The 57,671-nt window shown below is 56.0% G+C and carries 44 protein-coding genes, 1 tRNA gene, 1 other RNA gene and 1 pseudogene (2 of these 47 cut by a window edge); 20 read left to right on the top strand and 27 right to left on the bottom strand.

Annotated features, from left to right (window positions below; all coding sequences use genetic code 11):
- The 10 genes and pseudogenes from QZ383_RS02390 to QZ383_RS02345 form a co-directional block, all read right to left on the bottom strand.
- Positions 1-1,832, bottom strand: partial view of a glycosyltransferase gene (locus tag QZ383_RS02390; RefSeq protein WP_291442685.1) — the 5' portion only. The gene continues 7 nt to the left of window position 1, outside the view; only the first 1,832 of its 1,839 coding nucleotides appear in the window; it begins with the start codon at positions 1,830-1,832; its stop codon lies off the left edge, out of view.
- A 137-nt stretch (positions 1,833-1,969) separates the two neighbouring features.
- On the bottom strand, positions 1,970-2,572 hold the full coding sequence (locus QZ383_RS02385; RefSeq protein ID WP_291442683.1) for a hypothetical protein: 603 nt from the start codon (positions 2,570-2,572) through the stop codon (positions 1,970-1,972).
- Between the two features lie 230 nt (positions 2,573-2,802).
- Positions 2,803-3,555, bottom strand: coding sequence for a malonyl-ACP O-methyltransferase BioC (gene bioC, locus QZ383_RS02380; RefSeq protein WP_291442681.1), 753 nt, complete (start codon positions 3,553-3,555; stop codon positions 2,803-2,805).
- Positions 3,552-4,220, bottom strand: a complete 669-nt coding sequence (locus QZ383_RS02375) for a pimeloyl-ACP methyl esterase BioG family protein (protein ID WP_291442679.1) — start codon at positions 4,218-4,220, stop codon at positions 3,552-3,554. The genes bioC and QZ383_RS02375 overlap by 4 nt, the downstream gene beginning before the upstream one ends.
- The gene (locus QZ383_RS02370) at positions 4,210-5,379 is read right to left on the bottom strand and encodes an 8-amino-7-oxononanoate synthase (protein ID WP_291442677.1); all 1,170 of its coding nucleotides are present in this window, start codon (positions 5,377-5,379) and stop codon (positions 4,210-4,212) included. The genes QZ383_RS02375 and QZ383_RS02370 overlap by 11 nt, the downstream gene beginning before the upstream one ends.
- A gap of 340 nt (positions 5,380-5,719) precedes the next feature.
- Positions 5,720-7,210, bottom strand: a complete 1,491-nt coding sequence (locus QZ383_RS02365; RefSeq protein WP_291442675.1) for a 4Fe-4S dicluster domain-containing protein — start codon at positions 7,208-7,210, stop codon at positions 5,720-5,722.
- A 3-nt stretch (positions 7,211-7,213) separates the two neighbouring features.
- Positions 7,214-8,623: an aldo/keto reductase gene (locus QZ383_RS02360; protein ID WP_291442674.1), complete on the bottom strand. Its 1,410-nt coding sequence runs from the start codon at positions 8,621-8,623 to the stop codon at positions 7,214-7,216.
- Between the two features lie 228 nt (positions 8,624-8,851).
- Positions 8,852-9,616, bottom strand: coding sequence for a nickel pincer cofactor biosynthesis protein LarB (gene larB / locus QZ383_RS02355; protein ID WP_291442672.1), 765 nt, complete (start codon positions 9,614-9,616; stop codon positions 8,852-8,854).
- 96 nt (positions 9,617-9,712) lie between these two features.
- Positions 9,713-10,585: pseudogene (locus QZ383_RS02350) on the bottom strand (LarC family nickel insertion protein); the annotation flags it as partial.
- A 160-nt stretch (positions 10,586-10,745) separates the two neighbouring features.
- The gene (locus tag QZ383_RS02345; RefSeq protein WP_291442671.1) at positions 10,746-11,282 is read right to left on the bottom strand and encodes a flavodoxin family protein; all 537 of its coding nucleotides are present in this window, start codon (positions 11,280-11,282) and stop codon (positions 10,746-10,748) included.
- Positions 11,283-11,622: 340 nt separating this feature from the next.
- Here QZ383_RS02345 and QZ383_RS02340 point away from each other — a divergent pair, with 340 nt between their 5' ends.
- The 5 genes from QZ383_RS02340 to QZ383_RS02320 all read left to right on the top strand — a co-directional run bounded on the left by QZ383_RS02340 (position 11,623) and on the right by QZ383_RS02320 (position 18,666).
- Positions 11,623-12,576 carry an AraC family transcriptional regulator gene (locus tag QZ383_RS02340; protein ID WP_291442669.1) on the top strand — a complete coding sequence of 318 codons (954 nt, stop codon included), beginning with the start codon at positions 11,623-11,625 and terminating at the stop codon, positions 12,574-12,576.
- Positions 12,577-12,807: 231 nt separating this feature from the next.
- Positions 12,808-13,800 carry a MoxR family ATPase gene (locus QZ383_RS02335; RefSeq protein ID WP_291442667.1) on the top strand — a complete coding sequence of 331 codons (993 nt, stop codon included), beginning with the start codon at positions 12,808-12,810 and terminating at the stop codon, positions 13,798-13,800.
- A gap of 3 nt (positions 13,801-13,803) precedes the next feature.
- Positions 13,804-15,288 carry a VWA-like domain-containing protein gene (locus QZ383_RS02330; RefSeq protein WP_291442665.1) on the top strand — a complete coding sequence of 495 codons (1,485 nt, stop codon included), beginning with the start codon at positions 13,804-13,806 and terminating at the stop codon, positions 15,286-15,288.
- A 74-nt stretch (positions 15,289-15,362) separates the two neighbouring features.
- Positions 15,363-15,845, top strand: a complete 483-nt coding sequence (locus QZ383_RS02325; RefSeq protein WP_291442663.1) for a hypothetical protein — start codon at positions 15,363-15,365, stop codon at positions 15,843-15,845.
- Positions 15,846-16,209: 364 nt separating this feature from the next.
- On the top strand, positions 16,210-18,666 hold the full coding sequence (locus QZ383_RS02320; RefSeq protein ID WP_291442662.1) for a DUF3365 domain-containing protein: 2,457 nt from the start codon (positions 16,210-16,212) through the stop codon (positions 18,664-18,666).
- 104 nt (positions 18,667-18,770) lie between these two features.
- On the opposite strand, the gene QZ383_RS02315 is transcribed toward QZ383_RS02320, so the two are convergent.
- Both QZ383_RS02315 and QZ383_RS02310 read right to left on the bottom strand, forming a co-directional pair.
- Positions 18,771-19,349 (bottom strand): periplasmic heavy metal sensor, encoded by a 579-nt coding sequence (locus tag QZ383_RS02315; protein WP_291442660.1) that lies wholly within the window; start codon positions 19,347-19,349, stop codon positions 18,771-18,773.
- Positions 19,350-19,495: 146 nt separating this feature from the next.
- On the bottom strand, positions 19,496-21,151 hold the full coding sequence (locus QZ383_RS02310; RefSeq protein WP_291442659.1) for a multicopper oxidase family protein: 1,656 nt from the start codon (positions 21,149-21,151) through the stop codon (positions 19,496-19,498).
- A gap of 504 nt (positions 21,152-21,655) precedes the next feature.
- Here QZ383_RS02310 and QZ383_RS02305 point away from each other — a divergent pair.
- Complete coding sequence (locus QZ383_RS02305) at positions 21,656-21,967, top strand: response regulator (RefSeq protein ID WP_365860908.1); 312 nt, start codon at positions 21,656-21,658, stop codon at positions 21,965-21,967.
- Between the two features lie 20 nt (positions 21,968-21,987).
- Here QZ383_RS02305 and QZ383_RS02300 read toward each other — a convergent pair whose 3' ends face one another.
- The 9 genes from QZ383_RS02300 to QZ383_RS02260 form a co-directional block, all read right to left on the bottom strand.
- Positions 21,988-23,796: an AAA family ATPase gene (locus tag QZ383_RS02300; protein ID WP_291442657.1), complete on the bottom strand. Its 1,809-nt coding sequence runs from the start codon at positions 23,794-23,796 to the stop codon at positions 21,988-21,990.
- Between the two features lie 592 nt (positions 23,797-24,388).
- Positions 24,389-24,465 (bottom strand) — tRNA-Arg (locus QZ383_RS02295).
- 339 nt (positions 24,466-24,804) lie between these two features.
- Entirely contained in the window at positions 24,805-25,281 is a 477-nt protein-coding gene (locus tag QZ383_RS02290) for a hypothetical protein (protein ID WP_291442656.1), read from the bottom strand.
- 198 nt (positions 25,282-25,479) lie between these two features.
- Positions 25,480-25,938, bottom strand: a complete 459-nt coding sequence (locus QZ383_RS02285; RefSeq protein WP_291442654.1) for a PTS sugar transporter subunit IIB — start codon at positions 25,936-25,938, stop codon at positions 25,480-25,482.
- 1 nt (position 25,939) lies between these two features.
- Positions 25,940-26,383, bottom strand: a complete 444-nt coding sequence (locus QZ383_RS02280) for a PTS sugar transporter subunit IIA (protein WP_022657414.1) — start codon at positions 26,381-26,383, stop codon at positions 25,940-25,942.
- Positions 26,384-26,416: 33 nt separating this feature from the next.
- Complete coding sequence (gene rapZ / locus QZ383_RS02275; protein ID WP_291442652.1) at positions 26,417-27,367, bottom strand: RNase adapter RapZ; 951 nt, start codon at positions 27,365-27,367, stop codon at positions 26,417-26,419.
- A 186-nt stretch (positions 27,368-27,553) separates the two neighbouring features.
- Complete coding sequence (gene raiA, locus QZ383_RS02270; protein ID WP_291442651.1) at positions 27,554-28,093, bottom strand: ribosome-associated translation inhibitor RaiA; 540 nt, start codon at positions 28,091-28,093, stop codon at positions 27,554-27,556.
- A gap of 36 nt (positions 28,094-28,129) precedes the next feature.
- The gene (gene rpoN, locus QZ383_RS02265; RefSeq protein ID WP_291442649.1) at positions 28,130-29,554 is read right to left on the bottom strand and encodes an RNA polymerase factor sigma-54; all 1,425 of its coding nucleotides are present in this window, start codon (positions 29,552-29,554) and stop codon (positions 28,130-28,132) included.
- A gap of 295 nt (positions 29,555-29,849) precedes the next feature.
- Positions 29,850-31,493: a CTP synthase gene (locus tag QZ383_RS02260; RefSeq protein ID WP_291442648.1), complete on the bottom strand. Its 1,644-nt coding sequence runs from the start codon at positions 31,491-31,493 to the stop codon at positions 29,850-29,852.
- Between the two features lie 274 nt (positions 31,494-31,767).
- On the opposite strand from QZ383_RS02260, the gene QZ383_RS02255 reads away from it, so the two are divergent.
- The 14 genes from QZ383_RS02255 to QZ383_RS02190 all read left to right on the top strand — a co-directional run bounded on the left by QZ383_RS02255 (position 31,768) and on the right by QZ383_RS02190 (position 48,068).
- On the top strand, positions 31,768-32,577 hold the full coding sequence (locus QZ383_RS02255) for a phosphoribosylformylglycinamidine synthase subunit PurQ (protein ID WP_227118514.1): 810 nt from the start codon (positions 31,768-31,770) through the stop codon (positions 32,575-32,577).
- A gap of 381 nt (positions 32,578-32,958) precedes the next feature.
- A complete protein-coding gene (locus QZ383_RS02250) occupies positions 32,959-33,750 on the top strand; it encodes a Nif3-like dinuclear metal center hexameric protein (protein ID WP_291442646.1) in 792 nt (263 codons plus the stop codon).
- A 19-nt stretch (positions 33,751-33,769) separates the two neighbouring features.
- Positions 33,770-34,546, top strand: coding sequence for a C4-type zinc ribbon domain-containing protein (locus QZ383_RS02245; RefSeq protein ID WP_291442645.1), 777 nt, complete (start codon positions 33,770-33,772; stop codon positions 34,544-34,546).
- 58 nt (positions 34,547-34,604) lie between these two features.
- Positions 34,605-34,967, top strand: an RNA gene (gene rnpB, locus QZ383_RS02240) — RNase P RNA component class A.
- 17 nt (positions 34,968-34,984) lie between these two features.
- Positions 34,985-36,196, top strand: a complete 1,212-nt coding sequence (gene ispD, locus QZ383_RS02235) for a 2-C-methyl-D-erythritol 4-phosphate cytidylyltransferase (RefSeq protein WP_291442644.1) — start codon at positions 34,985-34,987, stop codon at positions 36,194-36,196.
- Positions 36,197-36,244: 48 nt separating this feature from the next.
- Positions 36,245-38,008, top strand: a complete 1,764-nt coding sequence (locus QZ383_RS02230; protein ID WP_291442643.1) for a long-chain fatty acid--CoA ligase — start codon at positions 36,245-36,247, stop codon at positions 38,006-38,008.
- Positions 38,008-38,490, top strand: coding sequence for a D-aminoacyl-tRNA deacylase (dtd, locus tag QZ383_RS02225; protein ID WP_291442642.1), 483 nt, complete (start codon positions 38,008-38,010; stop codon positions 38,488-38,490). The genes QZ383_RS02230 and dtd overlap by 1 nt, the downstream gene beginning before the upstream one ends.
- A 33-nt stretch (positions 38,491-38,523) precedes the next feature.
- Complete coding sequence (locus QZ383_RS02220) at positions 38,524-38,877, top strand: STAS domain-containing protein (RefSeq protein WP_291442641.1); 354 nt, start codon at positions 38,524-38,526, stop codon at positions 38,875-38,877.
- Positions 38,878-38,918: 41 nt separating this feature from the next.
- Positions 38,919-40,052, top strand: coding sequence for a FapA family protein (locus tag QZ383_RS02215; RefSeq protein WP_291442639.1), 1,134 nt, complete (start codon positions 38,919-38,921; stop codon positions 40,050-40,052).
- Positions 40,049-41,827: a glycosyltransferase gene (locus QZ383_RS02210; protein ID WP_291442638.1), complete on the top strand. Its 1,779-nt coding sequence runs from the start codon at positions 40,049-40,051 to the stop codon at positions 41,825-41,827. Before QZ383_RS02215 ends, QZ383_RS02210 begins: the two co-directional genes overlap by 4 nt.
- Before the next feature lie 2 nt (positions 41,828-41,829).
- Positions 41,830-43,245, top strand: coding sequence for a glycosyltransferase family 9 protein (locus QZ383_RS02205; protein ID WP_291442637.1), 1,416 nt, complete (start codon positions 41,830-41,832; stop codon positions 43,243-43,245).
- A 123-nt stretch (positions 43,246-43,368) separates the two neighbouring features.
- Entirely contained in the window at positions 43,369-45,420 is a 2,052-nt protein-coding gene (locus QZ383_RS02200) for a flagellar hook-length control protein FliK (protein WP_291442635.1), read from the top strand.
- A gap of 24 nt (positions 45,421-45,444) precedes the next feature.
- Positions 45,445-46,188, top strand: coding sequence for a flagellar hook assembly protein FlgD (locus QZ383_RS02195; protein ID WP_291442633.1), 744 nt, complete (start codon positions 45,445-45,447; stop codon positions 46,186-46,188).
- Between the two features lie 83 nt (positions 46,189-46,271).
- Positions 46,272-48,068 (top strand): flagellar hook-basal body complex protein, encoded by a 1,797-nt coding sequence (locus QZ383_RS02190; protein ID WP_291442631.1) that lies wholly within the window; start codon positions 46,272-46,274, stop codon positions 48,066-48,068.
- Positions 48,069-48,267: 199 nt separating this feature from the next.
- Here the strand turns inward: QZ383_RS02190 and QZ383_RS02185 are convergent, their stop codons facing one another.
- From QZ383_RS02185 to QZ383_RS02160, 6 genes are all read right to left on the bottom strand, one after another.
- Positions 48,268-49,293, bottom strand: a complete 1,026-nt coding sequence (locus tag QZ383_RS02185) for a hypothetical protein (RefSeq protein WP_291442629.1) — start codon at positions 49,291-49,293, stop codon at positions 48,268-48,270.
- 13 nt (positions 49,294-49,306) lie between these two features.
- A complete protein-coding gene (locus QZ383_RS02180; RefSeq protein ID WP_291442627.1) occupies positions 49,307-51,427 on the bottom strand; it encodes an HD domain-containing phosphohydrolase in 2,121 nt (706 codons plus the stop codon).
- A gap of 105 nt (positions 51,428-51,532) precedes the next feature.
- Positions 51,533-52,675, bottom strand: coding sequence for a transglutaminase-like cysteine peptidase (locus tag QZ383_RS02175; protein WP_291442625.1), 1,143 nt, complete (start codon positions 52,673-52,675; stop codon positions 51,533-51,535).
- 150 nt (positions 52,676-52,825) lie between these two features.
- Positions 52,826-53,977, bottom strand: a complete 1,152-nt coding sequence (locus QZ383_RS02170) for a (Fe-S)-binding protein (RefSeq protein WP_291442624.1) — start codon at positions 53,975-53,977, stop codon at positions 52,826-52,828.
- A 1-nt stretch (position 53,978) separates the two neighbouring features.
- Complete coding sequence (locus QZ383_RS02165; RefSeq protein ID WP_291442622.1) at positions 53,979-55,358, bottom strand: FAD-binding oxidoreductase; 1,380 nt, start codon at positions 55,356-55,358, stop codon at positions 53,979-53,981.
- A gap of 309 nt (positions 55,359-55,667) precedes the next feature.
- Positions 55,668-57,671: the 3' portion of a methyl-accepting chemotaxis protein gene (locus QZ383_RS02160; RefSeq protein WP_291442621.1), read on the bottom strand. The gene runs 102 nt beyond the window's last position; the window shows 2,004 of its 2,106 coding nt (coding positions 103-2,106); the start codon falls outside the window, past its right edge; its stop codon occupies positions 55,668-55,670.

Here is a 57,671-nt window from a genome sequence, read left to right as displayed (position 1 = left end):
TCACCGTGCTTGCCGTGATCGGCTGGCTGCCCCGCTCCTGCGGCAACGGCGCTTTCAGAGGGCATGACGAACATCTTCTGCTCGTAGCGCAGCTTTTCCTGCGCGGCTACGTCGGCAGAGGTATTGCGCGTGCCCCATTCCGACTTCCAGAACGTGAGCACTGCCACAGGAAGCTGCCACAGCAGCACCCCCAGATAAAACACGCAAAAAACAATGCCGTAGGGCCACAGATTGCTGCGTTTGAACAGCAGATACGATGCGCTCATGAGCATGCTGGTAACAAGAATGCCCGCAAGATATTTGTAGGGAAACAGGCCAAGCTCTATTGGAATGACGACCATGGTGCGCACAACAACCAGCGGGGCCAGCACAGGCAACAAAAAACCGATGTAGAACGAAAGCGCCATGAACGGCTCTTTTCTCCACATAAAGGAACTGGCGCGCAGGGTTTCACGCAGCCACGAGCGCTTCCAGCGCATCTGCTGCCGGATGAAGGTTCGCATGCTCGAGGGCACAATGGTGGAACACACCGCCGCATCCTGATAACCAGTGCGGTGGTGGGCAAGGATGTAGTTTGTCAGGCTTCTGTCATCGCCAAACGTGGCAGGGTAACCAAAAAACTTCTGGTTGAGCCAATCATCGAGGTAGTGCAGCACAAGGTCCTTGCGGTAACAGGCAAGGGGGCCGGAAAGACAGGTCACGCCGTCAAAAACGGATTCCGCCGCCTTGATGAACCGAAAGGCCACATAGTAGCGCACGGCCTGCATCTTGGTGAGGGCGTTTGTCCATTTGTTCTGCACTTCTGTTCTGCCAGAGACAGCCCCCATCTTGGGGTCGCGGAAGGGCTGCACCACTTCCCGCACTGCGTCCGGCTCCAGAAAGCTGTCCGAATCCACAAAGACCAGCAACTCAAATTTGGCATGTTGTGCCCCAGCCGCAAGCGCGTGGCGCTTGCCCATGTTGTAGGGCTGCTCAATGACCACAAATCGGTCGCCGGTTATTTCCTTGCGAATCTGCTTTTCGATGCGCCGCACACGCTCCATGGATTTATCCGTGCTGCCGTCGTCCACAAGGATAACTTCAAGCTTTTCCTCAGGATAATCCTGATTAATGGCGCACTGGATGGTTTTTTCAATCCATTCTTCTTCGTTAAAGCAGGGAATGACAATAGTGACGCCGGGCGTAAAATCAGGATCAACAGGAACGTTGCGGTAAAAAAAGGAAAACACAAATCGGCTTACCAGAAAAACGGACGCAACAATCCCGTAGGTAAATACGGGTACGTCAAACATGAAGTAAAACAGACTTTCCTGCCGCATGTAGGCAACGGCATATACAGAAAGAGCAAGCAGAATTACAGAAGTCGCAATCAGGCGCAGCCACTTTTTCAGGCGCAGATAGTTATCCAGATTACGCACAAAATTGACGGCAACCTTTTTTTCACCATCCTCCCCATCCACAAGGCGCACCACATCTGCGGGGATGCGCACGCGCGATTCATACCCCTCCGGCAGAGTGCCAGGCGGCATGGTAAAGCGCAGCACAAGCTTTTGCCCCTCGGCAGGGAGCGGCGCATCCTCAGCCCAATGCAGCAGCATGCCCGATGACGAGAGGTCTTCGCTCAGGCAGCGCAACGGGGCGGATTCTTCCGAAGCATCATATACCGACACTTGAAGCTCGGCTTCATAGCGCTGATGGGCGCCACGCCTCGACCCGCCACGCCCGGGAATGTTAGGGGCGAGACGTCGATCACTTTTGGCCTTGGGGTAAATTTCACCGTCCACGGGCAACTGGGGAGTGAGCTTGGAAGAAAGTTTAGTAGACAACAGCATTCGGTCAATCCGGTTCAGTTACAGTGGCGAAAAAGGGCAACACAAATAGTCAGATTTTTGATAATGAGTACTTAAAGCAAATTCCATACCTCGTCAAAAAAATACTATCTGTCCGCATGGCCCCGCCAACCTTGCCGTTACTGCCGTGACTTGCAAATCTTCAATACTGCTGTATCCACTGCGTCATTTGATGAAGGCTCAAAACTGACAATTTCTCCATTGCAATATGAAACCTGAAACATCTTTTCCGGCGCAGAATCGTCAGTCTCGTCATTTTCCGTCAGGGCTATGGAATACAAAATGCCAAAGTCGCCTTCAGCATTTTTGTAGGGGATGGCCTTATCTATCCGAATCTTTATGGAATCAGGTTTTTTGAATCCATACACCATGCTGTATGTTTCAAGATACCGCACAAGCACATTGCGCAATATATCTTCATCCATGACCTGATATGTATCGCGCGGAATGAACTTTTCCGTCATGGATTCGTTATAGGTCAAATATTTATCCGCATTTTCCCTTTCTGCATTATCAATATACAGAAATTCCTTGCAATATGCGGTCAGCCTGTCTGGCTTGCTGGCGTTTTTTTCGATATTTTCCGCCAGCTTCAGCCTGTACAGTACATAGTTGGGAGGCAAGGCCCTGTATTTTATATTAATGGCGTTTGCTTCATCAAGGTTTTGAAAAAGATCGTTTTCAAATTTGCCTTGCGCTTCTGCCAGATCACGTCTCTGCATTTCCAGGTATGCCTTGGCGGATTCAAAACCATAGGCTCCACCCGCAACGGTATCCCCCTGCGGGGATGACGCTGCTAAGGCCCTCTGTCCCAGACAGAGGATCAACAAAGTAACGCACCAGTAAAGAAATCTTGCCGTAGGTTTCATCCTGCGCCTCCCCTTACTGCCTCAATAACACTACCAAAAAGATAAGAAACAAAACAAAAATGGCACAACTTGATAATAAATATCTACCCTAGTCTCTTGCGCAGGGCAACAACATACACTGGCCGATAAGTCAGCCTGACGCCCTGCCCGGCGCTGTAACGGGAAATGTAGCCATTAACAAACTCAAGATATCTACGTTTGTTCCAGCCCACAGACCTGATGCCTGTTACGCCAGTACGCCTGAGGTGCAGCAGAACGTCATGTGGGCTGGCAAAATCCAGTGTGATTTCGCCCTGCTCCATTGCAACCAGTTCAAAATCATTCGCAAGATAGCTTTGCAGGGCGGCAGCATCGGCATAGTCCAGCCCAACGCCTGTAAGCTCCGCAACTTCGTGCAGGTTGCCAGGCAAAAAGCTGCTGAAGGCCAGCAGCCCGCCTTTGGACAGATTCCCGGCGCAACTATGGAAAAAGGCCGCAATATCCACAAACCACTGCACGGTTGAGGCACTGCAAATGGCATCGTACGGGCCGCAGAAGTCCAGCGTTTCCGCGTTGCCCTCGCGCACGGAAAGCACACATGGCTCTTGCTGTGTGAGGGCCTGCACTTGCGGGCTGGTATAAAGGTCGTTGACTGTGAGGCTTTTGGGCTGCGCGCTCAGAATATGCCGCGTCAGCAGGCCCGTACCCGCGCCTACTTCCAGTATGGCTGCACCGCGGGGAATGTGTGGCGCTGCAAGCGCCCAGAGGTGCGAAGCAATCTGCCGCTGGGCCTGAGCCTCGGCATCATAACTTGCGGAAGCATCGCTGAAGCGCCGCCGGACTAATGAAGCACTCATGGCAATTCTACAGGCACAAAAGGAATATCCGGCATATAATGCGGCTCGTCCAGCTCCAGCACCGGGATTGCAGACCAGGCTTTACGCATGTTTGCAATGGGGAATATCCTGTCTTTTTTGCTCAGAACTGCCATGTTCCAGCCTGTAAACTGCACCCTGTCCGTGCGGGCAGCGCATTCCCTGATATTCTTCAGCTCCGCCAGCAGTGAATCCACACTGCGTGCCAAACTGTGTGGGGATCTGCGCGCTTCAAAAACGGCCCTGTGCGCGCCGCACATGCGCCGGTTGAAACGATCCACGCTTTCGGCGGAAAGGTTCTCAAGCGTGGCATCATAGACCGCCACCGGTATGCCAAGAGTATCATCAACAGGCGTGAGCGTTCCGTTAATGGCAATGGCGTGGCTCACAGCGCACTGCAAACCCGGCAAGACCAGAGAGGCCGCGTACACGCCAAGCGACCATGCCCGCACCCGCACCTCGCTGTAAGGGCGCAGGGCCTCCGCGTCCAGCGTCATATCGGTATAGTCGTAGCACACGGCAAAATCGCAACGCGCCGTATGCGGCGAATCCGCGGCCCAGGCAAAGGGGCGGCTGTCCATGCCCCACCCGGTAAAAAACAGTTCCAGGGTCGGGCAACTGGCGCGCCGCAAAAAATCAATCTTCATGCAGCAACCTGTTCAGCAATTCTATAAGGGCTTCAACCTCCTCGCGCGCTGTTCCCGCTGTGAGCGAAATGCGCAGGCGCGAGCTGCCCGCAGGCACCGTGGGCGGGCGTATGCCCATAATGTAAAAACCCTCACGCTGTAAATGCCCGGCAATGGCAAGCGTGCGCTGGTTTTCACCCGTAATGACGGGCACGATCTGCGATGTACTGCGCACCGACTGCCCAAGGCCGTCAGTAAAAGCATGCATCATGGCCGCCAGCCCGGCAAGATGTTCTCTGCGAGCCGCCACTTCGGCGCTGGCAAACTTTGCAAGCACAAAGCGGCTCCAGGCAATGTTGACCGGGGGCAGGGCCGTGGTAAAAATAAATGGACGCACTGTATTAACCAGGTATTCCCGCAGGGCTGAGGAACAGATCACATACGCACCCAGCGAGGCCCAGGCCTTGCCCATGGTGCCCACCAGAAAATCAATGTCCGCAGCGCAGCCCTGCTCCTCGCAGCAGCCAAGCCCCTTTGCGCCGCGTACACCCACTGCGTGAGCCTCATCCACATAAAGCTGCACAGTGGGATTGGCCTTTTTCAGCGCCACCAGCCGGGGCAGATCGCAGGCGTCGCCGTCCATGCTGAAAATGGATTCGGTGACAATGATGATGTTTTCGTAGTCCTCAACGTGTTTTTGCACCAGCATTTCGAGCTGGGCGTAGTCATTGTGCCTGAAGCGGATGCACTTGCCCTCGCTCATGCGGATTCCGTCAATAAGGCTGGCATGCACCAGCTTGTCGGCCAGAATAAGCGTGCGGCTTGAACACACGGCGGGCAGAATACCCTGGTTGGCGTGGTAACCGCTGCCAAACACCAGTGCGGCCTCCGCTCCGTAGGCTGCTGCCAGTTCCCGCTCAAAAGCCTCCTGTTGGTCGCAGGTGCCCGTGAGCAGGCGTGAGGAACACGCCCCCATACGCAAAGAGGAAACATCCTGCTGCGACCAGAATTCCTGCCGCAGGTCGGCATCGTCGCCAAGAGAAAGATAATCGTTGGAGCTGAGGTTGATAAAGGGCGCTCCGGCCCCCTCCCTCTCGCGCTGCACTGCATCAATATTGCGCAGGGCGCGCAGGCTGCCGTTCTGCTTTTTTTCTTCAAGCCACTGTGTGTATTGCATCATTTACTGTCCGTTAGGCATATCTCGGCTGGCAGCGAGGGCCAGCCGCATATCAAAGGCATGCAGAAATCATTGAAAGGAGCGGCGCAAGCGTCCGCCAGAAAAGCGGCTCTGCAAAAAACAGTCGCTCCCACAATTGGATATCGTCACCCGCAAAGGGCGGTAAGTCAATCATGCCGCATGGAGGCTGCGCTGTTTGAAGTTGTCATTCTGGCCAACGCTAAACCGTTTTGCTGTGAAATCAGGTAAAAAGGCTAATGGCTGCCTGGGGTAAAACCGCAAGCAGCCATTGTTAGTTATAAAGCTTGGTGGCCTGCCCGTGGCAGGTATAGATCCAGCCAGGTCAGATACGCCTCTGCTCCGCAACACCCTCCACATGGATTGCGGCAAAAGGGCGCGCCGGGCAAACATATTCACATGCGCCGCAGCCAGTGCAGCGCTCCGCATCCACAACCGGCTTTTTGGGGGCATCATCCGGCCCCACCAGATTTATCACCCGTGGCGGGCATATTTTGGCGCAGGCAGTGCAGGCTACCTTGTCCGTCACGGTTATACAGCTCTCAAGGGCAATGACGGCCCGCCCGATCTGCATGGAGCTTTTTACTGCCGGAGTAATGGGCCGTATGGCCCCAGCGGGGCAAACCTCCGAGCAGGTCACGCAGTTGACGCGGCAGTAACCCCGCTCAAAGGAAAGCGTGGGTTGCATCAGGCCGCTGCCCATATCCGATGCCCGCAACACCTGATTGGGACAGGCAGAAACGCAGAGCTGACACCCGGTGCAGCGCGCGCCAAGCACCTGCATGGACTGCGCCCCGGGCGGCACAATGGCCGTTTGCCTCTCATGGCTCTGCCTGCGGGTAAGCGCCGGAATGGCCGAAGCGCTTCTGCCAAAGGCAAGTCCCGGCACGGCAAGGCCAACCAATGCCGCAAGCACGCTGCGCCGTGCACCATTAAGCTTGCCCTTTGCCGCTGTACCCGCAGGGGCTATGGCCTGTGGCTGTATGTGCGCCTCCGCATGTTCTTTTGACAGCCCGGAGGCATAGCTGACGGCCCCGTGACGGCACACTCCCACGCAATTGAAGCAGGCCACGCAACGGCTTGCATCAACGCTTCCAGATTCTGCATCAATACAGGATGCCTTGCAGGCCTTTTCGCACAGGCCGCATTTTTTACACGCGCTTTCGTTTATGCGGGGCTGGAACAGGGAAAATCGGCTCAGAAATCCCAGAACAGTTCCCACAGGGCAGACCGCATTGCACCACAACCGCCCGAAACGCCATGACAAGACCCCAACCACGGCAAGGGTGACAGCCGCTGCTGCCAGTGCTGCCCAACCTTTTTGCCACACCAGCGTGGGAGCCACATCATAGTTTCCTGCCCGTTCAGAGGCCCAGGCAAGCGCGTTGCTGCCAGTTGCCCAAAGGGGGGCCAGCAGGTCAGCCGCCATGCGGCCAAAGGCGCTGTAGGGTTCAAGCAGGGAAAAAACCAGCGGCACGCCCGCCAGCAGGGAAAACACAAAAATGCCAAGAAACGCCAGCCGCAGCAGGCTACGCGGGGAGGAGTAGCGGAAGCGGTACTTGCCCGCCCTTGCGCCGATAATGTCCTGCACCACGCCAAGCGGGCACAAGGCCGAGCAATAGACTCTGCCGAAAACCAGCGTCATCAGGGCTACGCCAGCCACCGCGCCAAGGCTGCCAGCCAGCACGGCGGGCACAAGCTGCACCTTTGCCATAAAGGCCAACGATGGAGCAAACAGCCCGCTCACATCCACAAACAGCAGGCAGATTGCAGCAAAACAAAGCGCGGCCAGCACGATGCGAACGATCCGTAACATGGGCTATCCCTGCCTTGTTCTCAGATTTTCAACAAACTTGCCCAGGCGGGCCATTTCATCCGGGATGGCAATCATCTGCGGGCAATGCGTGAGGCATTTGCCGCACCCTGTGCAGCGCGCTGCCTGCCGCAACTCAGGGACTGAGCGCTCATATTCCACAAGGTAGGCCCGGCGGGCCTTTTCATAGTCAGGGTCGCGCGTCCCCTTGGGGATCAGTTCATCGTCAAGGCAACGGTTAAAGTGGGCAAATACAGACGGGATATCAACGCCATAGGGACATGGCATGCAATAGCCGCACGTGGTGCAGCGGATGTTTGACTGGGTCAGAAAAACATTCAGAGCCGCTTTGAGAACTTCCATTTCGCGGCCGGAAAGCGGCTCGTAAGGAGCCAGCGCCCGCAGGTTGTCCTGAAGGTGTTCCATATAGGTCATGCCGCTCAGCATGGTGATCACGTTGGGCAAGCCCGCCACATACCTGAAGGCCCACGATGCGCCCGAAGCCTCGGGCCTTTCAGCCTGAAGGATGGCAAGCGCCTTTTTGTTCAACCGGGCAAGCCGACCGCCAAGCAGAGGCTCCATGACTATCAGCGGCAGGCCGCTTTGCTGCATTTTTTCAAACATCCACTGCGTGGGCGCTGGGTCTTTGGGAATGAATTTTGCCTGATTTGGCGCAATTTTGTATTCGTGCAGCATGTCGTGATAATTGAGCTGCACCATGGCAAAATCCCACGCGACGTCACGCGAGAGCAGATATTCCAGCGTTGGTGCATTGCCGTGAAACGACCAGCCAAGATTGCGGATACGGCCTTTCTTTTTTTCTTCAAGCAGATATTCAAGCACGCCGTTCTTTTCGTAAACAGTCTGATAGGCTTCTACAGACTGTATTGCGTGCAGCAAATAGTAATCAAAGTATTCTACCTTGCATTTTTCAAGCTGCTTTTCAAAAATTTCCCGGGCCTGTTCCCTTGTGGGCATAAGAAACGTGGGCATTTTGTCGGCCAGATAAAAGCTCTCGCGGGGGTAGCGCTGCAGGGCCTTGCCAATGACGCTTTCTGAAACGCCGCGATGGTAGGGCCATGCCGTATCAAAATAGTTCACCCCGTGGGCAATGGCATAGTCCACAAGGGCAAAGGCCCCCTGCTCGTTCACTTCCGGCCCGGTGGGGCTGTCTGCACCCGGCAGCATGGGAAAGCGCATGCAGCCAAAACCCAGCAGTGATACCTTGTCGCCATTTTTGGGATTAACGCGGCAGGTCATCTTTTCCGCAGGTGGAACAGGCTTTGGCTGCTCAAAACTGGGCAAAAGGCGCAGCTTGTCCAGCCCGTAGAGCACCGCGCCCCCTGCAACGCCTGCCCCAGCCGCTTGCAAAAGGCGGCGCCGCGATACCCCGGAAGACTTATCATTCTTGTCCATAACAGCCCCGCAGTGGAAGTATGTTCAGGATATCAGCAGGCTGTCTGCCCGCTCTGTGTAGTGGTATGACTGCCATAAAGACGGCCCGGCAATATGCACAAGGCCTGCGCCTGTGCGGCATGCTGCCGGGAACAAAGACGCATGGCCCTGGCAGTGCAGCGAATTACGCTGACCGGATTTTGTGGGGGGAATATAAAGGCAAGTGTCCGCTGCCGGACAGTTCAGGTTTTAGGTTTTGCTGTTGTTCTCGCAGGCATTGATAATGCGGCAAGCGGCGCAGGCAGCGCCGAAGCCGTTGTCGATATTGGTTACAGTGACACCGCTGGCGCAGGAGGTGAGCATGCCAAGCAAGGCGGACAACCCCGCAAACGACGCTCCATAGCCCACAGATGTGGGAACCGCCACCACAGGCTGCGGCACCAGACCGCCGACCACGCTCGCCAGTGCGCCCTCCATGCCCGCAATCACAATAACGGCGCGGGCGGCAAGCACCTCCGGCAAGTTGTTGATCAGGCGGTGGATGCCCGCCACGCCCACATCTGCAAGGATTTTTGCACGCACGCCAAGCATGCGGCAGGTCTCCCGGGCTTCTTCCGCCACGGGCAGGTCAGAGGTGCCCGCGGTAACAATGGCAACTTCGCCCTGCTTCCAGACAATGGGCTTGACGACCAGCGTAAGGGCGCGCCCAAGAGCATTGTATTCGGCATTGGGGCACACAGACTGCACATGGGCCGCCATTTCTGTCGAAACCCTTGTGGCCAGCACATTGCTGCGGTCGCCCACGCGGAGGAATATTTCGCCCACCTGCTCAGGAGTTTTGCCCTCGCCGTAAATGACCTCCGGAAAGCCATTGCGCGCCGGGCGCTGCAAATCAAACTTGGTGTGCCCAAGATCAAGCACCGAACTCTCGCGCAGCAGATTCATGCCATCGGCAACAGAGAGGCTTCCGTCTCTGATATCTGTGAGCAGTTTTTCCAGTGAACCACCTGACATACTTCTACTCCGACATGGTCGGGCTTCATTGCCCGCGATCTTTATTTGCCCCGTACAATTCGTAGCGTCAAGATTACGCCAGAGCAGGCAGAATCAACTGGCTGGGCCAGCGACCGCAACTTCGTCCACTTCCGCCAGATGCACCCGCAGCATATTGGGGCGCTCGGTCTGGCGGTGGCCGATGCCGTAACCGGTGCTCAGGGTTGTCATGGCCGGGGCTGCCTTGAAGGCATGGGCCAGAGCGGCGATGATGGCCGCCCCGGTTGGGGTTGTGGCCTCATGCTCCACCCCGCCGCGTGTGGTGGGGATGCCATGAAGGATCTCGACTGTCGCCGGGGCAGGAACAGGCATCATGCCGTGCGCGCAGCGCACAAAACCGCCTCCAAGCTCCAGGGGCGAAGACCACACGGCATCAACATCAAGAGCATGAAAACAGATGGCTGCGCCCACGATGTCCACAATGGAATCCGTAGCGCCAACTTCGTGAAAGTGCACTTCTTCCAGAGCCTTGCCATGCACTTTGGCTTCTGCCTCGGCAATGCGGCGGAATATGTTCAGGCTCGTCTGCTTGACCGGGTCTGCCAGCGCGCTTTGCATGATGATTGCTGTGATGTCGGCCAGATTTCTGTGCGGCAGGTGACTGCCCTGCGCGGGGTTGTGGTCATGCACGTGGGCAGGCGCACCAGCATGCGTATGCCCGTGTTCATGCCCGTTTTCGTGCCCGTGCGCGTGAGGATGTTCATGACCGTGGCTGTGCTCGTGCTGTTGGCCGTTCAAGCGCACATGAACCTGCATCCCCAGGATGCCATTGCATATTTCTGGCTGACACTGGAGCTCAAACTCGTCATCAATGGCGAGCTTGGCCAGTTCGGCCTTGAGGTAATCGGGGCTGACCCCAAGATCAATCAGGGCGGCCAGATTCATATCGCCGCTGATTCCGGCAAAGCAATCGTAATACAGTATCTTCATAAAGCCCCGGCAAGAGGTGTGCATCTGGAAAAATAGGGCAGGCTGCCGCCGCCAGTGCGCAATATAGGTATTTTGCCCGCAACAGGGAATAGACAATACGGTTTGATTCTTGCCCATTCCTGCATGATGGCGGCGATCCGGCACACCGTATGTGCTGCCTCTACACGTTTTTGCCCATTTCAAAAGCCTGCACCATGCTGGGGGATCCCTTTATATCACCCTTGTTCCACGCGCCAACGCCGTACACAACGCCCTTTTCCACCGATCCTTCAAGGCAGTAGGCAAAACCCCTGAAGCATTCTATGGTTCGCTCCATGTGCGACAAATCAGTGTCCGCAGCGGCAATAATGTAATACATGATCTTGTTCTGGATTTCAGTGTAGCGAGCAACCGTCCTGTCCATGAGGGCTTTTATCTGCGCACTCACAGAATAGAAATACACGGGCGAGGCCAGCACAAGAACATCGGCCTTGATCATTTTTTCCAGCATGGTTTCCATGCCGTCCTTTTGCACGCAAACGCCCTTGTGGCTCTGGCAATACCCACAGCCAAGACATGGAGCGATTTTATGTTCCTGCACAAAAATCTTTTCCACCTTATGGCCTGCCTCCTGCGCTCCAGCCATAAACTGCTCGCACAAGAGATCAGAATTACCGCCCTTGCGCGGGCTGCCGCAAAAAATCAGGATGTTTTTCATTACTCGCTCCACTTGCTGATTTGTGGGTATTTCATCCCATGCCAGTTGCAGACAAGACGCTGATTTTCAGCCATTCAAGCGCATGTAGGCAAACTTCAACTGGAATATTTAAACCACTACTTTAACTTTTTAGCAGGCATTTTACCGGGCAGATTGCCTTTGCGCCAGGCACGCAAACGTGCTCGCTATGCCTCAGCCGCTGCTTTATTCTTTTAAGAGCCCTGGCTAAAAGCGTATAGTCCGATTCTCTCAAATTATTGCCCGATTGTCCGATGATTCAAACTATTGTGTTGTTTTTATCCATGCTCTTCTGGTAAAAAGCCAGAAAGGGAGAACGACAATGCCTCAGCAAGACAAAGAACAATGCGACATGCTGAATGTTCAACGGCAGGCGCTGGCCCGCAATATTGCCCGCCAGACCGAGCAAAACCACCGTCTGGAAACGGCAGTGCCAGGACTTGTGCTTGTGCGGTACGAAGCCCCGACCCAGCCCGCAAGCTGCATGTACGAGCCAACTATCTGCCTTGTTGCTCAGGGTGCCAAGCGCGTTATGCTGGGGGATGAAGAATATCTGTACGATGCCAACCACTACCTGATTTCGTCTGTCGGCTTGCCGGTTGTGGCGAATGTGGTGGAGGCCAGCCCGGAAGTTCCGCTGCTGGGCATGGTGCTCAAGCTTGATATGCGCATGCTGGCCCAGATGATGGTGGACAGCAATCTGCCGGTCACACGCGCGGTAAAATCCGGGCGAGGCATGCGGGTCAGCGAGGTATGCATGCCCTTGCTCAACGCCTTTCAGCGGCTGCTTGACCTGCACGACCACCCGCAGGATATCGCCGTGCTCTCGCCCCTGATCCACAAAGAGATACTCTACCGCTTGCTGCTGGGCGAACAGGGGCATTATCTGCGCCAGATTGTGGCCGCTGGCAGCCACGGCTTCCAGATTGCGCAGGCCATTGACTGGCTTAAGAAAAACTACGTCCAGCCCTTGAAGATAGACAGCCTTGCCAGACAGATAGGCATGAGCACCTCGACCTTCCACCTCCATTTTCGAGCCATGACCAGCATGAGCCCGCTGCAATACCAAAAGTGGATGCGCCTGCACGAGGCAAGACGCCTCATGTTCATGGAGCATCTGGACGCCACCAGCGCAGCCTTTCAAGTGGGGTACGAAAGCCCCTCGCAATTCAGCCGCGAATACCGTCGCCAGTTCGGCACGCCGCCCCTGCGCGACATCAAGGGGCTGATCAACACTCAAAGCGATTGTTCTTCCGCCAGCCACAAGACAATGTGAAGCAAGCCCCCCTATGGGGCACTTCGCTAAACTGTTTTATGCGGCGGCAAGGCTCATGCCTTAGCGGGGCACCTTCCGCCCTAATCCCATGCCATTGCATTACGCTCCCTCGCCATCAATTGATATTGACTTTCAATTTCTTTTTCTTCATATTCCTAATTCATCGGGTGCCTCAATCCGCGAACAAATGCACGCTGCCCTCCTTCAATCACAGCTATTTCAGGAAGAAACATGACGCCTTCACAGGTTATTTCCGCTTTGCAGACCCTCACCAGCATTCATCAGCCCGTATTTTTATGGGGCGCCCCTGGCGTGGGCAAAAGCCAGATAGTGTCCCAGGTGGCAGCCATGCGGGGCATGGCCCTGCGCGACATCCGCGCCGTGCTGCTTGACCCTGTTGACCTGCGCGGCTTGCCGCGCCTTACAGATGCTGGAACCGCCGTCTGGTGCCCGCCAGCCTTTCTGCCCGGGCCGGGCGATCCGCCGCAGGGCATCCTCTTTCTTGATGAACTCAACGCCGCCCCGCCGCTGGTGCAGGCGGCCTGTTATCAGCTCATACTCGACAGAGCCATTGGTGAATACCGCCTGCCGGATGGCTGGTCTATCGTAGCCGCCGGCAACAGGGAGAAGGACAAGGCCGTCTCGTACCGCATGCCTTCTGCCCTGGCCAACCGCATGGTGCATCTGGAGTTTGACGCCAGCCTTGACGACTGGCTCGCCTGGGCGCAGGGAGCGGGCATTCGCCGCGAGGTCTGCGCCTTTTTGCGTTTTCGCCCCCGCTTGCTGCACGATTTTGCCCCGCAGCGCATGGAAAAAGCCTTTGCCTCGCCCCGTTCATGGGAATTTGTTTCACGCATGCTGGAGGCAGCACCCGGCCGCGAGTTGGAATACGAGCTGTTTCAGGGCACAGTTGGCCCCGCAGCTGCTGCGGAGTTCATGGGTTTTCTCTCTGTATGGCGCGAGCTGCCCACAGTGGATTCCATCCTGGCACAGCCAGAGGCCGCAACCGTGCCTCAGGAGCCTGCCGCCCTGTACGCCACATGCGAGGCCCTGAGCCTGCGCGCCGCAGAAGACACCATGGATGCCCTCACCGCCTATGCCGAGCGCCTGCCCGCAGAATTCAGTGTGCTGCTTATGCGCGATGCCGTCTGCCAGAATACGGAGGTGGTGAACACCCCGGCCTTCAACCGCTGGGCGGAAAAAAACGCGGAAGTTCTGCTTTAAGCCATGCACACATTCGAGAACCAGCAACCCAGCGCAGACAGTGCGCCTTGCGCTCCACACCCGCTGCCACAGCTGCCAAACCAGCAAAAGCCAGCTCCTGCAAATGACGCCAACGATGCAACCCTGGCGGCCCAGCACTGCATCACGCACGCCCGCGCAGCGTTGGTCATGGAGCATCCCTTCTTCGGCTCTCTGGCCCTGCGCCTGCGCTTAAAGGCAGACCCAACCTGCGCAGATATGTGGACAGACGGCAAAACCCTTGGCTACAACCCGGCATTCTCCACGGCCCTTTCGCAAAAATCGCTGGTGGGGGCAATGGCGCACGAGGTTCTGCATCTGGCCTTCGGGCATCATCTGCGCCGCAAAGGCCGCGAGGCAAAGCTGTGGAACCGCGCCTGCGATCTGGCAATCAATCACATCTTGGTGGAGTCAGGCTTTACCTTGCCTAAGGGTTTTGCGCACAATCCGGCCTATGCGGGCATGAATGCGGATGAAATCTTTGACGCATTGGCAAGCCTGCAAGACGCCCCCACCAACAAGGGCGCGCAGAACGCGCAGGTCGCTCAGGGCACGGAACAGACTGAGGGTGCTGGCGCAACCGCCTTTGATGGCGGCAAGCACACAGAGCAACAGGAGCAGCCCACTCCGCAAGGCGCGCAAAACAGCAAGCAGCAAAAGGACGAAGACGCCGACCCGCAGTCCGCCGCTGGCAACAAGGCCGCAGCCAAACGCGAAAAAGGCCGCCCGGAACAATCAGAGGGCAAGACCAGCTTCACCGGTGAGGTGCAGGATCACCCAGATGCTCAGGGCATGCAGAACGATCAGGCCCTCAAGGCCGCCGAGCAGGAGGCGGATATCGCCATGATGCAAGCCATGCAGCGCGCCCGCAATATGGGCAGCATGCCCGCAGGTCTGGCCCGGCAGCTTGACCGGGCGTGGAGGCCCAAGCTGGACTGGCGCACACTTTTGCAGCGTTTTTTGGAGCAGTGCGCGCAAAACGACTATTCTTGGACAACGCCCAACCGCCGCTATCTGTACCAGGACATCTACCTGCCTGCCCGGCGGGAGGCCCGCCTGCCCCACGTGGCGCTGGCTGTGGACTGCTCCGGCTCGGTGGACGAACAGGCGCTGGCCATGTTTTGCGCAGAGCTTGCAACCGTGCTTGAAGCCTACGACACCACGCTCACAGTGCTGTTTCACGACACAAAGGTGCAGAAAACCCTCACGCTTACGCGTATGGACATGCCCGCCAGCCTGGCGCCCGTGGGCGGCGGCGGTACGGATTACCGCCCTGTGTGCGCGCATATTGAAGGCGAGCGGCTGGCCCTCACCTGCCTGATCTGGTTTACCGATCTGGAGTGCGACCGCTACCCCGCCGAGCCGGACTATCCCGTGCTGTGGATTTGCAGTGCCCCGCACGAGCAGCAGCCGCCATTTGGCCAGGTGATATGCCTGACGGAACCCGCTGCTGCGCTGGGCACGGTCTGAACCGACCGCAAGAATCGGACGCTTTAATTGATGCCAGCCCCCAACCAACACACCAGCCCACACACGAGGTAGCCATGCAGATTGAATGGAAAATAACCAAAAAACGCGGCTACATGCGGCCTATCCTGCAATATTCCGTGCGGCTTGAAGAACACGAAAAAGCCCTGGCCCTGCCCATAGTAAGCATAGTTTCAACCATTCCGCAGCCGGAAGAAGAACGGCAGGATTACTGCTATCCCGGCCTGTTCGAGAGGGCGCAGGGTTACACCCCAACCCGTTTTCACACCCTTGAGGCCCCATCACACAAGGGGCATTCGTGGACGCGCAGCCTCACCCTGCCCTGGCGCGAAAACAACGAATACCCGGAAGTGAAAGAATCGTTTCAGCGCCTGCGCGCGGCATTGGAAGCAGAAATTGAAAGGGCAGACAGCAGCCAGCCCATGAGCATGAGCGGCTGCGTGCAAACCTCTGCCGCCGCCAAGGTGATGCTTGCCCCCAACCTGCTTGCAGAACGCTTTTTGCGCCTTGCCGCCGGGGCACAAGCCCAAGGACAATAAATATTAATCATGTGTTGTAGCAGATATGTGAACAGAGACATGCTTTTAATTAGCAACCTAACAATAAAAAATAACATACATCTCGCGCATAAAATTCATCACACATCTATCAACGTAAAATATATGATTTTTTAAATATTGAAATAACCTCATATGATATGAGTATTATTTTGACATAATCATCATACGACTATATATTCACAAAAATTTTGATTTATACAGACAATACAATGTATTTTCCAAGTCATACTTGTTATTGGTCTGTTTTTCCTGCCTCATCTTCCCGCATCTCTAGATACAACGCACATCGCAAGACCACGGGCCTGAGACTGATAACGCGCCAAAGGCTTACTGAGAGGCTGCTATGCGCATCAAGTACAAGGTTTGGTGCCTTACCACTGTAATTATCGGCATAATCGTTTGTGCAGATATCTATTTTGGCTACCACGAAATTGAATCTTCCATCCGCACAGAGCTGGGACGTGACGCAGAAGATATCCGCGCCATTATCATGTCCATCCGCCGTATCTATCAAAAGCAATTCATTGATAGCGGGCTGCCAGTAACCGATGCCACAATCGGCTTTTTGCCTGCGCATGCACTCTCCAGAATTTCAACCGAGTTCCATAACTGGAGCACCAGCGGGCTCAGGTTCAGCAATGTGTCTGACAGGCCGCGCAACCCCGCCAACATGGCAAATTCTTTTGAGCTTGAGGCCCTGGCATGGTTCAAGGCCAACCCTGAAGCCAAAAGCCGAATGGTCGAAGTGACTGAAAACGGCCTTGCCTACTATCACTACACCAGCCCCATCAGGGTTGAGGAATACTGCCTGCGATGTCATGGCAGCCGCGAAAACGCCCCCCAATCCATTGCTGCCAACTATGCAGATGCCTACGACTACAAAAATGGCGATATCCGGGGCATGGTCAGCATTTACATGCCCACGCAGGAGATGCGTCAGGAATACTATTCCGAGTGGGTCTTTCAGCTTGCCATGCGCCTTGTTGGGTATCTGGTGCTCTTGCTTGCGCTTGGCGGCCTGCTCAACAAATACGTTGTTGCACGTCTGGCGAGGCTGGAAGAAAGCACCAAAAAACTTGCTGCGGGCGATTACAGCGCGCGGGCCGAATCAATGGGCAAAGATGAAATTGGCGATCTGGCCGACTCCATCAACAAGATGAGCAAAGAAATCCAGAAGCGCGAGCAAACCCTGCGAGAAAGTGAGGAACGCTTCCGCCTGACCACAAACAGCATCAAGGACGCGCTGATTCTGCTGAATTGCTCCGGGCGCATTATCTTTTGGAACAAGGCGGCAGAGACTATTTTTGGCTATACGGCAGACGAGGTTATGGGGCGGGTTTTACACGAGTTTCTGGTTCCGCCCCGCTTCCGCGATAAAATGGCAGATGGCCTGAAAGACTTTTGCTCCAGCGGACAGGGGGTTTTTCTCGGTTCTGGCGTGGAGCTGACTGCCCTGCGCAAGAATGGGCAGGAATTTGCCATTGAGCTTGCGCTGTCAACCATGAACATGCAGGGCAAATGGGTGGCTATCGGATTGGTTAAGGATATTACGGAGCGCAAGCAGGTTGAGGCCGAGCTTGCGGCCCACCGTGACCGGCTTGAGGCGCTGGTGGAATCGCGCACCCAGGATCTGATTATTGCCAAAAACGCGGCAGAGGCTGGCAGCGTTGCCAAGAGTGCCTTCCTCGCCAACATGAGCCACGAGATCCGCACCCCTCTGAACGCCATCACGGGCATGATCCATATTTTGCGCAAATCGGGCCTTAATCCCAGCCAGGTGGAAAAGCTCACCAAGATCGAGATCGCCAGCAGCCATTTGCTGGAAATCATCAACAATGTTTTGGAATTATCAAAAATCGAAGCCGGAAAGTTCGTGCTGCAGCATGTGCCCGTGCATGTTTCGACCCTGCTTGAAAACATCTCGTCCATTCTGGGCCAGAAAGCGCAGGAAAAAGGCATTGAGCTGATTATGGATGCCGCGCCGGAAACCTGCCCCGTCTATGGCGACGACAGCCGGTTGCAGCAGGCCTTGCTCAACCTTGCCACCAATGCGCTCAAGTTTACGGATCACGGCTATGTTAAGGTGGCAGTGCGCCCGGAATCACAGACTGACAGCACAGTGACGTACCGCTTTGAGGTGGAAGACACAGGCATCGGCATCAGCCCGGAGATGCAGCCGCGCCTTTTCAGCGCCTTTGAACAGGCGGACAACTCCATGAGCCGCAAATACGGCGGCACTGGCCTTGGCCTTGCCATCACCAAAAAGCTTGCGGAACTCATGGGCGGCAAGGCGGGAATGACCAGTGCGGAGGGCAAGGGCAGCACGTTCTGGTTCACTGCAGTGCTGCGCAAAGACGCGCCCCCGGTCAACGAACCGACCAGAGTCAGCGCTGAGGAGGCGGAACGCACCATCCGGCAAAAGCTTGGCAGCAAGCGCATTTTGCTGGTGGAAGACGAGCCCATCAACCGTGAGATTGCCCAGGCCCTGCTGGAAGACGTGGGCTTTATCGTTGACCTTGCGGAAGACGGCGGCAAGGCCATTGAGCGGGTGCAGGCAGCAACGTATGACCTGATTCTTATGGATATGCAGATGCCGCACATCAACGGACTGGAGGCCACCCGTCAGATTCGGCTGCTCCCCGAAGGGGCCACAATCCCCATTATCGCCATGACTGCCAACGCCTTTGCCGAAGACCGCGAACTGTGCATCGAGGCTGGCATGAACGACTTTATCGCCAAGCCCGTTTCAGTGTCGCTGCTCTACCAGAAGCTCTGCGCGTGGTTGCAGAAGCAGAAGTGAAAAGAGCAACCTACTGGCAACTAAAAAAGTAATTGGGGGTAGGGGTACCTAACAATACCCCTATCCCCAATCCAGATTTTCAGATTTTGTTCAACGCTTTTCGTTTATTGCTTATGCCCTTCATGCCCTGCGGGCGCTTGATCTGCTGCGGCTGCCGGGGGAGTCTGCCCCATGGCATCATGCTTCATGCCGCCCATCATACCGCCCATCATACCTCCTTCCATCATGCCACCGTGCAAATCTTTGATGCCAAAATCTTTTGTAATCTTGTCTTCAAAGGCTTCACGCTCTGACTTGAGTTTGCTGACAATCTGCACAAGCTCGGTGGCTGTCTTGCTTACAGCCTTCACATCCGGGTTTGTCGCATGTTGCAGGGCCTTCAGTTCTTCATGCTTGACAAACAGTGCCTGCTGCGTGGGCTCAATTTTTTTGCTGTAATCCTTGAGAGCCGCGTCAAATTGAGCCACCTGTTCGGGCTTCAGCTGACCTTTGACATGCTTGACCATACCGGGGGGGATTGCCCCCATACCCATATGCGGCATCATGGGGCCCATTTCAGAACCACCCATCATGCCACAACCTCCCATTTTACCGTCCATGGCCGCCGCAGTGGTGGAATAGGCAGTGGTGCCAACCATTGTTGCAGCCAGAAGGATGGGAAGAATAATTTTTGAAGATTTCATGATACCTCTCCGTGTTGGGGGGTGTTTGCGCGTTTGCTTTTAAATCCACCTTCATTACATATCAAAATGCTATGAAATGTCCAGCCCCAGCTTACGACTACCGGATGTGCCTACCAGCATCGGCTTAAGCTGGGCTGGCCTGCGGACTAGACCACCCTGACATTGAGCATCATGCCCTGGTCTTCGTGTTCAAGATTATGGCAATGGAAGAGGAACAGTTGCTCCCCAGGATATTGTGGGTTGGAAAAATCAATGCTCACAGTAACGGTCTCACCAGGCCAGACCAGCACGGTATCCTTATAGCCCATATCTGTAGCAAGACGGCCCTGAGCATCCACAGCACGATTTTTTACTTGCGTGGGACTGCCGATCCTCTCCAGCACACGATAAAAGTATCCATGCAGGTGCATGGGATGGGGCATACTGGCTTTGGCATTACTGATACGCCAAATTTCAGGGCCACGTTTTTTTACAACTATGGGCGAACGGTTCATGTCAAAAGTGTGATCATTAATAGTCCAGCCGCCCATATGCCTCATGGCCAAACTTATGGGGCGATCAAATCCTTCAATGCGGGGGGCGGGGATGCCAGAAAGAATCGTTGGTGATTTTCTGTCATAAGTAACCTTTTCATCCACCAGCAGCCTCAAAACGGGGTAAGTGCTGCCCTCGCCCAGACCACCGTGACTTTCGGCATGTCCACCAGCGCCCATAGCATGCGGGTTCCCGCTGCCGTTCGCGTGGCTCATGGAAGCTGCGCCTGTTGAATGCTCCATGTTCATCATGCCGCTCATTCCCATCATTTCTCCTTCATTATGCATGGGATCAAAGGGCATATTTTGAAGAAAGATTTCCTGGCCTGTGGTCAGGGTGCTCATATCCAGCAGTATGTCCGCGCGTTCACCAGGGGAGAGGAAGAGTCCGTCAATTTGTTGTGGTGCAGGAAGGAAACCGCCATCGTTGCCTATCAGCAGGAAGGGAAGCTGCCTGCCGCTTGAAACAAACGAAAGATTGTAGATGCGGGCGGTGGATCCATTGAGCAGACGGAAGCGGTACAAACGTGTGGAAGTTTTGAGTGTGGGGTTGCTCTGGCCGTTGACCAGTATGGTATCTCCCAGATAACCCATCATCAAATCGTCCTTGGATGGAGAATAATCCAGGCGTCCATCGTGGGTGATGCGCTTGTCTTGAATTACAAGGGGAATATCTGTCTCGCTCAGGCGGAAATCAAATTCCTTGGCAAAGGTTTCTTCTTCATCATCGCGTACTATGAAGAAAGAAGCCAAGCCCATGTATGCCTGTTTTGCCGTCAGACCGTGGGGATGTGGATGATACCAGTAGGTACCGGCCCGATTTGTGATTGGAAAAGAATACTCATAACTGCTCTTCGGCCCAATGGCGTACAATGGATGCCCTGCCTGTTTCCAGGGGCAGTCCACGCCGTGCCAATGAATGATGGTTGGCTCATCAAGGCCGTTTACTAGCGTCGTTTCAAAAGGCTGCCCTTTGCGCAATACAAGGATAGGGTTCAGGTATGACTCTCCTTTATACTGGGCAGAATAGGCAAGCATGGGCGCGCCAGTTGCGGGAAGTGCTCCTTTTACCTCCGCTGCCGTGAGAGTAACTTTTTCTTCAGGGGCGAGCAGCCCAAAGAGGCCCGACTTGCCCGGAACTGGTAGCTGAGCAGAACTGAAATTTGAGGTCGCGGCTTGGAGTAAGCCACCAAAGCCAAGGTCAGCTCCGATTGCGAGCATGACCGCTGTAGATGAAAGAGACAGGAATTTTCTGCGACTTTGCTGCATCTGGCACCTCTCAGAATGGTTATCCCTAAGCCTGGAGTTGCTAACGCTGATGAGTCAAAAAATCTTGCTAAAGATTAGTATAGTCATATCGTGTTGGCAAGTATGTAGACGATTTCAATACACATCTATCTGAGATTGCTTGCTTCATATTGTGAAAAAATCAGACCTTTACAATACAACACACAGTATACGCTGAGGAAATCAAAAATACATATGCTTTAACGTTCCACCTCAAGCTATTTCGTTCTTTGTTAAACTACGTTAAAATAAAATCCGGAGCCAAAGGCAAAAATATAGTTCCGCAGCCGAAGCCTAAAAAGACAAACAACCCGCAGCAAAAAATCTCTTTCGCTTCACTGCCGTGCTGCGCAAAGACGCGCCCCCGGTCAACGAACCGACCAGAGTCAGCGCTGAGGAGGCGGAACGCACCATCCGGCAAAAGCTTGGCAGCAAGCGCATTCTGCTGGTGGAAGATGAGCCTATCAACCGCGAGATTGCGCAGGCCTGCTGGAAGATGTGGGCTTTATCGTTGATCTGGCAGAGGACGGGGGCAAGGCCCTTGAGCGGGTGCAGGCCACTACCTATGATCTGATTCTTATGGATATGCAGATGCAGCACATCAACGGCCTGGAAGCCACACGGCAGATACGGCTGCTTCCCCAAGGGGCCACAATCCCCATTATCGCCATGACTGCCAACGTCTTTGCCGAAGACCGCGAACTGTGCATCGAGGCTGGCATGAACGACTTTATCGCCAAGCCCGTTTCAGTGTCGCTGCTCTACCAGAAGCTCTGCGCTTGGTTGCAGAAGGGGTGAGGGAATGTCTTGCACCTCATTTAGTTAAAATATTTTGAAAATACTTTTTGCATCTTTTTCCTCCAACTTTTTGGAACATCATCCCATGTCTGCCCCCAGCTAGTTACATGCTGATATGCTTTAAATGGCTTATCACTAGTAGGAGCAGGATACCCCAACTCGTCTTCAATACATGTGTGTAAAAGCAACACAAAATCACGATCACCAACAGCTTCCATAATTTTATCGTTAAACAGTTCCGCTCCAGCTGTACCGGTGTCAGCGTCATGCACTACAAAAGGCTTAATACCAAATGCTTGAAGGTATTTTACAAGTGAGATTATAACTGGTTTACCTCTCGCCTTAAAAATTTGAACGCAAGAATAAATTTTCTTACGTATTGCTTCTGGCATTCTACGAATGGTTTCACGAAAGACTATTTCCTCAGTATCACCCTCAACAATAACAATATATTCTGCAAAAAATATCCGAGAAGCATAATCATCCATTCGTAACAACATTTTAATATATTGCCTATCATCATTTTGTAATTCTAAAAACTTTTCTGTAATTGAAAATGGGTTACAACAAATTCCAGTTCCATCATGGCGCAAGCAATTCAAAACCTGCCGTTCTTTTTTGTTCAGGTCGACCATGAAAGGGGAGTGTGTCGTGCACACAATCTGAACGTCACCTTTAGTAAGTTCATATATAGTATCACGCATTTGATTAGCAGCATTCGGATGCAAGTATATCTCAGGTTCTTCAAAACCGATTATAAATCCACGTGTTGGTTCTTTTCCACGCGCTGAAAACCATTGTTGCCGAAATTTTAGTAAAGCAAAAACAGCAGAACGGATCATTCCTGATCCTTGTAAGGGAATTGGAGTTCTTACGTTACTTGACATTGAATATTGAAAACAAGGTTTAATTACATTTTCAGCTTTTGATAAGTCTGCCTTTGCATAAAATTGTGCCTGATCAAAGACACTCCCTAAAACATCATTCAATTCATTCATTAACATTCCAAATTGCGTATTTTCATCCGATGGATCAAGCTCAAGTGACAGATCTTGAAGATATTTTTCAGCCTTTTTATAATTTTCAGATACACTTCTAACTTCATTAAATAATTCATTCATTATTTTTTCAAGAGCACCACTTTTTTCTGTTATTTGTAATCGCCCATCATCAATTGGAATAGAAATAAACACTGGAAGCTTTGACGCAAAAATTGCAGAAAATCCACCAGGATTGCTGACCCATAAAGGCTCACTATTTTCAGTGACCCAAGCATTATTATACTCTTCAAGTAGTACTCTTTGCTTGGGTGAAAGTTTACCAGAGTCTTTTCCGAAAAAATCTATTGCACCTTCCGGAGTCATTCCAGCAGCAATCAAATCTTCAATACTATTTGCAGAATCAAAACCTGGCGCAGGATTTCTCTTATACGATAAGACTTCTACAGTCGGATCAAGGCTATCAATCTTGAATGTCTTTTTATATATTATGCTTAATCCAGATTCGTTGCTTCCTTGGGGCACAACATAAGGCAACAGTCGGCCTCTGAATCCACGCCATTCTTTCGCTTCCTCAGGAACGTCACGAAACTCCCCCTCTAAAACAATAGTGTCAGTCAAACTACATTGATTTCCTTCATCATCAATACATTGATGAAAATCATCAACGCTAATTGAAGACTTTCCAGGCTTCAATAAATGCTCTATTGCTGCAAATACACTACTTTTCCCAACATTATTTGATCCGATTAAGAACGTAGCATCACCAAATACGACTTCGGCATTGTATATTCTTCGAAATCCTTGGATTTTAATTTTATACAGTTTCATTTTTTCTCCATTTACATATGTTTTATGCAGTACCAACAAAAAAACCACTACAAGTAGTGGAAAAGTTTAATTACTGCCGCCTTATTATTTACTCAGCTACGCTTAAGCCAAAAGGTCTGAACTTAAACCCTGAAGGAGTCTCAAGTTCCCACAGAATCCGAAAGAAGTTGAGGACTGCATCAATAAAAGTTCAAAAATTGCTTTCATAAATAATATAAGTTAAGTGGGTTGCAGCAATAAACTTTTTTATGGAAGTGCCATGTTTCATAAACACCTCCTTTTTATTAAGACAAAATATCTTGTGAGTTGCCCTCGCAGCACAAAACTTCTGTCTTTAGGCGTAATATATTTTAAATATAAATTAGTTCAACCAACTTATATGATAAAAAATATCTAATATTACTATTTTAGCGAACAAAATTAGAATATTACATGCTATATTTTTAAAATATTATTATGTATTTTTAAAAAAACTTACGGGATTTTACAAATCATCAAGCATTATTGAAATTGAAATTTTTTATTCTACCACCACGACTTAGTACAAAGGCAAAAAGGGCACATGAAGATCATCTTCATGTGCCCTTAAATATGGTGCGCCCGACAGGAATCGAACCTGTGGCCTACAACTTAGGAGGTTGTCGCTCTATCCAACTGAGCTACGAGCGCAATCCGAATTTTGTAGTAATTCTTTAGGGTCATGTCAAGCTAGGCGTCTACGGTTCCACAGGCAGCAAGCATCTTGTACATGGCTGGCACTTTTGCCGCGCGTGGCATGGGTAAGAATCCAAGTTACGCTGGCGGGGGAAAAGGCCAGGTGCCGATAATTGCCGGACTCCCCGCAACTATGGCCTGCAACAGGCAGTCTACAACTTAGGAGGTTGTCGCTCTCCCGGTAGGCGCAAGGGGGGCCGCGTAACTCAAGACGAATGCGCGGCCAAGCCGAACCGCAGCAGTTTCTCCACCCGCCCACTACCCTGTTGCCGCCACTTCTCAGTTGCGCCGCTTCTAGTTGCCACCCCAAATGAGCAGGGCCAGCGCGCCCAGCGTACCCACAAGCACGGCATAGGCCTGCCGTGTGCGCAGCGACAGCACCGCTCCAAGCAGGGCCGCCACATACAGGGCCGACCACGTCACCGCCCGCAGGGCCGGTATGGCATGATGTGCCGAAAGCACCGCCAGCAGCATATAAATCAGCCCAAAGCACACAATATACAGCGCCGACTGCCACAAAACACGGCACAGCCCGGCCCGCAGAATAACGCGGCCCGGCGATACTCCCCCGCTGCCGCTCCCCCACGCCACCACAGCGTCCACCATCGGGTTGAGGCTGATGCGCTGGCGCTGTTCACACCAGCTCGCCGTGTAGGCCGCCATCATTGCAAGTATGAGCGGCAACAGCGCCATGCCGGGCTGATCCAGCCCAAACTGCCTGCACAGGGGAAACACCAACAGAAAGCTCAGGCTGCCATAAGGCGGCACCACGCTGCCAAGTTCCAGAGCGTCAAGCCAGAGCAGTTCGATGATTATGCCAAGGGGGAGAGCCAGCGACCAGTCGCCGGTAAAAAAGCCCGCGAACAGGGCAAGACAGATGGGGCGGTCTACAAGGCCAACGATGCAGGTTGAACGTGCAGCGCCAGCCAGGGCAAAAAAAAAGCGTAGGGAGCCCCAGCAGCGAATACATCAGAAAAGTTGATCATTGGGGCCTCGAACAGTCTCTGTGGGAACGCAGCGAAAATCAAGCTGCACAAGATGATCCTGTATAACGTGCAGGTCTTCCCTGTCCTGTGCGGAAAGGGCCACATGGGGCAGCACCTGTAGCTTGTCCGGCGCGTAATGCAGGTTGCCCATGTTGAGCACCTGCATGAGGATGCCCGCGTCACAGGCGCGCCGCGCATCCTGACAATTGGCAAACAGCACAAAACAGTCATCACCGCAGGAATTGAGCGTGGCCGCCAGTTCCTTCACGTTGATGAAGTGTGTCATCACGCGCTGCGGCACTGCCAGTTCAATTATCTGCTGCCGCATTATGTCGTCCGCAAGTTCGTCGTTGGCTACCACCAGATGTCGCGCCCCTGTGTAGGGTAACCAGGCTTCGATGACCTGGCCGTGAACCAGGCGATTGTCCACGCGAAACCACATACTAGCTATCGGCTTTGTCACGGGCTTTGTTGCGCAGCATGCTGCCCGCAACCACAATACCTTTTGCGCCTGCCTCGCCAGCGATGCGGGCCACTTCCTCAAGCTCCTTGTCGCGCGAGGTAAACACCTTGAGCAGCATGGGCAGGTTCACGCCGGTAACAACCTCAACTTTATGGGTTGCCAGCAGCGAAAGCGCAAGATTGGTGGGCGTGCCGCCAAACATATCCGTAAGAATAATGACGCCCGCGCCCTTGTCGAGCCGCTGGGTTGCGTCCGTAAGGCGGCGAACGGTTTCGGAAACCTCGTGCGCCACGTCAACACTGATGGAGCTGCAATCGCTCTGCTGCCCGAGTATGAATTCGGCGGTGCGCAGCATGGCCGAACCATAGTCGGCATGCGAAACCAGAATGATTCCAACCTGAGTCTTCTTGTTTTCGTCCGTCATGACAACCTCACGCAACAGAACGTGCCAGCTTTTTTAGCCAAGTTCAAGGTGCCGATGCTCCAGAAAAGCCGGATAATCAGCCTGCCGCAGCGCCTGTAAAATTTCTTCGGCCATTGCCACCGAGCGGTGGCGGCCGCCGGTACAGCCCACGGCCACGGTTATGCGGTAGCGGCCTTCGGCCTCCATGAGCGGCAGCATAAAAAACAGCAGATCAACCAGCTTGTCGCGATATTCGCGGGCATGGGGCGAATTGAACACATAGTCGGCAACGGGTTTGTCCTTGCCGCTCATGGGCCGCAGCTCTTCCACAAAATAGGGGTTTGCCAGAAAGCGCAGGTCAAAAACCAGATCAGCCTCGCGCGGCACGCCGTATTTGAAACCGAAAGAAATCACGTTGACCCTGATGGCCCGCAGCTTGCCCTTGTTGCCGCTCCAGCGCTTCTGGATGGCGCGCCGCAGGTCGTGGATAGAAAAACGCGAAGTGTCGATGACCAGATCAGCCATTTCGCGCAGGGGGCGCAGACTGCTGCGCTCTGCCAGAAGCGCCGCCTCAAGGCCCATGCCCTCGCGCTCCAGCGGATGCGGGCGGCGGGTCGAGGCATAGCGGCGAATGAGTTCCTGATTGTTGGCCTCAAGAAAAAGCAGCATGGGGCGGATGTTTTTGCCCGCGAGCATGCTCAGGCAGTCGTTGATGTCTTCCACAAAATTGCTCTGGCGCAGATCCATGCCGAGGGCGATGCCCTTGAAGTGGCTCATGGAGGGGCGCGACATCATGTCCACCATTTCCATGACAAGGCTCACCGGCAGCCCATCGACCACAAAGTGACCCATGTCTTCAAAAACCTTGAGCGCCGTGCTTTTGCCAGCGCCGGAAAGGCCCGTGACAATGCACACCTGCACATCCACGCCGGGAACGGGCGCGTCAGCATCAGGCTGTGCGGCAAGGGTGGAATCTGTGGCGGGTATCTGCGCGGAATCCTTCATGACATTCGCCTCTTCGGGGTCAGATCGCCGTTTGCAGCCGGGGTTATGCGCCACAGGCTTCTGACGGACGTTGCCAAATCCGCGCCGCGCTCAAGCCGGGTAAGGGCCATTGCGCGGCAAACGGCAGGGGGGGGTGCGCCTGAACGGGGGCGAGCTGTTGCCAGCCCGCCCCCCCATTATGAATGATTACAACACGGGGTCAATGAGGGCATAGCCGCTCACCTTGGTGCGGTATACCACATTGATGCGGTTGTTTTCTGCGTTAAAGAACACCAGAAACTCGCTGCCGATGGAATCAAGCTGCATGAGCGCTTCATCCAGATGCAGGGGCTTGGTGGCGAGGCGGTCGGTGCCGTCAGCGGGCTGCTGCACGTCGGCTTCGGCATCGAGGTTGTAGGTAAACACGTCCACATCCGTATTACGGGCATGCCGCCGCTGGGCCTTTACCCGGGCCACCTGGCGCTTGATCTGCGATTCAACCTTGTCTGTCACAAGGTCAATGGCTGCATACATGTCTGAGGTCTGTTCCGTGGCGTTGATGTGCAGGCCTTCGCCTGTAACGGTCACTTCGCAGCGATGGCGGAACTTATCGACTGTCAGCACAACGGCAACTTCAAGGCCAGAGGCCTTGCCAAAAAACCGTCCCAGCTTTTCCATGCGGCGACGGGCATACTTCTTCAGATGTTCGGAGGCTTCAAAATTCTTGAAAGCAAATGAGATGTTCATAAGTTCCTCCTAAGTATTGAGCCACTCGACGGGGAATCAGAAATGCTCCTTGCGCCTTGACGAAGATGGAATATCAAGCGCCGTGCGGTATTTTGCCACCGTGCGCCGCGCAATATTGACCTTGAGACGCTCCTTGAGCATTTCGCCGATACGCTCATCGCTGAGGGGGGATCGGGTATCTTCCTCAGAGATGAATTTCTTGATCAGAGCCTTGACGCTTTCTGAGCCTACCTGACTTCCGTCATCGAGTTCAAGGCCGCTGTTAAAGAAAAACTTCAATTCAAAGATGCCGTGGGGCGTTGCCACATACTTGTTGGTGGTAATGCGGCTCACCGTTGATTCGTGCATGCTGATATCGTCAGCAATATCCTTGAGAATGAGCGGCGCGAGCTTGGTCACGCCGTCTTCAAAAAATGGCTGCTGATGGCGCACAATGCTTTCCATAACCTTGTAAAGCGTGCGCTGGCGCTGATACAGGCTCTTGATAAGCCATGAGGCGGAACGGATCTTTTCGGAGCAGTAGTCCTTTTCCTTATCCGAACTGCCAATATTCATCTGGCTCATGGCCGAAAGCTGCAACTGGGGCAGGCCGTCATCATTGAGCAAAATCACAAATTCGTCGCCCATCTTGTACACAAATACATCGGGGCTTACGTAAGTTGGCTCGCCGCCGCCAAAACTTGCGCCGGGCAATGGGTCAAGGCTCTGAATGATATCCAGATACTCCTTGAGCTCTTCCATATCGAGCTTGAACTTGCGCAGCAGGGGCTTGTAGCGCTTGGCCTCGAGGTCTTCAAGGTGCGATTCTACCAGCTCCACGAGGATGGGGTCGCGGGCGTAGTTGAGGCTTTTGATCTGCACCATCAGGCATTCGCGCGCATCACGCGCGGCAACGCCGATGGGGTCAAAAAGCTGCACCCTTTCAAGCACGGGCAACACGGCCTCGGGCGCAACCTGGGCCATTTCTGCCACTTCTTCAATGCTGGCTTGCAGATACCCGGCGGAGGAGAGATTGCCGATGATGACCTCGCCAATCCCCTTCTGCTCTTCTGTCAGCGAAGAAAGGCGCAACTGCCAGAACAGATGCCCTTCTAGGGTGGGCTTGGCCGCATAGCGGGCTTCAAGGGGCGAAATTTCTTCGGCAAGTTCAAATTCGCGTGACTGCGAAAGGCGGGGTGTGCTGGCAAACTCGCCGAGGTAGTCTTCCCAGTCGGCGTCCTTGGCCAGTTCCCTGTCGTACACTTCCTCCTTGGGCGCTTCGCGGCTGTCGTCGTGCTGCTCCTGGGAGGCATCGTCCGTAAGTGAAGATTCTTCGAGAAAGGGGTTTTCAAGCAGCTCCTGCTGCACAGTTTCCAGAAGTTCCACGCGTGAGAGTTGCAACAGCTTGATTGCCTGCTGCAATTGCGGGGTCATTACCAGTTGCTGTGACAGCTTAAGTTGCTGCCGTAGTTCCAGTGCCATGTGTACTCTTTTGCCTTAACTAGCCATAGGACTATAGAATTATCTGTTTACAAGTACTGTGCCACATCTGCAAAAATTATGCAATAGCTAACAGTTGCAAGATCAGGTTCGCGGCATCCCTATCCTGAGGCACGGGCTGCCCGCGTCAAAAACCCAGATTTGGCGCAGTTTTTGCGCCGCTGAAAATAAACTGCGCACCAAAAAAGGGGAAGGCAATGCCCTCCCCTTTTTGCGCGATTTTGCGATACCCAAGCGTGGTGAAAACCAATAAGCCTCGCTGCGTTAACGCCGCGAATTACACCTTGGCGAACTTTTTCGCCGCTCCGATAAATTCGCGGAACAGCGGATGCGCGTTCATGGGCCGGGATTTGAATTCGGGGTGGAACTGGCAGCCAAGGAACCAGGGGTGGTTCTTCAGCTCAATGATTTCCACAAGCGAATCGTCAGGGGCGGTGCCGCTGAAAACCATGCCCTTTTCGCCCAGCATTTCCTTGAAGGCATTGTTGAATTCGTAGCGGTGACGGTGGCGTTCATCAACCATGCCCTTTTTGTAGGCCACAAAGGCCTTGGTATCGGGCTGCACCTTACAGGGGTAGGAGCCAAGGCGCATGGTGCCGCCCTTGTCGCTACCCGCGTCGCGTTTTTCAACGTTCTTGGTGCGGAAGTCGAACCACTCGGTCATAAGGTAGATAACCTTGTGGTCAGAAAGCGGGTTGAATTCTTCCGAGTTGGCGTCATCAAGGTTTGCCACGTGGCGGGCAAATTCGATAACCGCGCACTGCATGCCAAGGCAGATGCCGAAGAAGGGAATGTTGTTTTCACGCGCATAGCGGATGGCGGCAATCTTGCCTTCCACGCCGCGGTAGCCAAAGCCGCCGGGCACAAGAATGCCGTGACAGCCCTTGAAGGATTCCGCGCAATTACTTTCGTCCACATTTTCGGAATTGACGTAGCGCAGCTCCACCTCAACACGGTTGGCAACGCCACCGTGGATGAGGGCTTCGTGCAGGCTCTTGTAAGCTTCCTTGAGGTCAACGTACTTGCCCACAATGGCAATGGTGACCTTGCCCTTGGGGTTGGCGCAGTCGCTCACGAGCTTTTCCCAGGCTTCAAGGTGGGCATTGCGCGCGGGCAGGCGCAGCATGATGGCTACCTTCTGGTCAAAGCCTTCTTCATAGAACTTGAGCGGCACTTCATAAATATTGTTCACGTCCACCGAAGAGAACACGGCGTCCTGATCCACATTGCAGAACAGGGCAATTTTGCGGCGCAGTTCTTCGGGGATGCTCTGCTCGCAGCGGCACAGAATAATGTCGGGCTGAATGCCGATGGAGAGCAGTTCCTTGACGCTGTGCTGGGTGGGCTTGGTCTTGTGCTCGCCAGCGCTGCGCAGGTAAGGCACCAGGGTAAGGTGAATGTTCAGGCAGTTGTCGCGCCCAAGGTCGGAACGTAACTGACGGATGGCCTCAAGAAAGGGCAGGCCTTCGATGTCGCCCACGGTGCCGCCAATTTCGATAATGGCGACATCGGGCGCGTCCTCGCCATCGGAAAGGGAGAGCACCACGCTCTTGATTTCATCAGTAATGTGCGGGATCACCTGCACCGTGGCGCCCAGGTAATCGCCGTGACGTTCCTTGGCGATAACGTGGTTGTAAATGGCACCGGAAGTGGTGTTGTTCTTCCGCGACATGGGCACGTTAAGGTAACGTTCGTAGTGCCCGAGATCCAGATCCGTTTCCGCGCCGTCATCGGTAACAAAGACCTCGCCGTGCTGGAACGGGTTCATGGTGCCGGGGTCAACATTGATGTAAGGATCAAGCTTCTGGATGGTTACCGTAAGCCCGCGCGTTTGCAGCAGCGCGCCCAAAGACGCAGCCGCGAGGCCCTTGCCTAACGACGACAGAACGCCGCCCGTCACAAAAATGTATTTAGTTTTCATGCACTTCCACCTGTACTTGGGTATGTTGAATAGTTCAACCAAACAGTCTTAACCCAAATTGAATTTTTTGGCTAGCATTGACTAAGTAAAACAAGCTAAGTAATGTGTTATTCCCTTTTCAGCGTGCGTGCCCACCACAAGCGGCCCGCGCGCCGGTCATCTGTTATGCCCGGCGCGGGTCAGCCAAGGTTCCCAAGGCAAAAGCACGTCCGGCCCACACCGCAAGGCATGGCCGGGATTATCCGCGTTGCAAAGCCAAGGAGGCTTCCCCCGCATGGGTACGGTCAACACACTGGTCATCACCGGCTACGGTACAAATTCGCACATGGAAACAGCCCACACGGCCCGTCTGGCCGGTGCCGACAAGGCCGATGTGGTGCATTTTTCCGATCTGGTGGCGGCCAAGGTTCGCCTTGCCGACTATCACTTTTTGATTTTCCCCGGCGGGTTTCTGGATGGCGACGATCTCGGCGCGGCCCAGGCTGCGGCCATGCGCTGGCGTTACCTCAAGGACGACGCGGGCGCAGCCCTGTTGCAGAGCTTGCGCGAGTTTTTGGATGAGGGCAAGCTGATTTTGGGCATCTGCAACGGTTTTCAGTTGCTGGTCAAGCTGGGCGTGCTGCCTGCCCTTGGCGGCCAGCGCTTTGAGCGCCAGGTTTCACTGGGCAACAACGATTCCGCCCGCTTTGAAGACCGCTGGGTGCATCTGCTGCCCAATGCGGCAAGCCCCTGCGTGTTCACCAAAAACCTGCCCCTGCTCTCCATGCCCGTGCGCCACGGCGAAGGCAAGCTCGTTGCCCGCGATGCGGACTGCCTGCGCCGCCTGGAGGAAGAAAACCTCATCGCCCTGCAATACGCAGACCCCGCAACGGGCAAACCTACGCAGGAATATCCGCTCAACCCCAACGGCTCCACCCTTGCCATTGCGGGCCTGACCGATCCCACCGGCCGGGTGCTCGGCCTTATGCCCCACCCCGAGGCCTTCCACCACGTGACCAACCACCCCGGCTGGACGCGCGGCGAGCTGGATGCCCCCGGTACGCTCATTTTTGTGAATGCCGTGCGCTACCTGCGCGGCCAATAGAGAGAACAAAGGCACGTCTGAGGCTGGCGCGCATTATATAATGTACTGCACAGCCCGGCCCAACTTGCTGCCTTGATTATTCTCGCCATGATTGTTCTGGGGAGGCTTTACTAAGCCTCCCCTTTCTGTATACATTTTGGGCATGGCGCGGCCTTGCAGCAGACAGCTCCCGCGCAATGTTTATTGACAAAGCACACGGGCTTCGATAAATTCTTTGATTCCGAAGAGCTGAACCCCCTTTGGATTTTCCTGCGCGCACGCGTCAGACAAGGTGCGAAACGACATTGCCACAACACGTTGCACATTTTTTTACGCCGTATTCAACGAGGCGCTTTCTCTGCACCAGCAAGAAAGTGCCTTTTTTTATGGTGGGTGATATCAATGCAACCTATTGAAATTATTAAGGCGATAGAAGAAATTGCACCCTTGGCCGCTGCCGCTGGCTGGGATGTTTCGGGCCAGCAGGTGGCGGCGCACAGGCAGGATGTTGCCAGGCTTGCCGTCTGCCTCGACCCAACGCCCGCATCCGTGCGTTCCGCGTTGGAAAGGGGCGCGCAATTTGTGCTCAGCCATCATCCGCTGCTGCTCAAGGCCGTGCTGCCCAACAGGCTTGACGACTACCACGAAGTGCTGCGCCTGCTGTTTCAGGCCGATGTACCGCTGTACGCGGCCCATACCTCGCTGGATGTCAATGCTTACGGCCCGGCAGGCTGGCTGGCCCGTGCGCTTGAACTACGCAATCTTTCAGTGCTGGAGCCTGTGGCCCCGGCTGTGGGGGATGATCTGCCGCTGGGTTTCGGCCTTGCGGGTGATCTGCCAAGCCCCATGACCGTGGCGCAGATTGCAGGCATCATTGCCCGCAACGCCCCCCTTGCCACAGCCACAGTGAGCGGGCCGGAACCGCAAACAATTACCCGCGTGGCCTACTGCACGGGTTCGGGTTCATCGCTGCTCGGCGCGGCGCAAGCTGCCCATGCGCAGCTTTTCATAACCGGTGATGTCAAATACCACACGGCGCTTGCCGCGGAAATCTGCCTTCTGGATGTGGGCCACCACAGCCTTGAGGAAGAAATGATGCTGCGCATGAGCCGGTTGCTGCAACAGCGCCTGCCAGAGACGGAAGTGTTTTTTGTTCCTTCCGCCTCGCCCTTCCGCCCTGTTGCCCTGTCATGATTTTATCAGGAGGACTCTCATGAGCAATGCCGTATATTTTGACCAGATCAAGCAGCTTGTTGAGCTGCAGAAGGTCGATGACGCCATCCACGCCGTCAAGCAGGACCTGAGCAGCGCCCCGAGCGAGCTTGATTCCCTTGAGCAGCGCTTTGCCGCCATCGAAACCCAGCGCAACTACATTCTGGACAAGCTTTCGCACCTTCAGGATCAGCAAAAGCGCCTCTCGCTCGAGATTGATGACGACTCCGCGCGCATCAAAAAGAGCAAGAACAAGCTCATGGCAGTGGGCAATCAGCGTGAATACCACGCCATGATGCGCGAAATGGACAGCATGGAAAAGGTCAACCGTTCCCGTGAAGAAGAAAAAATGACCCTTCTTGAGGAACTGCAGTACCAGAACGACGCGCTGGCCGAAATCGACCTGACCTACACCGCCGTCAAGGCCGAACTCGAAGTCAAGCGCGATGGTCTTGAAGAAAAATTGCAAAAGGGCAACGCCGCCCTTGAAGGCCTGAACGGAAAGCGTGCTTCAGCCAGCAAGAATATTCCCCAGCCCGTGTTCATGCGCTATGAATTCATCCGCAGGCGTCTTGAGCACCCCGTCATCGTTGCCGTGAAAGAAGGCATCTGCTCCGGTTGCCACATTGCCGTGCCGCCGCAGTCTTTCATTGAATTGCAGCGCGGTCAGCAGATTCTGAGCTGCCCCAACTGCCAGCGCCTCATTTTCTGGTGCGAGCACTTCTCTATTGAAGAAGCCCCGCAGTGCGCCCAGAAGCCGGTGACCCTTACCGACTAAAAATCACTTCCGGCGCGGCCTGTTCCGCAAGCCGCGCCGGAAACAAGATCAACAAGTGGGAGTCGGACAGACCGTCGCTGCGGGCCGCAAGGCCCGGGGAGGAAAGTCCGGGCTCCACAGGGCAGAACGCTGGGTAACACCCAGGAGGGGCGACCCTCGGACAGCGCCACAGAAAGCAAACCGCCCCGCCTCGCGGCGGGGTAAGGGTGAAACGGTGGGGTAAGAGCCCACCAGATGCCGCGGTGACGCGGCATGCTCGGCATACCCCGTTTGGAGCAAGACCAAATAGGGAAGGTGGTCGGCCCGACCATTGCCTTCCGGGTAGGTTGCTTGAGGGCGCAGGTAACTGCGCCCCTAGAGGAATGACGGTCTGGTGCGGGCAACCGCATGACAGAACCCGGCTTATCGTCCGACTCCCACTTGTTAACAAGGTATGTAATGTCAGAAAGTTCCGGCACATCATCTGTTGCGGCAAAACCCTGGGCTCTCATACTGGCTGCCGGGCAGGGTACGCGCATGGCCGATGCCGCTGGCGGCACGGCAAAACAGTTTTTGCCCTGGCAGGGCGCGCCGCTTTTCTGGCATGCCGCCCGCGCCATGAGCCGCAGCGCCTGTGTGGCCGGAATTGTCTTTGTTTTTCCTCCCAGCCAGCTTACCGAAGCCAGCGAACTTTTGGCCGACCTGCACAGGCACGATGATCTCGGGCTGCCATGGGTTACGGCCTGCGGCGGGCCTTTGCGTCAGGATTCCGTGCGCCTTGGCCTGGCCGCCCTGCCCCTGCGCCCTGCAAGCGTACTGGTGCACGATGCCGCCCGTCCCTTTCTTTCCCCGGCGCTTGTGCGCCGCGTGTGCGAGGCGCTTGCAGAGGGCGCTGCCGGCGTTATCCCCGCCATATCAGTTACCGACACCATCAAGACGGTGGAAAATGGCCGCGTGACGGCCACCCTGCCGCGTGATGGGCTTGCGGCTGTGCAGACCCCGCAGGGCTTTCAGCTTGAAGCGCTGCTCTCTGCCCACGCCCACGCGGTTGAGGCGGGGCTTGCCGTAACAGACGATGCGTCACTTCTGGAGGCGCTTGGCCTTGAAGTGCGCGTCATACAAGGCGAGGCTGCCAACGTGAAGATTACCCGCCCTGAAGATCTTGACCTGCTGCAAGACGAAAATCCCCTTCCTTCCATCCGCACGGGCATGGGCTATGATGTGCACCGCTACGGTCAGGGCCGCCCCATGCGCCTTGGCGGCGTGAGCATTCCCAACGCGCCCGAAGTACTGGCCCACTCTGACGGCGATGTGCTTCTGCATGCCCTGTCCGACGCTCTGCTCGGCTGCGCCTGTCTTGGCGACATTGGTCAGCACTTTTCAGACAAGGATCCCCGTTTTGACGGCATTTCATCCGCCATTCTGCTGCATCAGGTTTTGGACATGGTGCGCGAGGCGGGCTGTACGCCCTGTCACGTGGATATGACCATAGTGGCGCAGGTTCCCAAACTCGCGCCCTACCGCGAAGAAATCAGAAAGAACGTCGCTCGGCTCATGGGGTTGCCCGCATCATGCGTGAACCTCAAGGCTACCACAGAGGAACACCTGGGCTTTACCGGGCGTTCCGAAGGCATCAAGGCATATGCAGTTGTGACCGCGCGGGGGCGCTGATTAGCTCCGCCTCCCCTGCCATAACGATTCGACACCATAAGGAAGGACATGAACACAGAACTCAGCAGGCCCTGGTTTGCCCACTATGACTCCTTCGTTCCGCGCACTTCCGAGGTGTGGAACAAGCCGCTCTATGCCTTGCTGGATGAGGCCGCAGACAAATATCCCAATCGACTGGCCGTCATTTTCCAGAATACGCGCATCACCTACAAGCAGTTGCGCGAGCAGGCGGAGCGTTTTGCAGGGGGCTTACGCCGCATCGGCGTAAAGACAGGGCACCGAGTTGCCCTGATGATGCCCAATATGCCGCAGACCGTGGTGGCCTTCTGGGGTATCATCAAGGCCGGGGGCGTGGTGGTCATGACCAACCCTCTGTATATGGAAAAAGAAATCATGGCCAACATGCAGGATTCGGGCGCAGAGCACATGGTGCTGCTCGATCTGCTCTGGCCCCGCGTTTCTGCCCTGCGCGACCGCCTGCCCCTGAAAAATTTCATCGTTACCGGCGCTGCGGATGCCCTTTCCTTCCCGCTCAACTGGCTCTACCGCCTCAAAAAGAGCCGCAGCGTCAAGGAACCCGTACCCTACGACGACAAGAACGTTCATGAGTGGAAGCACTTCTGCAAGGGCGCGGAGCGTTATTCTGCCCCCATTGCCGACCCACTGCGCGACCCCATCATGTTGCAGTATACCGGCGGTACAACGGGTCTGCCCAAGGGCGTTACCCTGACGCACAGCAACGTGGGCACCAACTGCCGTCAGGTGCTGGACATCATCCACGTCAAGGCAGAGGACAAGCACACCTTCATTTCCCTGCTGCCCTTCTTCCACGTGTACGGCCTCACCACAGGCCTGATTATTCCCATCGCCCTGGCGGCCACCACCCTGCCTCTGCCGCGCTATGTGCCGCAGGATGTGCTGCGCCTTATTGCCAAGTACAAGCCCACGGTCTTTCCCGGTGCGCCCTCAGTCTATATCTCGCTGCTGCAACAGAAAAATCTGGCCGAGTTTGACCTGCGCAGCATCAAAATCTGCGTTTCAGGCTCCGCGCCGCTGCCGCGCGAGATCTTCCGCAAGTTTCAGGAAACCACCGGTGCTGCCATTCTGGAGGGCTATGGCCTTACGGAAGCCTCGCCCATCACCCATTGCAACCCGCTTGGTCAGGAAGGACAGCGCCCCAATTCCATCGGCATGCCCGTTCCCGGCACCGATGCCCGCATTGTGGACATGGAAGGCGGCTCCCTCACCCTGCCCCCCGGCAAGATGGGCGAACTCATCGTTCAAGGGCCGCAGGTCATGCACGGCTACTGGCGTAAGCCCGACGAAAGCGCCAGCGCCTTGCGCAACGGCTGGCTGTACACAGGCGACCTTGCCACCATGGATGAAGACGGGTATTTTTATATAGTTGACCGTAAAAAAGACATGGTCATCGTGGGCGGCTACAACGTGTACCCGCGCGAAGTGGACGAAGTGTTGCTGGAACACCCCAAGGTGCTTGAAGCCGTCACTGTCGGCATTACCGACGAGATGCGCGGCGAGATACTCAAGGCCTTTGTGGTGCGCCGCCCCGATGAAGAACTGACCAAGGCCGACGTCATCGCCTGGTGCCGCCAGAAACTGGCTGGCTACAAGGTGCCGCGCCTTGTGGAATTTCGCGACGAACTGCCCAAGACCATTGTGGGCAAGGTTCTGCGCCGTGCTCTGCGCGAAGAAGAAGAGCAAAAGATGGCCAACAGAAAGAATCGGCGGGCTGCCGCCGCTGCCAGTGCTTCTGCCGCCAACGGCGAGGATGACCAAGTGGGCCATGCCTGATGCGGATTATTGCGCAACGAGTTAAAGAAGCTTCTGTAAGTGTTGATGGCCGTCTGGTGGCGGCCATCAACACTGGCATCATGGCCCTTGTTGCCTTTGGGCAGGAGGACGGGCCAGAATTTCGCTCTTCCCCTGCTTTTACAGGCATGGCCCGCAAGCTTGTGGGGCTGCGCATCTTTCCCGACACAGGGGAAAATGCCCATAAGTTTCATCTTTCATTGGATGAAATCGGTGGTCAGATATTATTTGTGCCGCAGTTTACCCTGTACGCCGATTGCCATAAGGGACGCAGGCCTTCCTTTACCGATGCAGGCGACCCCGCCTGGGCCAAAGACATGTTTACGGATTTCGTTCAAATGGTTGACGAAACTTGCGCCGTCAGCGTATCGTCTGGCATCTTCGGAGCGGACATGGATGTGCGCCTGTGCAACTGGGGGCCTGTGACCATATCTCTGGACTCTGCCAACCTGTTTTCCCGTTGAAGCGACCTGTTGCCTTACGGAGGAAATACAGCCATGTTTGAGCTGAAGGCGGAATCGCACACCAACGTCACGGTATTGCGTTTTTTTGGAAATCTTCTGTTGCCCGATGTGGCCGAATTCAGCAAACTGCTTGAAGCGCATCTTCTGGCGCCTAATATTCGCCAGGTGGTGCTTGATCTGAGCCACGTTGAAAAGGTGGATACTTCCGGGCTGGGAGTGCTGGTAAGCGCCAGCACCAAGGGCCGGGGCCGGGGGCGAAGGCTTGTTCTGCTGATGCCCGCGCCACACGTGGCCGAATTGCTGCGCAAAGCCGAGATCGAGGGATTTTTCCCCACATTCGAGAGCGAAGATGAACTGAAAGGCTATATTCCCGATACTGCTGAGTAACAATATCACGGGGTTTTGCCCTTCAGCCCGACGGATGGTGCATGGTGCAATACTATCTGAGGCATTACTTCAATCCCGATTTCGATTATCTCAATCTCAAACCGAGTGGAGATAATGGGAAGTCCGATGTATACAGTCTGGGCTACGTCCAGAATGTTATCGCCGGACAGGTGCTGGCTGAGCTTGTACCTCTGGACGCAGCAGGGCCCAAGGTTGACCAGCGCTTCATACTTGAAAATGACGCCTTCCCCATGGGCGGCAACACCCGCGTAGATCCGCGCTATCCCAACTATCTGCTTGCCGCCGCCAAGGGCTATGTTTTTTACCTTAACGGCAAAATTACCGTAAAAACCCTGCTCAACGTGCGCCAGGACGTGAGCTTTCAGACCGGCAACATCTTTTTTGTGGGTGATATGGCTGTGCACGGTTCCGTGCGCGCCGGGTTTTCCGTTCAGGGCAACAACGTGCGCATCATGGGCATGGTTGAAGGCGGCGTTGTGCGCGCCCGGCGCGATCTCATGATTGATGGCGGGGTGCGGGGCGGCGCTGGCAAGCACAGCAAGGTTGATGCCGGCGACAAGCTCATGACTCCCTTTCTGGAAAGCGTCGATGCCCGCGCGCGCGGCAACATGGTTATTGAAAAAACCTGCTTGTACAGCACCGTATACGCTGGCAGCAACATGGTTGTGCGCGACAAGCTCTACGGCGGCACAACCAATGCCTACGGCAGCGTTTATGTTGGCGGCCAGCTTGGCAACAAGGCGGCTCTGAGCACCAAGGTTTATTTGGGGTACGACCCCTTGAGCATCCGCCAGCTGGAAAAAATCGACAAAATTATCGCCCAGTTGTCGCAAACCATCACCCACCTCAATGCCATTGCCGGGCATCTGCCGCCTGAAACGAACGATGCATCCCGCAAGCTGCAAGCCCTGCGGCTACAGCGTCGGCAACTCATCAACAGACGCGACGAACTGTGGAGCAGACTGGCTCAGGACGAAAACTACATGCAGAACTGCCGTCTGCTCTGCCAGGGCACCGTATACCCCGGTGTGGAAATTTCCATCGGACGCGCGTTTATGGTTGTTGAACAGATGTATAAGTGCACGCTGTTCCGCCTGGTGGACAACGAAATCATTGCGGAGCCCATGCAGCCCTCGCAGATGAGCCCCAAATGACGAAGCAGACTGAAACGCCGCATTTTACGGCGGTGTATTCCGCGCATTCCGCATATCTGGGCCAGAATTCACAACAATCCGGAATACCAGACGATATTGAAGTCAGGCTGGGCGAGCGTGTTTTTCACATGCTGCGCCCCGGCGGCGCTGAGCGTGAAACCGCAGTTGTAACCGGCCAGATGCAGGAATTGCAGCGCGATTGTCTGCCGGTTCTGCTGGGCTGCGGCCTTGGGCATGCACTGCGCCAGATGTTGCAGTGCGTTGACGTGCCTGTGGCCGTGGTGGAAAAGGAAGCCGGGCTTCAGGCCATCACAGGCGTGCTGCAAAGCCTGCAGCCCGACCAGCGTGAACGCGTTACGCTCATCACCAGCCCAAGCCATCAGGATGCCCTTACAGAGCTGACCCACTGGCAGATGCTTCACGGCGGTCTGCGTCTGCTGCCTCTGGCCCTGCCCTTTTATCTGCGCCTTGACCGCGAGTATTACGGTTCCTTGCAAAAAGAGCTGCTCGCCAGCGCCAGGTTTGACTTCTGGAGCCGCGCCGCAGGGCCGCGCTTTGCCGATGCAAGCCCCCGCGTGCTGCTGCTGACCAGCAAATACTTCCTTATGGGTGAAATCGAGGGCGCATGCCGCAAGCTGGGCATTGAATACAAGCTGGTGGTCATTCGCGATGAAGCCGTGGCCCGCGCGGATTTTGTGCAGCAACTGCTGGAAGCCGTGGTCTCTTTCAGGCCTGACTGCTGCATTACGCTCAACCATATGGGCGTGGATGTAGAGGGCGTGCTCATGGACCTGCTGGCGCGGTTGCAGCTGCCACTGGCTTCCTGGTTTGTGGATAATCCGCATCTTATCATCCATCTCTACTCCCGCTGCGTCAGCCCCTGGACGACCCTGTTCACCTGGGATTCCGACAATATTTCGTCCCTGCATGCGGCGGGTTTTGAGCATGTGTTCTACCTGCCACTGGGCACAGACCCGGATCGCTTCCACCCCTCCAAGGGAGCATCCGCACCAGCCGCATGGAAGGCAGACATCTCCTTTGTGGGCAATTCCATGGTCTACAAGGTTGGCGGCAGACTGAAAAATGGGCATTTTCCCCGCCCGCTGCTGCTCTCCTTTTACGCTGTGGCCCAGGAGTTCATGGACTGCCACCACCGCTCGGTTGCTGATTTTCTGCGCGACTGCCAGCCAGAAGCCTATGCGCACTATCAGGCCCTGCCGGACAACGAAGCCAAGCTGGCCTATGAAACAGCCGTCACCTGGCAGGCCACCCGTTTGTACCGTAATGGCTGTGTGCGGCGTCTGCTGCCCTTGCGCCCGCTTATTGTGGGCGATGCAGGCTGGCAGAAGGTGGAATTTCGCCACGAGCCGCTGCAACCCCGCTATCTGGACGCCCTGAGCTATTACACGGAACTGCCCCTCTTTTACGGGCATTCGGCCATCAACTTCAACTGCACCAGCAAGCAGATGAAGGGCGCGGTCAACCAGAGGGTATTTGACGTGCCCGCCGCAGGCAGTTTTGTACTTACCGACTGGCGCGAGCAGATGGAGCAGCTTTTTGAGCCGCACGAAATCGTCTGCTACCATGAGCCGGATGAAGCCCCTGAACTGGCGCGCCACTACCTCGCCCGCCCAACAGAGCGCCGCCGCATTACTCAGGCGGCCCGGCAGCGCGTGCTTTCCTGCCACACATGGCAACACAGGCTGCAAACCATGCTGGAACGCATGCGCGAGGTCTACGGCACACCTGCGGCCCGTCAGGCCGTCCGGGGCTGATAATGGCTGCTGACCCGATTCTGGTGCTGCAACTGCACCGCATGGGTGACCTGATACTCACCTTTCCACTGCTTATCCGCCTGCACCAGCTCTGGCCCCACAATCCCCTGTGGGTGGTGGCTGAACCGGCATTTTTTCAGCAACTCATGCCCCTGGCGCCGGATGCCGTATTTTTTCCCCCTTCGCACTGCGCAGAGCTTGCCCGCCATACCTACGCGGCGGCGATCAATCTGAGCAGCAGTCCGGTTGCTGCCCAGCTCATGGCGAGGCTTGAATCCCCCTTCAAGCTTGGGCCTGTGGCCGAAAGGGATGGACTGCGCGTTCAGGGTTTCTGGCAGTTGTACCGCGCGGCCCTGACGCAGAATAACCACGCCAATGCCTTTCACTGGGCCGACCTGCACCTGCTGGATCTTTCCCCCACTCCCGACCTCGCCGTTGTGGGGCATTCGCGCCCCAAGCCAGCGGGAACGCGCCGCGTTGGGCTGGTTCTGGGCGCCAGTGAGGCAGCCAAAAGACCGGATGCGGCCTTCTGGGCACGGCTTGCCATGCGCCTTGCTGCGGCGGATCTGGCCCCGGTTTTTCTGGGTGGCAAGGCCGAACAGGAACTGGGTGATGAAGTGGCGCGGCGTTCCGGCCTCGCGCAGGCAAACCTGTGCGGCAAGCTTGCCCTGCGCGAAGTTGCGGCTCTCATGGGCACGCTTGACCTGTGCATAACGCCTGACACCGGCCCCATGCACCTTGCCGATTACCTTGGCGCGCCTGTGCTCAATCTCTCGATGGGGCCGGTACACGCCCGCGAAACAGGCCCATCTGCACCCGGCCAATGGGTACTGCGCGCCGCCATGAGCTGCGTGGGCTGCTGGCAGTGCAGACGCAGCCGCCTTTTTTGCAAACAGGCCTTTATGCCCGCTTCTGTAGCCCAGCTTGCGCTGCAAATTCACCAGGAACTTGCCACAGGCAAGCCCTGCTGCAACGCCCCAGGCAATGGTCTTACGCTTTACCGAACCGGGCGCGACGCCCTTGGCCTGCATACCTTGAAATCTTACCCTGAGCCACGCGGCAATTCCTGTCGGCCCCAGCTCGAAGACGTATGGCAGGCGGCCTTTCTTTTTCTGTACGATTCGGGCCAGCAAGCCCTGCTGCGCCAGCGGCTGACACGCCTCCATGCGGAACATCCCGCGCTTGCTGAGAGTCTTGCCGCCCGCATTGCCCAGCTTTGCGCCCTGTGCGGCGATCATCTGAAACAGCGCACCCCCCTGCCCGATGATTTCTGGCGCGTCCAGCCCGGCATGATACGCCTGTTCACCGGGCATCTGCACATGTTTCTGCAAAATGAAGGTTTCAGCGAGCAGGGCTGGCGCACAGCAGTGCACAGGCTTGCCGCCCTGGCTCCGCTTTTTGCCAATCCTGCCTCCTAGCATACCCCGGATTCGGCAAGTATTGCCCTTTTCCCACAGCTCATATCAACATAACACATTGAATTAATTAGACCAACAGTTTTGGAACACTCCTTGTATAGCTTAGAGCGCAAGGAGTGAACCATGCAGATTATTCCCACAAGCGTAAGCACTAACCAAACGCTTTGGAACGCCGCCACAAACAACCGCCCCAATGACGAGCGGACGTCTTCCTTTATGGACGCCCTCAACTCCAGTCTGAAGGCCGTTGACGAGGCTGACGCATCTGCCGAAGTTTTTGAGGGCAAGTCAGAATCCAAGCCCAGTACTCCTTTTGTGCCTACAGCCAGAGCTGCCGCGCAGGTGCAAAGCCCGTATTCGCGCAACACCAGCAACGGCGTCACCTACACGCTGAACGAAGTCTGCTTTACCAAGCAGGAAGTGCAGGACATGCACAGCAAGCTCATCAAGGCTGGCGCTGCGCCAGAAAGCCTTGCCAAGCTTGCGGCCCTGGCAGAAATGCCTGACGGCGCAACCCTCGCGCAGATAACTGCCAGCGTTAAGGGCGGCGGCGACATCCCTGTTCTTACTGATGAGGACAAGGCCAACATCACCTCGCTGCTTAAAAAAATTGATCCCTCTGGCGTTCTGGATACCAATGTTCAGGCCATGATGTTGCAGGGCAACACGCAGCAGGCATTCAACACCATATCGGCCTTTGTGAGCAAGCTTGACCCGGCTGGCACCCTTGAAGTGAGCCAGGGCGAGGCCATTTCGCTCGGGCGTGGCCTTGGGCTTGGCACTGCCAACCTGCAAACCCTGGCCAACAGCTTTGGCAACAACGCCTCCATCACCTGCCTGAATGAGCAGTTCAGCACCTTCATGGCTCCGGTGACAGATTTTTTCACCACGCAGGCCGCAGCGCAAAAAACACTTGATACTGCCCTCAAAACCACGTTGCAGCCCATCATCAGCAAGGCGCGGGCGCGTACGGAAAAAGAGAAGCAGGCCAGTTCGCTGCGCGACCGCACGGTGCAACAGAGCAAGACTCTCATTGACAAAACCGTTCAGAAAAAAAGCAGCAATATTCTTGGTGAAACCCTTGAAGCAGGCCAGAAGGCCGAGCCAGGCGATATCAAGATCGCTGCGCAGAGCGAAGCCATAGGCAAGGATGCGACCGCCACAAAGCATGAGGGCGATCATACCGCATCCGAAAACAAGGCCACAGTGACCCAGCGCATGCCAGCAGAAAGAACTGCCGACAGCACAGCCGCGCAGCGGTCAAACACACAGGCGCAGCAGCAGGCTGGCACACAGGCGCAGCAGCAGGCTGGCACACAGGCGCAGCAGCAGGCTGGCACGCAGGCAGCCTCTCGCACAAGCTCGCAGGCAGAGCCCCAGACAGGCGCACAGACGAATATCCAATCGCCCCAAAATACCGCCAATCAGATTCACGCGCAGTCTGCCACGCAGCAGACCGCCGCTCTGGACGACAAGGGGCAGAAGAATGCCGACAGCAATTCCGGGAACGAATCTGACAAGGATCAAAAGGGTAAGTCTGCGTGGGGAGATCTGCTGAGCAAGGTAGACACGCAATCCGCTACGGTTACAGGGCACGGCTCCACTCCCGCCTACGCGGCAGCGCAGGCCATGCAAGCTGCCCATGCGGTACAGAACACCTCTGACGTACAGGATCTCTCAGCCGCTGCCCCCATCGGGCGGCAGGTGGCGCAGCAGGTTGAACAGGGCATGCTTTCAACCGTCAAGGGCGGCGGCACCCGGCTTGACCTGCAACTCAATCCGCAGGAGCTGGGGGCCATCACGGTTTCCCTTTCTGTACGCAATGGCGAAGTCAGCGCGGTGATCCGCTCTGAAAAGTCGGAAACCAACGACATGATCAGCCGTCAGGTGGATGCAATCCGCATGAATCTTGAGCAGCAAGGCCTCAAGGTAGACAAGCTCGAAGTGCGGCAGGAAACGCAGCAGGAGCAGAACAACGCATCCTGGCAGGATTTCAACCAGCACAACTCCCGGCAGGAAGAAGATGCCCGCAGGGAAGAACTTTCCCGGCTGAAAAATCTTGCAACAGTGCGAAATTCCAGCTTAAATATGAATATTTCAACTTTGGAACAGCCTGTGCATTCTCTTGGCAACACGGCAAGATATACCACCAGCAACCTCAACGTGGTTGCCTGAACCGGGCCGTGAGGAGAATGAAGTATGGCCAGCAGCGTAGCATCCGCTATCACCCAGGCGAACAACGAGTTCAATGCCGTTGTCGGCAAGCAGAATGGTGGCGCTAACCTTGATAAAAACGCCTTTATGCTGCTTCTGGTGACGCAGTTCAAGTATCAGGATCCGCTGAACCCTATGGACGACAAGGAATTTGTCTCCCAGATGGCGCAGTTCTCCAGCCTTGAACAACTCATCAACCTGAATACCAGCATGGGTTCGCTGACTACTGCCACCAACAACCAGCAGATGATCAACGCCACGTCGTACATCGGCAAGGAAGTGACCGTCTCTGGCAACAGTATAGGCAAGGTTACGGACGCAACCGCAAATACGACATCCATAACCAAGTTTCGTTACGCGCCCAGCGATGCCGTTGCCAGCGGCACCATCACGGTGCGGGATGCCGAAAACAACGTCATCTACACGGAAACTCTGGCGCCCAAGGCAGCCGGAACCACCTACGAGTTCAACTGGAGCGGCAAGAACGGCGCCGGAACAGTTGCCCCGGATGGCGTGTACACGGTCAACTTGTCCCTGCTCAACGCCAGCGGCGAGGCTGTGCTTGCCGACCAGGTGGTGGACGCCAGGGTTACGGGCGTGGTCAACGACAATGGCACAGTGTATCTGGGGCTTGATGGCGGTCAGTTGATGGAGCTTTCAAAAGTGCGGCAGGTCACACAGCCGACCGCCAGCACGAGCACGTCCGGTTCGGGCACGACAACGGGTTAACAGTACAGATGTAACAAAGGGCAGGCAGTCCCCACTGCACTACCCGAAAAAAATATCCCCTATCCCAAGACACGGAGGAAGATATGAGTCTCTCATCAAGCATGTGGGCAGGCGTTTCCGGCCTTATGGCGCACGGAAACAAAATGAACGTCGTCGGCAACAATATCGCCAACGTCAGCACCCTGGCTTACAAGGGCCAGCGCGCGGACTTCAGCGACTATCTTTACACCGATGGCGGCAGCGTCAGCGGCACCACCCAGATTGGCCAGGGCGTCAGCACCTACGCGGTGCTCGGCGACTACTCGCAGGGTTCTCTTGAATCCACCAACTCAGGATCAGACCTTGCCATTTCTGGCAACGGGTACTTCAAAGTTCGCCAGCCAGACAGTGAGCAGGCGTACTACACCCGCGCCGGCGATTTCTATTTCAATAACAATCGCGAGTTGCAAAATCCTCAGGGTATGATTCTGCAGGGATGGAAAGTAGACAATAACAGTTCTTCTGTTATTTTCAACTCTGGCTCTACAACGACCAGCAGTTCGGCCTCAACAACCCCATACAAGGGCACTGGTTCACCCACGGATATTGTGCTTGACAACTGGAATCTTCCGCCCAAGCTCACGCAGAGCGTTTCGTTCACCATGCAGTTGTCGAACGATGTCGGCACTGACAAAACGACCAGTACCACCAGCCCCATGACAGCGCTGTTCGACCAGTGGGACGGCTCCAAGGCGACGCCGCTGGCCGACACTGCATATGCAGCCAGTTCCCCCATTACCGTCTATGACGAGGGTGGTACAAAGCACCAGCTCACGGTCTACTACGACAAGGTTGACACCAGCAACAGCTCGTACAAAATTGATAACCTGCCTTCCGGCTACACAGTGTACGAATACATTGTGACGATTCCTCCGTCAGAAGACAACCGGACATATGGCGGCACCACGCCGGTGACGTACGATTCTTCTGGCAATCCGATTCTTCCGGCAGACAGCAAGACATTTCAGGGCACCCAAAAGGCTGGCATGCTTATGACCGGGCAGTTGATCTTCAACGTCAGTGGGCAGCTGGTTAACCAGACTGCCTATACGTATGGCGCACAGGATACCGCTACCGCTGATATGCAGTGCGCCCTTGATCCTACGCTTTCCACGTCATGGCAACCGACCAAGATTTCCAACAATGGCCTGCCTGTGTTCAACGCCAACTTCTCAGGCGCGGCCCTCAGCAACAGCGTATCCGAGGTTTCATCCTACGGCGGCAGCAATCACAGCCTCTCTGAGAAAAGTATCATTGAGATGGATCTGGGCCTGAGGGATACAAGTGCCACACCGTGGAACAATTCCACCAAGACGTTGGATGATTTAAAAGTTGTCCCCCCGGTTGCGCCTGCCACCCAGGGCACTATTGACTACAATACCGCTGCGTGCACCATGTCTTCAACCACGCGCAGAACCGGTGCCTCCGTCGTGACAAGCGGCAGTTCACTTGTGCAGTCATCAAAAGCTGATGGGTATGCATCAGGCGTACTTAACAACTTCAACATTGACGCTAACGGCATACTTTACGGCAAATATGATAACAATCAGACCTTGGCTCTGTATCAGATTTCTCTGTATGATTTTGACAACCTGCAAGGTTTGTACAGGGAAGGAAACAATCTTTATTCTGAAACAAAAGAATCTGGATTTGCCAGGCAGGGCGTTGCAGGCGATAATGGCTTTGGCAGCACAAAGGCCTACAATATTGAACAGTCCAACGTGGACATGTCGCGCGAGTTTGTGCAGATGATTGCAACACAGCGTGGCTTCCAGGCCAACTCCAAGACCATCACCACGGTGGACACCATGCTGGAAACCGTTATCGGCATGAAGCGGTAAAACAGAGATTGCAGTAGAAAGAGGGCCGGGGGGCCGCAAGACCCTCCCAGCGTTGGGGATAGCGCTGCAAACCTTTCTTTCCCGTGTCGGGCGTCGGCCATTTGGTCGACGCCTTTTCACGTTGCAAACAAGCCTGCCGTGCGAGCATGAAAGTAAAGCCAGGAAAGGAGAGAAAAGGGATTCCACAAATGCGGAAAAACTATCGGCCTCTGTCGCTCACACCGAGCGGCTTGTTGCCGATGGTGCCGCGCAGCCAGTCGCAGTACTCGGGGAAGGTGGTCAACAATATCTTGAGGGCATTTTCTTCCGCCAGAGCATACAGCCGGGCCGTTACCTTACCCGTGCCTACCCAATGCCTGAGGTGGCGGGAAAGATCGGCATGCCGGGCAGTCATGCCGCGCGCATGCACCCCACGGAACCACTCCACGCCAATATCAAGGCAAACCGGCCCGCACTGCCTGTATGCCCCAGGCGACAATACCGGGCCGTGCGGCACACACAGGGATCGCGTTTTTTCCAGATCAAGCAGGCAGGCCCATTCATTGACGCGGCATTCCGGCAGGGGCCAGGGCTGGACATCAAAAATGCCTGCAAAGCCACGATCATACGGCCTTGCAAAAATACCCCTCTGGTGCGCCAGCGCATAAAGCTGCTGCAACTGGCTGTAATCAGGCCGAAAATCCAAGTACCACTCTGGCCCGCACGGTTCGCAGCCCATAACCTCATGCGTCAACTCAGCCACATGGGCCGGGCAGTTCCAGCATTGGCCAAGATGGCCCACAGCCACGGCATCGCCCATGAGGCCGCCCAGATAGCCAAGCACATCCTTGAGCACAACTATATCATTGTGCATGAGAAACAGCCTGCGGCTCGTGCTGTGCTCAAAGGCGTACTGGTAGCGAATGCCGTAGCGGTAGGCATCATCGGCAAAGCGCGCCGGGTCCGCGGCATTAAGATCAAGCCAGTAGTCGGGCTGAAAAACCCGGCACCTCTCCCCTATCTGGCTGCCCAGATACTGCACCAGCGCATAGGGGCTGACTATGTCATACTGCGAGCCATACGGTTCAAACTGCAACCAGACATTGCCCACATTATTGCCGCTGTGCTTGAGCAACGACAGAACAGAGAGCGCTGTCTGATACGGCTTGGCGAAAATATTCATCGCCACGTCGATCTTTTCAGAGCCGCCCGGTTGCACCGTCGGCTGTTGCACTGCGCCCGTCATGCCGCACTGCTCTCTATTCGGAGGCGACAGGTTCTACGGCAGGAGCAGATTTTTTGCTGGCCGCATCGGCTGTGGCAATGGCCTGCTGCAAATCTGAAGCGGCAACATTGGCCAGAGCGCTGACGATCTGGCTGTCAAAACCCTTGTCCTTCATGAGCAGGGCCACGGCTTCTCCGGGCTGCATGCCCGCGCGGTAGGAACGGGGGCTGACCATGGCGCAGAATGCGTTGACCACGGCCAGAATGCGCGCATTGTGATTGATGGCCTCCCCGGCCAGATGCTGGGGCAGGCCCGTGCCATCCATGCGTTCGCCCATCTGGAAGACAGCGTCCGGCACCGGCAGGTTGAACTGCATGTCGCGCAGGATGCCATAGGCATATTCCGGCGCGCGCATAACCTCCGCCTGTTCCTCGGGGGTAAGCTTGCCCTTCTTGGTGAGCAGCTCACGCGGCACAAATATCTTGCCAACCTGCGAAAGGCGGGCCGCGAGCCGCAGGGTTTCCCTGTCCTTGTCGGGCAGGCTCATGGCGCCGGAGAGCAGGTCTGCCACATGCTCCATCTTCATGGAGTGTCCGATGAGGTTCACATCCACACTTTCAATGGCCCGCACAAGGGCGGCAATACTGTTGGCCTGACGTTCACGCGCGGCCTCCGCACGGCGACGGAATTCCGTAATATCCTGAAAAATGCCCACGCAGCCGCCCTTGCCTTCTTCCCCTGAGTTGTCATGATCTTCAAAGGGAAACAGGGTCACGCGGAAAAGGCGCACATCCCCGGGTTGGGGAACAGAAATCTCGATGCTGCCTTCCTTGCCGCTGGCGCTCACCTGGGCCATGCCCTCCATGAGCCGAAGGGCGGCATCTTCTGGCAGGGCCTGGCCCACGGGGGTTCCCTTGAGGGAATCCTCGTCCTTGCCGGCCATCTGGCAGAAGGCCGGGTTGCACATCTGCAAGCGACCATTTTTGTCCATGAGCATTAGTCCGGCCTGCAATGAGGCGTTGACGCTGTCGAGCATGATCTTCTGCTGGCGGATAAGCGTGTACAGATGCTTGAAATGCTGGGCAGTGGCCCTGTGTGAGCGGCTCACCAGCGAAGCCCAGATAAAGGCCAGCAAAAGCGCCGTGCCAAGGCTGCCAAGGATGCCCAGGCCGTATATCTGCTTTGCCTGGCTTTCCACCAGCGCATCAACCATATCTGCCGGAGCTTCAATGGTCACAAGCCAGCCCAGACTGTTCATGTAGCTGCCGAGGGAATAGGCCTCGCCGCCGCCCACAAGCCCCTGCCGAAGCTTGAAACCAAGGCCGTCAGCCAGAGCTACGTGCTGCACCGGCTCAAGCACAGGCTTGGCATCACGCAGCAGCACGGCCTCTGTGCCGCTGCCACCGGCCTGCAAAATGCGCGGCAGCAATCCGCCGTACTGATCCTGCCGCTGGGCAAGAAATGCCGTCAGCACCCTGTCCACAGGAAGCGTAGCAAAAAGCACGGCAACGGGGACGCTCTCGCCCCGGCCCAACACCTCGTACATGGGATCGGCCAGATCAATGACCATTGAGTCGCCAAGAACGCGCACAGGGCCAAAAACAACAGTTTTCCTGTCCACGGCGCTGGTCACAAGGCCAACCTGGGCCTCGCCAAGGGGTGCATCCCCTTTGCTCACCACAAAAGGGTTGCCCTTGGGCGAAACAATCCGGGCAGAAACCCAGTTTTTGCCGCGCGCAAAGTCCCGCAGCAGATCCTGCATATAGCCCATCTGCTCGGCAAGATTACGCAGCGATTCATCGCCGTTTTCCATGGCATCAGGGGCGGAAAGGCGCGCCTCGCCATCGGAGCCAAGGTTGCGCACATCCACGGCGAACAGGCGGAACATCTCCGCGCTGCTTACCAGCCGCGCCTGCTCAACAACAGTTGCATGCCACGCGCGGATGGATTCCAGCGACTTATCCACCCACGACTGCTGCATTTCACGCTGGTTATTCAGAATATCCTGCGTAACGTTCTTGAGCTGCAAGGTGCAGAGGCCATAGGCAACAGCCGCCGCCACAGCAAAAAGCGACAGGCTGACAGCAGCCACGGCGGCTTTTTTCAGACGATAGCGACCAGCAACGGACTGCTCATTAAGTTCCTGCGTTTTCATAGGCTTATCCTATAGTACATTGCGCATTAACGTACCGTTTGCGGTGAAAACCCGCCCCAGCAAGGGGTTGGGCTGCGCGTTGCATGCCGCATGCCTGCGGCGGCTTTAGTCTATCTTGCGGCCCTTCATATGGGCCCATCGACCGAATTCATTGACAGAATACTGCGGGCTGTACTGCCGCACCTTGGTGTGCGAAAGCACTGAATTACTGAGATTATCCAGAATAAAGGCATCGTCGTTCAGGTATACGACCAGTACAGCATGGGCAAAATTTCTGATTGTGTCGCGCACAACCACAACACGCATGCTTTCGGGCGGAATGCCCAATTCCTTAAGAGTAAAATACTTGATAATGGAATAGTCTTCGCAGTCGCCAGACTTTTTCAGAAACTCCGCCGGAATTTCCCAATAGTCTTCCTGCCGCCAGTTGACGATGTCTTCCACATAGGGCCACGTATTCCAGAAAGAGTTTACGTAGCGCAGCAGCTCCATCTTGTTGTTCACCGGGGCTTTTGCCTTGAACGTATCCCAGGTAACGCCCTTTTTGAACACCTTGCCGGGTATGAATATGGGATCCATCTGGTTGCGCTTGAGCAGGTCAAGCCAGCCCGGCAGAGTGGATAAGGGACGTTTGAACTCCACAGTGCCGAAAAGCTGTATCTTGGAATCATGAGCAGGCGTTGCGTGCTGTGCTGTGGATTGCGCCGCGCCTTTTGCGGCATCCGGTACCGCGGCCTTGGCAGGGCCATTGGCTACGGCGGAAGAATTTGATTTTCCAGTTTGTTGCGATGATTCAGGGGATGGAGGCTGATCTGCGTTATCAGCGTCCGTCAGAGGTTGAACGCTGGAATCAGCGCCTGCCTGCTGGACTGCCTGGGGGCCAGATTGCTGGCCCGATTGCAGCCCCGACTGCTGCACCGGTTGCAGCACTGGCTGCTGCGCTGATTGCTGATCAGCAGGGGGCAAAGCAGCGTTTGCCCCAGTATTGTCGTTCTGTTCTGCCCCCGTGCTCGCCTGATCAGGTGCAGCAGGAGGAAGCGCTGCATTATTTTCCACAGCGGCGGAAGACACGGCTGGCGGCTCGGAAACCTCGGCATTGCCAATGGCTGCGCGTGGTTGCAGGTTGAGCGAACCAGCAAGGGCGGGGTTCCAGCCATTTACCCAGAACAGCAGACACGCCAAAAGGGCCGCCATGCCCACAGAAAGGGCCGCGACCAGAGCAAATTTGGAATATCGAAGTTTGGGCATAGGCTCACCGATTACAGGTGTGCATGTTGCGGCATACTATACTGCCGCCTATGAGGCGTCCAGTGGTCCGTGGGGTTTCGGCTTATTTTTCGCATGGCTATACCCCAGCGCTACATGGTGCCGCAAAAATCAGTATGGGGCCGAGTATGCCTAAATGTGAGAATCTGCCAGTGCTGCCACATCAAGCCAGTGGCGCACCTGCACATCCTTGCCCGCCGCAGCGGAAAGCTGCATGACGCAGCCGCTGCACCCGGTGACAATGTGTCGGACCTCAGGAGCAGAGCCTTCCAGGCATCTGCGTGCCATGTCCGCTGAAAGATCGGGGTTGGACATTTTCAGTATGCCGCCCATGCCGCAGCACAAGCCAGTACCCTTTTTCAAACCCGCCAGCCCCGCCGTGAGCAGGGGCAAATCAGGATCAGCAGTACCCCAGTGGCAGGGCTGGTGATAGCCCACCACTGCCGGGGCCTTGCCTGTGGCGCTGATCTGCGGTTCCACAAACAGGGAGGAAAGCCCAACGCACTTCTGCTTCCACTCCTTGCCTTCCTCCGCCGACAAAACGGCGGTGTAGCTATCAAGGCTGTGCTTGCACGAAGCGCAAAAGCTCGCCATTACAGGCCTGCCAGCCTTGCGCCAAAGCTCAAGATTGCGCTCGCGCACTTCTGCCAGAGCCCCCAACTGCCCGGCATGGTGTAACGTGCCGCCGCAACAGGCAAAATCCGCGATGTCCACAAGGTCGTATCCCCAGCCTGCCAGCAGTTGCCGGGCAGTGGATATCCAGCGGGGACGCGCATTTTTAGCCGTGCAGCCGCTGAACAGGGCCACTCTCACGCCGCTGATCTTCCGGGTAGGCCGCAGGGTCATCCACGGTTCGCAAGGCTCCAGATCAACCAACGCGCGGGCGGTTTCCACAGAAGACCGCAACACGCCGGGAATAACGGAATCTGGGGCAAGCATGGCGATTTTCCCCGCCATGGGCCACAGTGGGCCTGCACGACGAATCCACATATCCCAGAGAGTTTGCGTCCAGTGAGGATTACGTGCCCGCGCCTCAGCCAGCAGATCGCTGGTGGAAAGTTTGCGCGCGCAGGCCTGCTGGCACCGCTCGCACCCGGCGCAGAGGCGCGCCAGTTCGCGGATATCCTCCCAGGGCAGGGACGAATCCGGGCTGCCGCCGAACTCGGGATCAATCTGCTCCAGAAGCAGGCGCTTGCCCTTGGGCGCGTATTCCTCGCGCTTGTAGAGCGCGTACACAGGGCAGACATTCAGGCATTCGCCGCATTGCGTACAGCCGCGTTTCATTTCAGTACCCCTTGCCGGGATTGAGAATGCCGTTGGGATCAAAGACACGGCGCAGGCGCAGCATGAGGGCATGTTCTTTTTCCCCGAGCTGCTTGCCAACTTCTTTCAGACATCCGCCGCCGTGCTCGCCCGAAAGGCTGCCGCCACATTCAAGGGCTGCCGCATCCAGTTCGTGGTGGGTTTTCAATGTGCGGCGGGCATCGTCAGTGTCAGACGCATCATAATGCAGATTGGCGTGGATGTTGCCATCGCCCGCATGCCCAAAAGCGATAAGGCGCTTGCCGTTGCTGGCGGCAATTTCTTCAAATTTACGCACGGCCTTGAGAATGGAGCCGCGTGGCACAGCCATGTCGCCGCCGATGCGGTCTGGGCCGAGCACATAGGAGGCCGCTGAAACCCTGCGTCTGTAGGCCCACAGCTTGTCTTCCTCTTGCTTGCCCACGCCTTCCATGCGCCACAGGGCGTCATCAAGCTGTTTGGCGAGGCGGATGTTCTCCAGCGGCACAGTCTCCTTGCTGCCGTCCACCTGAAACAGCAGCAAAGATTTAACGCTGTCCGGCCACGGCACATCGCCGGTTCTGGCAAGGATTTCCAGCACGGTTTCATTCATGAATTCCACCGCGCAGGGCAGGATGCCTGCGGCAAAAACCTTGCTCATGGAGGCCAGGGCCGCATCCAGCGAAGGATAGCCCACAAGCACAGATGCCGAAGCCTCGGGCTGGGGCAAAAGCTTGAGAATAAGCTTGGTCACAATGCCAAGGGTGCCCTCGCTGCCCACAAAGAGCCGTCCGAGGTCAAGGCCTATGACATCCTTGTGGGAGCGGCCCCCGAACTTCACCAGTTCGCCGCCGGGCAACACGGCCTCCAGGCCAAGCACGTAATCGCGGGTAACGCCGTATTTGACGGCGCGCAGGCCCCCAGCGCAGGTGATGACATTGCCTCCAACGCTGGTTGCCTTGCCGCTGGCCGGATCCGGCGGGTAAAACATGCCCAGCTTTTCGCATTCGGCCTGAAGCAGAGCCGTATTAACGCCCGGCTCCACTATGGCAACAAAGTCTTCTTTATTGATCTCGATTATTTTATCCATGCCAAGCATGGAAACAACAATGCCGGGAACCGTGGGCACGCATCCGCCGGAAAGGCTGGTGCCGCGCCCGCGCGGGTGCACGGCCACATGCTCCGCATCTGCCCAGTGCATAAATTCGCACAGTTGCCCGGCGCTCTCGGGCCGAACCATGGCAAGCACCGTACCCGTGAGCAGGCTGGCATCCGATGCGTAAACGCGCAGCACCTTGGGGTCAAAGGACACGCCGTCCTTGAACATATCCACAAGAAACTTCTTGTGCTCAGGGGTGAGCGAGGTCAGAAATTCCCCTGTCATGGCATACTCCAGTGCGGTTATTGCAGTGCAGCAACATTCATTCGGCGGGCCGCCGAATGGGATATACAAAAAACCTGCTCTGCATGCTCACTGCCTGCCGCACAGGGCGCAATCTGCCATGCAGCGCCTTTGCGACGGCGTAAATGGGCAGCAGAAAAGCCTCTGATTACAGGCTATTGACGGCAAATTCGCTGACGCTGACCAGTGCGACAACATAGCGCAGGACGAAAATGAAGTCACTCCCGCACGAAAAACGGCAACCGCAGAACGGTTGCCGTTGTCCTTTTCTGGCTATTGAATCCTGCCAGCCTATGCCGACTGGTCTTTCAGCTCCTTGATAAGACCGGAAAGCGACAGAGCCAACTCTTCCAGCCGCCGGGTGGCCTGGAGCGAGGCCTCAGCGCGCTCGTCCGTCTGCCCGGCGATGGCGTTGATTTCGTCAATGGACTTGTTGATTTCTTCAGATGTCGCGGCCTGCTGCTCTGCCGCAGTGGCGATGGACTGAATCTGCCCTGCCGACTGGTTTGTGCTGGTAACAATGTCGCCCAGCGCCGCGCCGGACTCGCCAGCCAGTGATGAGGCATGGTCAAGACCCTGCACGGCTTCTTCCACAGACTGCACGTTGATTCCTGCCACCCGCTGGATGGAGAGGATGGAGTCGCTCACTTCCTTGGTGGCGTGCATGGTCTTTTCCGCCAGCTTGCGCACTTCATCGGCCACAACGGCAAAGCCTCTGCCCGCCTCGCCCGCGCGGGCGGCCTCAATGGCCGCATTCAGGGCCAGCAGGTTTGTCTGATCAGCTATGTCTTCAATGGTGGTCATGATTGCGCCGATGCCGTGGGCCTGTTTATCCAGATCACCCATGGCTTCGCGCAGTTCAAGGGCCTTCTGCTCCGAGGCGCGCATGGCCTCAAGCGACCGCCCTACAACCTCGGCGCCCTGATTGGCCTTGTCCCTCGCATCCGTGCCCTGGGCGGCGGCATGTGAGGCGTTTTTGGCAACCTCAAGCACGGTGGAGTTCATTTCTTCCATAGCCGTGGCGGTTTCGTGGATGCGTTGCCGCTGCACGAGCGTGGCCTCGCGGATGTCTTCTGAACTGCTCGAAAGGGTGCTCACTTCCTGGTGGAGCATCTGCACCATATGTTCGAGCTGGCGCGCTGCTTCAAGCATGCCTTCGGCCTTGGCGCGCTCGGCGTGCAGGCGGGCGGCCTCGGCCTCTTGCGTGGCGACGTTTGCTGCTGCGGCCTGTTGCTGCGCCTCAACAGTTTTGGCCTCAATCTCGGAAATATTGGATTTAAGGGTGGCGCTCATGGAATTGAGGGACTCAAAAATCACGCCTATTTCGTCAACGCGGCGGTTAGCGAGGCTGCCGTACACGCCAGCGGAAATATCCTTGAGGAAAACGCCCACGGTTTTCAATGGCGTAATAATGAGCCGCCCGGCCAGCACCCAGATGCCTATGCAAATGCCAATCAGGCTTGCCAGCATACCGGTGGCGAAGTGCCACAAGGCGGCGTTGACAGGCTCCATGAGTTCGCTTTTCTCAATGAGGCCGATAAACTTCCACTTTAGTTCCGGTGAGTTGTATACCACCGCTTCAAACTGTTTGCCGCTGATGGCGGCCTCGCCCGTGGCCGCACCGGACTTGAACAAGGCGGTCAGGGCATCGTTGCCAATGCCGTCTATTTTCTGAAAATTGTGCTGCGGGTTTTTGGGGTCGGATATAACCACGCCGTCATCCTGTACCAGAATAACAAAGCCCGTGCGGCCAATATGCACGTTTTTAATGAGGTCTGTGAGGGTGCCCAGAGTAATATCTATGGCCGCAACACCTGTAACTTTGCCGCTGCTATCGCGCACGGCGCGGCAGGCGCTGACCATTGGCTGTCCATCGGTGCTCTTGTAGGCGCTGGTGATGTAGCTCTTGGCAGGATCAGAGACTGCCATGCCCCACCAGGGGCGTTTGCGCGGATCATAGCCAGCTGGCTGGGTTTTGCCGCTCACGGGGCTGTTGAGCACAAATGCGCCTTCCATATTGCCCGCATAAACATTGGAATATGAGGGGTGTGACTCCCGGTACAGACGGAACACGGCATCCAGCGCCTTGCCAGCAGTATCGCCCGCATCGGGGCTGGACGGTGTGGGTTCCGTCGCGGTTACGTGACTTGTGGTCATCTGCGGTAATTGCGCCATAAGGGGATCAACAGCCAGCATGCCAACGTTGAGCTTGTATTCATCAAACATGGCTGTGACAACATTGCTGACCTGCCGCAGTTCGCCAATGGCGGACTTGGCGAAGCTTTCTTCTGAAAG

The sequence above is a fragment of the Desulfovibrio sp. genome (genome assembly GCF_019422935.1).
GTDB lineage: Bacteria > Desulfobacterota > Desulfovibrionia > Desulfovibrionales > Desulfovibrionaceae > Desulfovibrio.
Note: the sequence above shows the minus strand (reverse complement) of the source record. Positions and strands in the feature narration are given on the sequence as shown.

What these genes read in the sequence shown, in the direction of transcription:
- QZ383_RS02385 (WP_291442683.1), bottom strand. Translation starts at nt 2,572, where the DNA reads ATGCAGAGACGTGATCTGGCAGAAGCGCAAGGCAAATTTGAAAACGAT.
- bioC (WP_291442681.1), bottom strand. Translation starts at nt 3,555, where the DNA reads ATGAGTGCTTCATTAGTCCGGCGGCGCTTCAGCGATGCTTCCGCAAGT.
- QZ383_RS02375 (WP_291442679.1), bottom strand. Translation starts at nt 4,220, where the DNA reads ATGAAGATTGATTTTTTGCGGCGCGCCAGTTGCCCGACCCTGGAACTG.
- QZ383_RS02370 (WP_291442677.1), bottom strand. Translation starts at nt 5,379, where the DNA reads ATGATGCAATACACACAGTGGCTTGAAGAAAAAAAGCAGAACGGCAGC.
- QZ383_RS02365 (WP_291442675.1), bottom strand. Translation starts at nt 7,210, where the DNA reads ATGTTACGGATCGTTCGCATCGTGCTGGCCGCGCTTTGTTTTGCTGCA.
- QZ383_RS02360 (WP_291442674.1), bottom strand. Translation starts at nt 8,623, where the DNA reads ATGGACAAGAATGATAAGTCTTCCGGGGTATCGCGGCGCCGCCTTTTG.
- larB (WP_291442672.1), bottom strand. Translation starts at nt 9,616, where the DNA reads ATGTCAGGTGGTTCACTGGAAAAACTGCTCACAGATATCAGAGACGGA.
- QZ383_RS02345 (WP_291442671.1), bottom strand. Translation starts at nt 11,282, where the DNA reads ATGAAAAACATCCTGATTTTTTGCGGCAGCCCGCGCAAGGGCGGTAAT.
- QZ383_RS02340 (WP_291442669.1), top strand. Translation starts at nt 11,623, where the DNA reads ATGCCTCAGCAAGACAAAGAACAATGCGACATGCTGAATGTTCAACGG.
- QZ383_RS02335 (WP_291442667.1), top strand. Translation starts at nt 12,808, where the DNA reads ATGACGCCTTCACAGGTTATTTCCGCTTTGCAGACCCTCACCAGCATT.
- QZ383_RS02330 (WP_291442665.1), top strand. Translation starts at nt 13,804, where the DNA reads ATGCACACATTCGAGAACCAGCAACCCAGCGCAGACAGTGCGCCTTGC.
- QZ383_RS02325 (WP_291442663.1), top strand. Translation starts at nt 15,363, where the DNA reads ATGCAGATTGAATGGAAAATAACCAAAAAACGCGGCTACATGCGGCCT.
- QZ383_RS02320 (WP_291442662.1), top strand. Translation starts at nt 16,210, where the DNA reads ATGCGCATCAAGTACAAGGTTTGGTGCCTTACCACTGTAATTATCGGC.
- QZ383_RS02315 (WP_291442660.1), bottom strand. Translation starts at nt 19,349, where the DNA reads ATGAAATCTTCAAAAATTATTCTTCCCATCCTTCTGGCTGCAACAATG.
- QZ383_RS02310 (WP_291442659.1), bottom strand. Translation starts at nt 21,151, where the DNA reads ATGCAGCAAAGTCGCAGAAAATTCCTGTCTCTTTCATCTACAGCGGTC.
- QZ383_RS02300 (WP_291442657.1), bottom strand. Translation starts at nt 23,796, where the DNA reads ATGAAACTGTATAAAATTAAAATCCAAGGATTTCGAAGAATATACAAT.
- QZ383_RS02285 (WP_291442654.1), bottom strand. Translation starts at nt 25,938, where the DNA reads ATGTGGTTTCGCGTGGACAATCGCCTGGTTCACGGCCAGGTCATCGAA.
- QZ383_RS02280 (WP_022657414.1), bottom strand. Translation starts at nt 26,383, where the DNA reads ATGACGGACGAAAACAAGAAGACTCAGGTTGGAATCATTCTGGTTTCG.
- rapZ (WP_291442652.1), bottom strand. Translation starts at nt 27,367, where the DNA reads ATGAAGGATTCCGCGCAGATACCCGCCACAGATTCCACCCTTGCCGCA.
- raiA (WP_291442651.1), bottom strand. Translation starts at nt 28,093, where the DNA reads ATGAACATCTCATTTGCTTTCAAGAATTTTGAAGCCTCCGAACATCTG.
- rpoN (WP_291442649.1), bottom strand. Translation starts at nt 29,554, where the DNA reads ATGGCACTGGAACTACGGCAGCAACTTAAGCTGTCACAGCAACTGGTA.
- QZ383_RS02260 (WP_291442648.1), bottom strand. Translation starts at nt 31,493, where the DNA reads ATGAAAACTAAATACATTTTTGTGACGGGCGGCGTTCTGTCGTCGTTA.
- QZ383_RS02255 (WP_227118514.1), top strand. Translation starts at nt 31,768, where the DNA reads ATGGGTACGGTCAACACACTGGTCATCACCGGCTACGGTACAAATTCG.
- QZ383_RS02250 (WP_291442646.1), top strand. Translation starts at nt 32,959, where the DNA reads ATGCAACCTATTGAAATTATTAAGGCGATAGAAGAAATTGCACCCTTG.
- QZ383_RS02245 (WP_291442645.1), top strand. Translation starts at nt 33,770, where the DNA reads ATGAGCAATGCCGTATATTTTGACCAGATCAAGCAGCTTGTTGAGCTG.
- ispD (WP_291442644.1), top strand. Translation starts at nt 34,985, where the DNA reads ATGTCAGAAAGTTCCGGCACATCATCTGTTGCGGCAAAACCCTGGGCT.
- QZ383_RS02230 (WP_291442643.1), top strand. Translation starts at nt 36,245, where the DNA reads ATGAACACAGAACTCAGCAGGCCCTGGTTTGCCCACTATGACTCCTTC.
- dtd (WP_291442642.1), top strand. Translation starts at nt 38,008, where the DNA reads ATGCGGATTATTGCGCAACGAGTTAAAGAAGCTTCTGTAAGTGTTGAT.
- QZ383_RS02220 (WP_291442641.1), top strand. Translation starts at nt 38,524, where the DNA reads ATGTTTGAGCTGAAGGCGGAATCGCACACCAACGTCACGGTATTGCGT.
- QZ383_RS02215 (WP_291442639.1), top strand. Translation starts at nt 38,919, where the DNA reads ATGGTGCAATACTATCTGAGGCATTACTTCAATCCCGATTTCGATTAT.
- QZ383_RS02210 (WP_291442638.1), top strand. Translation starts at nt 40,049, where the DNA reads ATGACGAAGCAGACTGAAACGCCGCATTTTACGGCGGTGTATTCCGCG.
- QZ383_RS02205 (WP_291442637.1), top strand. Translation starts at nt 41,830, where the DNA reads ATGGCTGCTGACCCGATTCTGGTGCTGCAACTGCACCGCATGGGTGAC.
- QZ383_RS02200 (WP_291442635.1), top strand. Translation starts at nt 43,369, where the DNA reads ATGCAGATTATTCCCACAAGCGTAAGCACTAACCAAACGCTTTGGAAC.
- QZ383_RS02195 (WP_291442633.1), top strand. Translation starts at nt 45,445, where the DNA reads ATGGCCAGCAGCGTAGCATCCGCTATCACCCAGGCGAACAACGAGTTC.
- QZ383_RS02190 (WP_291442631.1), top strand. Translation starts at nt 46,272, where the DNA reads ATGAGTCTCTCATCAAGCATGTGGGCAGGCGTTTCCGGCCTTATGGCG.
- QZ383_RS02185 (WP_291442629.1), bottom strand. Translation starts at nt 49,293, where the DNA reads ATGACGGGCGCAGTGCAACAGCCGACGGTGCAACCGGGCGGCTCTGAA.
- QZ383_RS02180 (WP_291442627.1), bottom strand. Translation starts at nt 51,427, where the DNA reads ATGAAAACGCAGGAACTTAATGAGCAGTCCGTTGCTGGTCGCTATCGT.
- QZ383_RS02175 (WP_291442625.1), bottom strand. Translation starts at nt 52,675, where the DNA reads ATGCCCAAACTTCGATATTCCAAATTTGCTCTGGTCGCGGCCCTTTCT.
- QZ383_RS02170 (WP_291442624.1), bottom strand. Translation starts at nt 53,977, where the DNA reads ATGAAACGCGGCTGTACGCAATGCGGCGAATGCCTGAATGTCTGCCCT.
- QZ383_RS02165 (WP_291442622.1), bottom strand. Translation starts at nt 55,358, where the DNA reads ATGACAGGGGAATTTCTGACCTCGCTCACCCCTGAGCACAAGAAGTTT.